This is a genomic window from Pseudomonas sp. NPDC087615, assembly GCF_044743445.1.
Lineage (GTDB): Bacteria > Pseudomonadota > Gammaproteobacteria > Pseudomonadales > Pseudomonadaceae > Aquipseudomonas > Aquipseudomonas baetica_A.
On record NZ_JBIUWM010000052.1, the window covers coordinates 1 to 41,795 of the forward strand.

The window sequence follows — 41,795 nt, forward strand, 5'->3', positions numbered from 1 at the left end:
GAGCTATATCCAAGATAGTGTCCACTAAAAAATGGTGTCCACTATCTTGTCTAATTTGGAGAACGGTCAGGAGTGGGTGCTGACCGGACGGTTACCCAACTTGCGAGTTGCGGACCGTATGTTGCGTCGCGACTTCGAGCTTTCGAGCAGGCGCTGGTGGAGCTCGGCAAGGCCAAAACCGCTCAAAAGCGTGCTGAGACGGAAGATGGCGTCCGGCGCGCCGGCAGTGATCTGGCGCATGCGGTCCAGCAGATGAAGCACCGGCTGGAAACGGAAGAGAAGGAAGGGCAGCTCTTCTACGTCGATGACCAGATCATGCAGCCCTATAGTTTCAGTGAACGACTGACTGTACGAGTGAGCTATCGCTGGCGTCGAGTTAATGAGGATGACTGGGTTGCGGGCAATATAACCTTCTTCCACGAAGTCGACTCGCGGCCCGACTACACCTTGCCAACCACCAAACGGAAACCTAGCGCCGCCAAACTAGAGCAAGATCGACAGGACAAACTGTCTCGCGCATGGACGCACCTGATGGGGCTGGCGCTCCATTCGGTCAAAGAATATTTCAGGGCAGGAGGTGACGGGAACACAATTCCGCTAACGTTCCAGGCGACAACCGATCCCTATAGTCGAGGACTCAACAACTACAGCGCTCAGTTCTGGCGTGAACAGTCTTGAGCACCTGCGCAAATACCTACTCCACGAACACCGTAAACAGTCACCGAAGACCAGTGACCACTTGATCACTTGATCACTGACAACTCTTCCTGTGGTATCCGAAATGGAGTTACGACCTCCACCTCATTGAGCTCTGATCCGAGAGCCTCTTGATCCACCGCTCGGTGAGTGCACCTTTTTGCGAGGTATGCCGCTCCTGGTGTTGCTCCGTTTACGACGCGTTGGCCGTCTTTTTCGAACAACGCGTGATAGGGATGGCATAGCTGGGGATTTGTAAGCCGTTTATCCATATGGGTGTAAGCTGCACTCAGCTCTAGATCTGGAATCTGTCGGCGCAAAGACTCATAGATACGCATACCCTCCCGATCCAGATCACCCCAAAAAAAAGCGGGCTGCTGGCTGATTACGTCATACAGATTGACGGTGTCGCCGTAGGCACAACACGCAACTATTTGACCCGCTGCAAGGCGATTACCGAAATTTTCCATCGTCAATCCATAGCCAAATGCCGCAACTCCGACGGAATGTTTAGCGTGTCGTGATCGCGCGAAAGCCGTGAAGCTCCTGATGTTCTCTATCAGGACAACAGCATTCGGTCGCGCCGGGCCAGCAGTAAGTACATATAGCTCGCCGTACGCGTCACTGGGCCATTCCAAGCCGATGTTTCGCGCAGCACCCCGCAGATTGTTTAGCGCTTTTGCAGAACCCAGGATATTGGCCGCCGAGGCGAAAATCGGATCACAGTTGATCGAGCCTTTCCTGCACTGCAGCATCCCTTGGATGACGTAGTTGATGTCGTCCGCCGAAAGTCCTGAGAAGAGCTCGGCAATTTTAAGTAGGGGCTGAAGGGTCGTTTTAGACGACTCATCACTAAAATTTTCGATCACCTCACTTAGCAACATCTCGGTTTGACTGAGCGGCAGTGCAGCGCCCGTCCAACCGACCAGCGTCAAAGGTTGACCTGACTTGGAAACTCCGCTGAGGCTACCCGCTCGTGCCAACTCCTCCAGAGCTAGTTGAACGTCCAATTGGGGAATTGCCGTAAGTTTCGAAAGCCTTCGAATGAGGCCTCGTGGACGAAGTTTCTTTCCTCCTGCTGTCAGCCGCCGAAGGACGGTTTCCACCTGCTCGGACATGTCCATCGGTTATTCTCGCAATTGATCCACATGAAGCTCGATCGACTTGATCTCACCCTCATGGAACATCTCTTCCTGGGAAGCGGAATCATCCACGAGCACAAACCCTCGCTCCCCTCCAACCCGGCGCAGGGCGCAATATGAGGGGAATAGATTCGGATCATTTTCGTATAGCTCGTTATGTATCCAACCGATCAGTTGGAACGAGCCCTTGAGTGTTCGAATGACAGACAGCGAATGCCTGATCATCTTCTTGTCGCTTAAGTTGGAAAACAGACCATCGATCATCACGACACGAGTGGCAGACGGTTTGATTCGACGACGAGTGTCTATGCTGCCGGCGTCCGCCAATGCATCCCGATGCAGGGTGAAATCGGCTAGCTTGGTTAGGATCAGCAGAGCTAAGGCATTGCCTTGGCCTGTAGAAAGTTTCGGCGTTAAGCGTACTGGCCGTCCGCTTGCGATTTCAGGATGCTGGAACGTAACTGTCGGTCCCGTAGCATCGCTGTCTTTAGGTGCGCGAAACACAGTACGGTAGAATGTCGCCCGAATATCTTGCTTCAGGGTTTCCTCAAACTCGGCGTCGCTGCCCATTGTTTTCCCGGCGGCTTTGTCCTCGTCTCGTCGGCGCTGCTGACGATCAAGCTCCCGAACAACCGCATCAATTTCCTCACTCACTGCGTTTCGATCAATCAATTCGCCGGCGATGTGCAGACCAGCGATCCCGCCGGTATCGCGCCGATCCAGAACCGTCTTCAACAGCTTGAAATTCTCGCCCAGACTATCGGTAAATCCAGAGATCGAAGCAACCAAACGCTCACGCGCTTCCTGTAGATCCACTTCGCTTTGTCCGTGCAGCCGTTCCATATTCAGCAGATAATTTTCGAAGTGGCGATAGAGTTGGTTGGCGTCCTTGAGCACAGCTTGCGGGGTACGATCAGAAGCCAACGCTTCCTGCTCAGTGACTGACAATTGGTTTTCATGGTTTTTTCTGACTCGATCAAGTTCACGCGTTAGCTCGCTGAATTGTCGGTTCAGTTGCTGGCGCAAATTAGCGAGTTTTGTGCGATGTTCGTTCAGAGGGAAGTTGGATATATCGCTGGCCAAGCTATCGAACAGCTCTGCCTGCGCATCCAGATCTCCAATGTCGACTTGCTCAACAAGATCGAGGTGTAGTGCTTTTGCGCTTTGCAAATAGATGCTTTCAACCTCTGCCCCTGATACTTGGTCAGAAGAAATGACGTCTAGAAGATCCCGTACCATCCTCCATTGCCTGAGGATGCCAATCACAGCCTGATCGATTTTTACCGCAGAATTTTGCAGCGCTTGCAGCCGCGCCATTTGGTTCTCATGGCGCTCTTGCGCATCCGAAATATCTTGCTCAAGAGATGTGAGCTCTCGTAGAAGGTAGTCGCGTCGCTCGATTAACTGAGTGCGGCCATTGGGTACGCGAGCATCATTGACCGCCTGCTGGGCATGCTTGAAGTCAAATCGGGTGCGCTGGATGGAGTTGTCTACTTCGATCTGAAGGATTTGACCTTTTTGCTTATAGGTTGCATCGAACGCAGGTCCATCCTGATTGATGTATTCCTGAGCTTTAATAAGGGGATTTTCCCACTTCACCAAATGCGACGATGCTGATGACGCGTTTTGTTGCAGCAGCGCGACACGAGTATTCAGCTCGCTGCAGATTGATTTGATTTTTTCCAGCAGTGTCTCGCATTCGTCACAAGCGTCCTTAGCATGCTCCACCTCTTTTGCTATGGAGGTCGCCCACTCCCAACCACCTAATGTTAAAAACTCCTCTGCGGCCTCGATAATTGGCAGTTGCGAAACGCGCTGGTGAAGGATCGGTAATTGTTTAGCTATATCGCTCAACTCGGTCTCGTGTTGCGCTTTACGATCGCGGATCCATGCAAGTCTTGTCGCACCGCCTTTATCCAGAAAACGACAGGTGGCATCGATCCATCTAGAGCTCTCTGCAGATGCACGCAGTTCGAGCGTCGGTAGCTGTTCCCTTAACCACTTAAGTCCCAGCGAGAGGGCGGCCAAACTCTCTTCAGTTGTAATCAGCGTTTTTTCACCACCATCACAGAGAAATTCAGTCGCGCTGCGAATTAGGAGAATGGCCTTTTCGCTACGTTGCTCCTCCAGTTCTCTGAGTCGGATTTCCACGGTTCTTAAACTTTCTCGAGCCGAGAACAGAGCAACAGGGGCTTGTCGCTCATACGCGGTACAGGCGAGCCGGATGAGATGGCTGGTTTCAGACTCTGGAGAAAGATCGGCGTATTCGCTTTCCAGCGCTTCCACCTGGGGAGCCATGACGGCAATCTGTCTGTCCAGGCTAGCTTTGACGTTTTCAATCTCGGTTGGGTTGATTAGGGCCCTGACTTGTAGGGTCGGTGCTCCAATCATAAAAGAGTAGGTCAAGCCATGTTTTTCGGTGAGATCACCCTGATGACAGAATCGAATCAATTCCGATTCGAAAAATATGGGTGCCTCCAATCCCGCAGCATCAAGCGCTTTCAAGGCCGCATGCGCAGCTTCAGTGTCGCTGACGACTGGAGCGTGCAAGACTTGAGAAAAATGTACGAGGACCTGCGCACGTCGCTTTGGAGAAATCTCCAGGTCCTCAATAATCTGATGCACGCGAGGCAGGGTCTCACCGACGCAGCTCAAGACTTCTTGGGCAATGCTGCCAGCTGCTGCCCGGGCCTTCTCAAGCTCGGCGCGTTGTCGTTGAAGATCTTCCAACTTCGCCGTCTTATGGTCACGCATGCGGCCGCACAGAGGCAGGCGCTTTGCCCGTGATGCCGCAGTAGAACTTGCATTCTCCAGTTTGCCGAAACGCGATTCAAAAGCATCTGCGGCTTGAACGAGCGGATCTAAGGCCTCAATGTCGGCAGAGAGCGCGTTCTTTTCTCCGGTTCGCTGAGCGAACTCATCAGCAAGCGTACGTTCCAGATCTGGGACTTCCGAATTGACTCCAAAGCGACGGTGTACGGTGTTAAGTGCCTGGAAACCGTCTTTCAGCTTAACCAGCTTGATCTGCGTCTCTTCCTGACGTCTAACGGCATCTTTTTCCGATGCGTAGCCCGCCTCAAGATCGCGTCCAACGTTGTTTGCAACTGTGCGTGGATCCTCATCGTTGAAGCGCGAGTGATAGTGCTCGACATCCCCAAGTAGGTCTGCAAGTGCCTGGTTTTCGAGTTCGAGCTGTTCAATCGTTGTCTTTAACGCTTCATGCCGGCGTTCGGCGGAGGAAAGCTGTTCTTGGACGAATGCCTGGAGCCCAGCAGCGGATTCGCCCGGGAAGGCAGCTTCAAAGAGCTTAACTTTTGGGAGCAGGGTGGTGACTATGGTGTGTTTCGACTTCGCAATCGAGAGCGTTAGCTGGGCGGCCTCGTTCGAGGTTTGCGCCTCCGCATACTCCCAGGTCGATGTAGCATGATCATCCGTCGCGCGCTTGAGCGCTGAAGAAGCTTGGTCATTCAGTAGAATCAGTTCGTTGCGGACATCGTCCGGCATGCGATTTGGAAATTCCTGACCGATGTCACGATGGGCATCGCGATATTCTTTCAGTTGAGCGTGGTGTAGTTTATGAGCTTCTCGCGCGTTTATTGCATCGTCTTGTTGTGCAAATACTTTCGATTGAGTCGCTAGTGGTTCCGCCAGCTCATCCGCGGAAAAAAGGCTGCTTTGACGCATCGTCGAGAGCGCAGTTTCTGCAGCTTGCATATTTTGCAGTTGGTCCTGCAGCTGTGAATGCTCTTCGGCGCAATCGAACCTCTTTTTTTTCTTTTCTTCTATGCTTGTTTTTAGCTGCAGTTGTTCCTGCGTCAGGCGATTTGAGGCGCTGCGCAACGGATTGGGTTCGCCGGTCGTTGTTTGCCAATCAAAGGCATAGTTGATGGCTCGTTTAGCCTTATCGGTGTCCCAATTCTCGGCGAAGCGTTTTCGATATTCGATCAACACTAGTACTGCTTCCCGACCATAACCACGATTAGGCGACCCTCCGTGTTGCGATCGCTCCAATGAGCCATGGTAGGTAGGTTTTTCAATGACTTGATGCGGTTTGAGCATCACTGATGGGAGTTGTTTTTCACTGGCTTCCTGATTGATCAGCTTGGCTTCGCTGGCAAAGATTTCGGAGATGACTTTGTCTGGAATTAGCCAGATGCCATCTGAACAGACCAGTCGATCTGCGATGAACGCAGTTTCTGGGCTCTGAGTGCGCATTGGCTGCGGGATACCAAGGATGGGATCTTTTTCAACGATTTTCTGAATAAAAGCCGCTTCGCTGAACGATGCTGCAACTGTCCGTGCGAGATCATTTTGCGTAGTCAGATAGGCGTCCGCTTTTTCCTTCGCAGTCTGAAGCCCTTCAAAGACGAGGCGCGCTTCTTTGACCGCTTTGGCTCGTTCTTCAGCTTTGCGCTGCGCAGCAAGAACGGGTCGTGCGCTCTCGAGAAGGGTGTCTTCAAAACGATATTCACCCTCTTCGCCAAAAACATCCATACAGTTGACCAATACTTCCGGAGCGACATGGGTATAAAAAAAGGCTGAGTCGTAGTCCTCACCGTTTCGGCGATGAACCTTGAAAAAATTTTCAGCGCCGTCTCCACCTCCTGCTTTTTGATAATTCACGAGCTGGTGAATGAGGCTGGGATCAAAATGGCGATGGATAAAGCGTTTCCAATCAGTAACAGGCAGGTTGAGCGCGACGCCATCGCACCCTTTAAGCGCTGTCAGGAATTCAGCATTGGAGATCATCCTTTTAAGATGCCCGTTGATGTCAACGACCGGGCATTGCTCAAGGTGGCCCAGGTAATGATAGAAGTGCAGCTCCTCGTCCGAAAAGCCATAGAAGCCGATCACATATGCCTCGCCGCTTACGGCATCGCCAATCAAACCTGGCTGGATGATTTCGGAGACATCCTGATATAGAACTTCAATTCGCACGTGACTCCATAAACCGCGCCTTTTGGGCGCTGCACGTTCACGACTCTCCGCAACAAAAGTTCGATCTCGTGTGAGGATGGCGTAGATGGCTTTGTTCGCTGTGGATTTACCCACACCGTTGGTTGCGACAATTGCTGTGCTCAGGCCTCGGGCGTTTATCTCTACATGGCGCCAATGAGGGGTCCATTGCTGTTCGGATGGACGCCGGTTATCCAAATTGAGGTAGTTGCTGATCTCGATGCGGTTGATGACTGACATTTTTGCCGCTCCCGCTATTGAGCTGGAGAAACTTCGGTTTCTGGAGTAACGACCGACAGCACAGCGTCTAGCCCTGCAACGCAGAGGCTTCCAGCGTGTCGTTGGAAATTAGTCGCGACGTCGACTGCGGACCAGAGGGTTTGTCGATAGCCTTCCACGCCGGGGATGGGTTCGAGTACGCCCAGTTTTAGCATGCTGTTGAAGAATACTTTCGTGCGATTTTCTAGGGCGCCGTCGCTGAGGTTGGTCAACACGTCGTGGACAAATTTTTGATGTGGTTCAGTAGCAGGCTCTGCTCTCACGCGAAACTGTTCAACGCGACGCTGTATTTCCTCTAGAAGCTGCTCAAGATCTACGGAGCTATCCTTAAAGGCACTGATGGCCTCGATAGGTCGGTTATCGATCGTGTATAGGAAGTAGAAGAGGGTGAGCAAAAAGAAGGTGGCCCAGACTGCAGCAGCGTTTGAAGTTTCCGACCTCCGCTCATCGATAAGCTCCATCAGCAAAGCGCTTGTTTCCAGATGCTCAGGCGCTCGTTGTAGCGGATCACGAACAGCTACATAGATTCGCCCGGTGTTCGCAAGGCCGAGGGCAGAGGCGTCCAATACCTGCAATCGAAGACCTTGAGTTCGCAGAAAGTCTTCGAGGTCAGGTGTGCGTCCATACTGGCTCTCCAAGATTTCTACGGCATCCTTCTCCTCTTGCAGGCGTCGACGCCCGTTGAGCGCAAAGCTGTAGAGTGCCCGACGAGAAACGAGTTGATTGAATATCAGCCCGATTTCTTCAGCAGTCATAACGCCTCCGTGGGAGCCTTACGTAACTGAATAGCCAGATCCGAGGCGAGTATTTGGTAATCGCCCAGCTGCTGCTTATGGAGGCCTGGAAAACAGATGACCTCGAGCTCAATGACCCGTTCGAGTGGTTCGCTGATGACATACAAACCCATTATGCCAACGAGATCTTCAAGGGTATCGATTGGAAGGGGGCCCAGTTGAGGGTTAGAAAGCAGCTCTCGAAGGCGAACAGGGCCTTGGCGCACTGCTTCCATAATTACAGCGTCATGCTGCTTGAGCCACGAACCCAATGCTTCGCTTTGATGGGCTTGTTTAGGGTCATCATTGAACACAACGTCTTGAGGTTCAGAAGCATCTTCTGCAGGTTCAACCGACCCAATAAATGATGTGACACTGGCTATATGGCTGCGCCGAACCCAGCCGCAGCAACCCCCGAGCAAGCTTTCCATTGCACTTATCGAAGGCGGAGCATCAAGGAATTCAGTGATGATGTCGTCGAACCGCAGCACCCCCAATCGTTGACGCCGAGTTCGTTGAAGATCTGCTAGCAGGTTTGCCCAGTTACGGTTAAGGCTTTCTGTTGCTTGGTGAATGACTTTTAATCGACGACGGAGTGTGCCCAATGAAACTGCATGATCAGGATGATCCTGTCGGAACTGTTCAAGTCGCTCCTGTATCGGTTGGCTCTGCAGGAGCTCCAATGCACCCAGCGCCGCGGTTTGTGACTGTTGGAGCATGTCTGTGAAGTGTTGGCGACGGTTTTCGTATTGCGCGGCCATTTCCTCAATAGACGGGCTTTCGCGGATCTGAGTCAGTTGCTCATTGAAAAGACGCAGGGAGGAAAGTATTTCCTGGCTGAGGCGTGGGATTTCGTCAAACAGCCCGCTCTGCAAAGCTCGGGAAAGCGTTTCAATATGCTTGTCTTCGTACAGCCAGTCACGCCGATGCTTCAATACCTTCAGGAACAATCGTCCGGCTTCAGAGAGCTTGACCCTGTCAAACCGAGCTTGATATCGAACGAGGCGAGACCAGGAACGGGTTTGGCGGCTTTCAGTATTTTCCTCAGTTCGAAAGCGGATTTCTCGATCCCTGTCGAGAAAACGAGCGCAAAAACGCACCTCTTCAGCGTTGAGGTCTCTCAGTGTTTCCCGCATGTGTTCTGATAAAACATTAACGGGAACGAATTCGTTGCTGCCATCAATCAGGCGTCGCTCCAACTGACCAAGCAACTGACCCGCCACTAGCGCGCGGCGATCAGCACCGTCTTGTGGGTGAGGTGCAGAAATATGCGTCGAGTCCGAGTCGACGCGCGCGCACTGCAGATCCGCTAATCGCGAGGTGAGGGCGGTTATCAGCACGTCCGCAGGCAGGTCTATTGCATCCATCGGTGGAATCCCCCGATTTTTTGGTCAGTCGTTTTAACCGACTGATTTTCAGTAAAGCACCGACTTGCAGGAGTTCAAGGTCAGTCGCTTAAAACGACCTATATTGTTAATGTAAGCCTTCACCAGGAGGTGATCAGTGAGCGTGGATTCTTCTCTTTTTACTATTAAGACGCCGTTGCGGCGGCGAGAGGTCGCTGTGCATATGGCGGAGCGATCTCGTGGCAATTGGTTTTCGCAGCAGCGTTTACGGTTCATCGAAGCGCGCCTTTTCTGGTCGGGGAGGATTAATCGATCCGACCTTATGGACCACTATTCAATCCATCGCTCCGTGGCTTCAGAAGACTTGGCGGAGTACCGGCGTTTAGCTCCTCGCAATGCTGTCTATGACCGTAGCAACAAGGTCTACCGTGCAGGCAAGCGCTTTCTACCGATTTTTGGGGCTCCCGCTCTCCAGGGGCTTTTTGCGCACAGCGTACTGGAGGATGGACTGCCAGGGCCGCGTCCACCGTTTGAATTAGTACCGTCCCCAAATCGGGCAGCGGATCCTGGAGTTGCACGTAATGTCATCGCTGCAGCTCAAACAGGTTTTGCCCTAAAGGTGTTCTACCGCTCGATGGAAACTCCTGCCGGACATTGGCGATGGATTGAACCGCATTGCTTGGTATCAGATGGGCACCGATGGCATGTCAGGGCTTACTGCCGAGAGAGGAGCGGATTCAGAGATTTTGTTTTAGGACGAATGGAGATAGCCGATGAGACAGCTCCGCGGACAGTCGATCCCATTACTGATGTGCAGTGGCACGAATTTGTTGAGGTTGAAATTCGTCCTCACCACAAACTGAACCGGGCTCAAGCTGAGCTGGTCGCCGCAGACTTCGGAATGTCTAACGGAAGCGTTAAATTCGATTGCCGACGCGCGCTTCTCTGGTATGTGTTAGTGAACCTAGGCCTTGATGAAGAACGTTCGCCACCGCGACAGCTAATTGAGCTAAGTGATCCAGGTCTACGCCAATACGCTGGCTTTCACTAGAAAAACCAGCGTCTTTGAAGGATCGTGAAATCTTGAATGGGATACCATTCGGAGCATTCGACCTCTTAACAGCGAACAGAATAAAGCGTTGCTTTGATGGAAGATTGCGAGCCATTCAAGGTTGGTAAAAAACCTAGATGCAGACAATGTCATCAACGGACAGTAACGCAAAATAAGGATAGGTAATGGCTAGGTTTGTGGCGATTCCGGTGGGACAAGGGGATGCGTTTTACCTGGAGCGCGGAGATTTTTCTGTTCTAGTAGATGGTGGAAAAGGGCGTACCGGTTTTCCTAATTTGTTTGCGTCCACCGTCGCTCGGCAACGTGTGGATGTGATTGTGTGCACGCACAATGATGCTGACCATATTCGAGGGCTGCTGGGATACTTATCCTCCAAGCTTCAATGCGACGAACTCTGGTTACCTGCGCAATGGCTAACGTTGATTTCAAGCGTTTTGCATCACCCACACCATAAGTTAAAGCAACTGATGGGGGACATCGAACGCTTTTGTGAGACACATCCAGTTTTCTATGAGGATGCGGAGTTCCCTCTGGATAGTATGGTCAACGGTGAGTCATTTCCAGGACGTCAAGAGGAGAGGCAACGGGATACCGAACGAATGGAGCCTTTGGAAAACGAAATCAGATGGTTCCAGGGTGAGGGGGCGAGCCTGGCGGATAAACGAACCCGATACGCTTGGCTGAGATCGTTGTTCGTAATTAGATATGTCCGTCGCAGATACCACACTTATTTCGAGGGGAGGCGTCACTTCGGCACTAATCCGAGTAGTCCCGCCTTGGCTTTGTACCTCGAAGCGTTGGAGGATCTCAGCAACGTCGCAGAGCTGGTGTTACTAGCCTTGCATAGGAACATCCCCATTCGTTGGTTCGAGTTTTCACCTAGCGCACCCGGCGGTGGGCGTAAAGAGTTGATCCCTCTTAACGCACGCGAAGTAGGGGGTGCACGTAGTAGCAACAGCACATTCACTGAGTTGTGCCTTTCCAAATCAAACCGAGAAAGTCTGGTGTTCTATTCCCCAGTTGATAGCGCAGCCCCAGGTGTACTTTTCAACGCCGATTCGAATCTGAAGGGGATTGCCGGACTCTCCGATTTCGACTTTTCCAGCGCTATCGCGACCGTTCCCCATCATGGCTCAGAAGCGAATGCCAACGTCTATACAGTCGTGAACAACTTGGCCTCCGTGGGTGTCACCTGGGTGCGCAGCGATGGAAGGTTTCGCAAGCGACCTTGCAGTGACTACATCAATATGCAGGAGAAACGATTCTGTACGTTATGTCGGCCTGGCGCAGCGCCCTATTCACAGAGTGTGGCGATGGAGTTTTATTCCGGTACGTTGGTTTGGCTGGCTGCCGCCGGGCAGGCTAGCTGCAGTTGTTCTTAGTTAAAAACACGGCGGGGGGGCATGATCAGTCAGTTGGTTGAGTGCAAAATCGCACTCCAGTTGACTGCCTGTCTGCATTCGCCCATGGCGGTCGGCTGGGCGCGTTATAGCCAGTATGCGATCGAAGACCACCGAATGTCTCACGCAATCAATTGCCACTGATTTTCCCCCTCCACACACTGCTATTTAAGGGAATGACATGTTCACCGCACCTATAGGAATCTCCACCCAGCCCGTGTGGTTCGTCGGCGCCGCTTACGGAAGGAAAGATGATCAGACTGCGCGCTTTCTTCGCGAGGGCATCTGGGAAAATGGCTACGACGACAAACACCTTGATCTCGTGCGTAGCATGAAAGTGGGCGAGCGCATTGCGATCAAGTCGGCTTACACCCAATTGCATGACCTGCCGTTCGATAATCGGGGGAATACAGTTTCGGTCATGACCATCAAGGCGACCGGTATTATCACTGAGAATTGCAATGACGGCCGACAAGTCAAGGTCGACTGGGAGCCCGTCAAAGCGGGACATAAATGGTATTTCTACACCCACCGCGGGACGATATGGCGCGTGCTGCCGGGTGATTGGAAAACTGATGGACTGATCGACTTTGCATTTGAAGGCAACGCCCAGGATATTCAGCGCTTTTGCGATGCCCCTTATTGGAGAGCACGCTTCGGTCGCCAGACTGCGGCTTCGGAACGATTTGGCTGGACGCGCTTTTACATGGCGATCGCCGACAAGCTGCTTAAGCATCGGCGTGATCGGAAAGCCTTAGTGGCAGGTCTGAAGGAGATATCCACTCGGGTACCGGCGCTGGGTTATCTGGAGGCGGACATTTTTCCAAACGGCAAGCGTGGCTTTGTACGGGACATTTGCCCGTTCACTGTCATGGGCACCTTCAACCGCCAAACCAAAGAAGTTAATCGGAAAGCAATTGCCACCGAGATCGCAATTTTTCTCGGCGTTGAAGAGCCGGTGCCAGAGTCGTTTGAAGGTGTGCCCGTGCTGCACAACTTGAAGTCTTGGTATTTTCCACGCGAAAAGAACCGTGACCGTGATCACATTGACTCGTTGTGGGAAACCTTCGCGACAGCCATCGCCTACGCCGATAGCGAAGAGGGCCAGGAAGAAGTCACCAAATCTGCATTTGCCAAGGCGTTCGATGATAGTAATGGTCGAATGGGCGTCGCATGGAACCTGACCATGGGACTATATTGGGCCCGGCCCTGGGCATTGCTCAGCCTTGACGAGCTGTCCAGAACCTTCATCAAGGACACTCTAACGATCACGATCAACCGTAACGGCCCAAACAAGCGGTGCGCCGCAGCAGACTACTTGCAAGTGGTGGATGTACTTGAGCCACGGTTTCAGGAAAGTGGCTACCCCGCGCATTCATTCCCTGAGCTGTCGCTGTTAGCTTGGGGTTTAGAGCCTGGTTCTCCGCTCGATAGCGATGAACTGTCCCCAGACGATATGGACGAGGGACTGGAGGTGACAGAAGCCGAGCCAAGCATCGCTAACCATCCTGCCTTGCCCTCCTACACGTTAGAAGACATCCTCGCAGAGGGTTGTTTTCTGGAGCGTGCCGAGTTGGACAGCGTGCTCGTTCGTTTGCGCGAGAAGAAAAATTTGATTCTTCAGGGGCCTCCGGGTACCGGTAAGACCTGGCTCGCCAAGCGCCTTGCGTTCGCATTGATCGGCACCAAAGATGTCAAAAAAGTTCGATCTGTTCAATTCCATCCCAACCTGTCTTATGAGGATTTTGTCAGAGGTTGGCGCCCAGATGGTCGAGGAGGTCTCGCCCTGGCCGAAGGTGTTTTCATGGAGGTGGTAACAGCAGCGCTCAACAATCCAGATTCAAAGTTTATCGTTGTGATCGAGGAAATCAATCGCGGCAATCCCGCACAGATCTTTGGCGAGATGCTGACCTTGCTGGAAGCAGGCAAGCGCACGCCAAGCGAAGCGCTGGAATTGAGCTATCCCGACGTAGACGGCAATCGCACGGCTGTCCATATCCCAGAGAATCTCTATGTGGTTGGGACCATGAATTTGGCCGATCGGTCGTTGGCCCTGGTTGACCTGGCGCTGCGGCGCAGATTCGCGTTTATCAGCCTGGCCCCAAGGTTTGGAGGCCGTTGGCGCGAATGGGTTATCAAGCAATGTGGTGTAGACGCAAATTTGGCGCACCACATCGAAAGGCGGATTGCAGAACTCAATACCGTGCTTGCCGACGATGAGCGACTGGGTAAGCAGTTCCAGGTTGGTCATAGCTACGTGACGCCAAGCGAGACGCTTGAAGAGGGCACTACCCGGGACTGGTTCATACGAGTGGTAGAAAGCGAGATCCTGCCTTTGCTGGACGAATATTGGGTGGACACCCCCGCCAGTGCGCGAGAGGCAGCCGCCAACCTTCTAGCAGGCTGGTGATATGCTAAACCTTGCAGAAGGGGCACTCATTCCTAGGCCTGAACGAGTGGTGGGTCGTATTCCGGTCAGAAATCTTTGGCTGCTGATGCTCTATGCTTCGGATCTCTATCGGGCCTTGGGGAATGCCAGGACCGCTAGCGAAGCCATGCCCGACGATCTGCCGCGCATGGTGGGAGAAATCCTGGCCGATGCCGTCGAAGCACGGTTGCGCCGCCATTTGGGGCTGGGCTATCAGCATCGGGAACAGATCGTCAACCGTGTGCGCGGCCGGATTGATGTCCTCACTACTGAGCGCAAACAGCTTTTAATGCGTGGGCAAATAGCTTGTCGATTCGACGAGCTGACACTGGACACGGTTCGTAATCGCTTTGTACGAATTGCTTTGGAAAGAGTGGCGGGGTTACTGCGTCGGCACCCGGTCGGCAGACGCTGCCGACAACTTGCGCAGCGCCTCACAAATCTGGGGGTCTCCAATCTGGGCGTGGTTCGTTCGCAGATCGACTTGGAACGATTCGGGCGGCACGATACGGCAGATCGTCTGATGGTTTCCGCTGCCAAACTCGCCTATGACATGGCCATCCCTAGTGAGTCTGCAGGCAGGCAATACATGCACCAGCCAGATCGCGACGAAGTTTGGGTTCGCCGGTTGTTCGAGAAGGCCGTAACTGGGTTTTACCGCGTGGCACTTAAGGACGGTTGGACTGTTCGCGGGGGAGTGAAACTGAGATGGAATAGCAGCAACCATACCCCGGGGTTGGATGCGGTTTTCCCGCAGATGACGGTTGATATCATGCTTGAGAATGCGGCGCTGGCGCAGCGGATGGTGATTGATACCAAGTTCACGGCAATCTACAAGCGCAGCGTTTATCGCTCGCAGACGTTGCATAGTGCCTACCTTTATCAAATATACGCATATCTTCGCTCTCAGGTGACTGAGGCGGACCCTCTCACACAGACCGCCCGCGGTTTGCTGTTGCATCCGGCGGTTGGCGAAAGGGTGGATGAGAGTGTGGTGATACAGGGGCACTACATTCGGTTTGCTACGGTTGATCTGGCGGCGAGCAGTGGAGAGATTCGGGAGCAGTTGATCAGCGTGATAACCCCGAATTTTCGTTGCGGGTCAGAGCATACTTCGCGCACCAGCAATCAGGCGCAATAAGGTCTCCTCGGCAGAGAGCTCCTCCCGGTTATGAAAAAGTGGGGGGCACTGGCAAAATCATCATGGCGTCTAGTTTTTGAACCGAATCGATAGCGTAACGCTAGTCCGAGTCGGCTCAAGTGAAGGGGGAGGTGTTATCGCTATCGATTGGGATGCGCGTCTATTAGGAAGAGGAACTTGTCAATGTTGAAGCTGGACTTCAGAAACTCTCGAAGCTTTTGCTTAGAGGTGGCAAGCGTGTCTGCTCCTGAAATCAGTTTGCGGGATGCCGAGCGCACCTTTCAAGAACACGCTTGCCAACGACTGGTATTGTAAGCCACAAGTCGGGGCTGGCTCCGGCAGGGAAAAGCCACGAGGATCGCCAGACGGCGGCCCCCGTGGCTTCTTTCCATGGCTTATTCGTAAACGTAAGACAATCCCGACGCTTCAGATTCCCTTGCGCGCGTCGAAGATGACTGCCGCAGTCCTAGCCGGCTATTTGAATAAGTGTCCGCCACATTGACTTCCTTGCCGCTCGCCAGGGATTCGTAAATGGCGGAAAGGATTTCAACGGTTTTGCGACCTTCTAGCCCCTCGACGGCGGCGCTGCCGCCGGTCCTCAATGCGTTCACCACATCTGCCAGGTAGGCAATGTGGCCAAACCCATAGACGGAGTCGACGATCTGCCCCGAATGCTGTAAGGCTTCAGCGTCGGAGTTGTAGGGCGTTTGAAATTTCCAGGTTTTGACTTCGTTAAGTGCCACGCCAGCGAGCTCAACGGCACCGAACTCACCGAGCACTGTCAGTGATCCTTCAAGATTTTCGGGTCTGGCTGCTGTGGTTGCCTCCAGCGTCCCGATGACTGTTCCTTTGCTGAAAATGGCGATACCCGTGTCCTCCGCCTCGATGGGAGCGCTGACGGTCAACCCCTTGGCGAAAACCTGATCGGGAACGCCCATGATCAGTTGAATCAAGTCGACATAGTGGCAGGCTTGATTGGCAAAGACACCGCCATCATATCTGTAGCTGCCTCGCCAGCTGTCCTGTTCGTAGTACTCGGCATGCCTGGCCCATCGTACCCTGGCCGTTACCATGAAAATGCGGCCGAATCGCTGTTCTTCGATAGCACTTAGTAACAACCGGACCGCGTTGTTGTAGCGATTCTGTTTGACAATGAATAATTTCACTTTTGCTTCGTCGCAGGCCCGAATCATGGCGTCGGCGTCATCAACCGTAAGTGCCATGGGTTTTTCCACAACCATGTGCTTGCGATATCTGATCAGGTCGAGGCAATGCTCGGCATGCAGTCCACTCTCCGAGAGAATACTCATGACATCGACCTCAGGATGCGCCTGCATCATTTCATGAGCGCAGCCATAGGCGGGAACACCAAGCCTTGCACCGAGCGCTTGTGCACGCTCGTACTTGACGTCACAAACGGCAACCACGCGCGACCCCGCCAGGTCTACGGAGCTTAAAGCCTGCACATGCTTGGCTGAGATCCGTCCACAACCTACCAGCGCAAAATTGAATCCACGACTTTCCACGACATTTCCCTTATTCATTGATTCAGAGGGCGCCCAGCTTTTCGAGAAGTTGCAGGCTGGTGTCCACAGACGTCGTTGAATCGCCGTGGTTGGGCACCGCATTATTCCCTACTACGTTGATGACCTGAGCCGGTGGCAGCGCCATGGCCAGTGCGAAAAGCACCGTGATGCTCTGCTCATTGGCCTCGAAGAACCGGTCCTGATGGGTGATCAGCCATTTGCCGTTCGCGCGTAGCACGAATGCCCATGGGTTCCCCGCAACGGTCGCGTCCAGCCCCGGGAACGGTAGCGTCGCTCCGCCCGGGTATACGGTGAGGAAATGCAACTGACGGAATAGCATCAGCGCATTCTCGATCCACTGCCAATGGTCCGCCAGCTCGCCGGTCGGTCCACCGACCAGGCACCTGTCAATCGCTGCCATCAGTGAGGGGGCTAGCTGCAGGCGCGTGGCTCTCTTCAGGCGCCACTTCGCTTTTGGATAAGCGTCGCCACGCAGGGCCAGCAATGCATCGACAGCCAATCCGACCAACTCCCGAACCGCGACGACTGCGCTTCGGTGGTCTTCGGTCAATCGCGCACCAAGAACGTCCTGATAGACATTCATGGACCTAGACATGTAGTAGTCGGCGATTTTCACGGAGAAGTCCTCTAACGAGAATGCCTCGGTGAGTTCGCGGAAAACGTCATTGCCGTGCAGCACGTGGCTGTTCGTGTACTTGTAGATCAGCTCCAGTGTGCGTGACGACAGTGACTGGTAGGACGGAAGCTGGGCTTTCGCGACCAGTCGGCCGAACTCTTCGCGGCTGACGTTCTCGATCTGCACCCAACTGAGTGACAGTGCGATCTGGCGCTGAAATGCCTGCAACGATTCCGTGCCGGTCATGCGCTCGTCCGAAACCAGCAGTAGATCGATGTCCGAGGTAGGCGTGCCAAGGTTCAAACTCCACGAACCTATGAGCATTAAGCAGAACCTGTTGTCGCCAGGCAGGTGGTGCAGAGCGTCATTCACGGCTGCTGTGATCGTGCCAACGTCACGTTTGCGGGTGGATGATTCAATCATCGGCAATTCCTGTTATCAGGTCGGCGAGGTATTGGCTGGTGCCACGTGCCCGGGTAACCCGTACTTCGTTGACCAGCCGTTCGACCAAGGCAAATCTTGTTCGTTGATCGTTCGCTGGATTGAGTATCGCGAGGGGAAATAGAAACCTCTCCAGGGCTTGGTCGAACCCTGTCGAGGCATTCAGATACAGATCGTTGATCGTGCGTCGACTGACCTGAGGGAGTTGCGTCTGTACGCGGTTAACACCGCGCTGATTGCTCTCGAGATAGAGGAGCGCCGTCAGTTTTTCCGGCTCGCCAACCGCCGCGGCCATTCCTGTCAGGCAGCGCTGAGTGTCATGAATGGCACTGTCATTGCCCTCGGTCCTGACCAGCACTGGGCGAGTCCCGCTGACGAAGACAGCGCCAAGGGCGTCTTGCGGCCTTCCGATTGCGGCAAAGTCACCGGCGAGCAGTTCCCCGCCCCGCTCGCAGAGGTGGGCGCCAATCGATGATTTTCCGGTGCCATAACTACCAGCGATAGCAAACACTTGCCCGCTCAGGCGGGCCACCACCGCATGCAGTCCGATATATCCGTTATGCAGCAGCAGCCGCTGGCATATCGCCCGAAGCAATCGACGCCACTCGGGCTCAGTCAGCTCAAAGTCACAGCAGACGGTGGTGAGAGACCATTCGGGGTAGTCCAGAATCTGGGGCTCGGATCGTGTGCCGCGCTCGATACGCCAAGAGCTCACCCGTTGAGGATGCGCCCCATGGCCGGGGAGGGCTCGGAGGGCGGCGAGTCGGATCGCCTTGATCTCCTCGGCGCTGCTGACCCCGACAATCTCAATCCATCCCTGCGAGAAATTCAGAATCACAGGATCCGCTCAATGGACGCTTCGACCTCCTCCAGTGACTCGAACAAGGTGGCCGTTGCTTTTCCCCGACGCAGCCAGAAGAGGTCCAGGTCTTCCTGGAGCTCATGCGGCTTGAGGTAGTGCTGCTTAACCCCGTACACGCTTTGCAGAAGCTGGACCAGCCAGGCCCGGGCGCAGAAAACCAGGTTCTGACGAGTAAGCGCTCCACGTAAGGCATAGCTTTTGATCATGCTCAAGCCGCGATCCAGCCAGTCGTCATGATCAAAGTTTTCCGGCGGGAATGCAGCGCGGCCAAGTTCATAGGCTGGAAGAAAGATGTCGGCACTTCCGAAGTCGATGACCCAGAGGCATTGGGTATCGTCGACAATCAGGTTCTTCTGGCCATAGTCGCCGTGAATGACACCCCTGGTCAGAATCCTGATGGGCTCGATGAGCCTGCTGTAGTTCGCCAACTGAACCTTGCGGTCCTGCAGAAGCCTACGGCTGACTTCATCGAATTCACTGGTTTGGTCGAGCTTGCTGATTTCACCAAGGATTTCATCGACCGTTTCAACTATTTCCGCGACATCCATATCAAGCCATTCATCTGTCTCGTCTTCGCCTGGCGCCGTGTAGCGGGAGAGGGCCCGGTGGGTGTCGGCCAGATTGACGCCTGCGGCCGCCATCATATCTATGGAGAATTTGTCGATCTGCTCGTCCGAATGCACATAGGAAAACAGGGCCAGGCCACCGTCTTCCAAGAGCGTGAGGTGTTCACCGGCGCGGTTTGCAACCGTCGAAGGTGACGCGATACCCGATGTGATGCAGTGGGTGGCGACCTCGATGGATCTTTTGCCCTTTTGCGCATCCTCGCTGGATATGAATTCTTTGACGAAATAGGTCTCCTGGGGTGTGTACACGACCCAGTTTCTCGAGCCGAGCCCGGCATAGATTCTACGGATTCGACGCGCATCGAGCGTGTAATGCTGCCGAATCAGTTGAATCACCGACTCGCTTACGGCATCAGCACCTGGGTCTTGCACGGGGACTTCACTTGTCTTGTTGTTTGTCATGAGCGTGACTCTATGGATTTGTAAACACGAGCGATCCCAATCCATTCGTCTTGAGCGGTTCGTGGGTGAAAAGTTGTCGCTGCAAAGCGCTCTTCTGCCAGGCGCAAGGTCCGTTCGATACCCGTCGGTCCGGTGCAGCCTTCCTTATAGAAGAGTGCCGGAACGCCAACGGCCAGTTCACGTGTTGAAGGCGTGTCTGCGGTGATCAGCGGAATGTTGAACCCTCTCGCTGTGGCGATTGACGATGGGTGCAACACATCGCGGAAGTAGGCATAGCGTCCCGAGGTCACGTAGCTGCAAATTGCCGCGGTGCAGCGCTTGTAAAGTCGGTGGGCGTCGGCTGGATCGACACGCCAGGGCCAGAGCATCAGGCGTCCGGCACTTGCTGCCTCGAGGCTGCGCAGTGCCTGAAGCAGCTCAGGATCGCGCGCTTCTCCTGCAATGAACAACCGGGCCTTGCTTGTGCTGTCAAGGAAAGCCCGGCCCACCCGCAGCAGGTCCTTGTAGGCGGTGATATGACCAAAGGCTAGAAATGCCTGTTCTGCCGCCTCCATCTCTTGCAGAAGCGGCGTCAGGTCCTGGTCCCCCTCGTTCTCTGGCATCCAGAGCCCCGCTGATCCACAGACGCTAAGTTCGACATTGGGCGCGAGCTGGCGAATAAATTGGGCATCGGCCTGAGAGTGGCAGACCACGACGTCGCACAATGTCAGGACTTGCTGCATGCAGTCGTGATCCAGCGCGACGGTTTCCCGCTTGTTAATGGGCAGCAGGTTATGAACGGTCCATGCAATCTTCAAGCCCTTACGCTTGGCGTCGGACAACAGGTGCAGACTGGCGTCCAATAGGTCGGCATCCGGACGGTCATTGACACAATAAAGGCGCTGAAGCCTATGCAGGTTGATGAAGCCCGTGGAATCCAATGCATTGCCAAGATCAGCGAAGAACCGACACTCGATTCCTTCGGCTGCGAACGCGCGATCGAGCGCCGAGAAGTACGGACTTGGATGGTGCGGATAATTGGTAATGATGTTCCACATATCATAATGCCTTTAAGCGGATCAGGCCTTGGTGGTCTGCTGGAAAAGATCGTCCCAGAAACGACCAAATGCAAGGTTGATGTTTGGACCATAGCGGGCATGCACGGCGGGTACGCTGTGGTCGGGCGCTTGCAGGTGCGCAAGCTTCATGCCTTTGAACAGGCCCAAAACATCGGTGACGTAGCGAATCTGTATGGAGTCGTCCTGCTTGAGGTACGAATACGCTGTATGGGGTGGCAGTTTTTTGATGTTCCAGGCTGACATCGAAGGAGTGGCCTGGGGCAGTACAACAGCGCTAAGTGGTGCGCAGCGGGCGCCTTCGAATCCGAAGACGTCGAGAAACTCCGCCGAGTCGAAGCGCATCCGGCTACGTTCAGCGACCGACCAACTATCTGTCGGTGCATCATCCTTATAGTGACGTGTGCCGGCGTCTGCCAACTGTGCCAGGCGATGTTCCACGGGAGAGCCGCGCTCGATAAGGTTGGTACCTACAGCTACCCGCTTGGGCCACCCGGAGATTATCAATTCATTCTGCGCGTTCACCCAGAGACAGACCAAATCGTCTGAGATGAATGCTCCACCCAGTTCGGCGCAGCACTTGAACATTAGGGATGATTTCCCGCTTCCAGAGTTGCCGGCGAACAGATATGCCTTGCCGTTCACGGCCACTGCCGATGCATGAAGGAACTGCACGCCGCAACGGAAGAGCATGCTTCCAAAAATGTAGCGGACGAGTCGCACCATGCCCCTCAGGTCTGCTGGCGATGCGCTCGAAATCGTCATGCGCCATTCCATCTCGTCCGTTGTGCATAACCGAATTGGCGCAGCCCCGTCGTCGGCATGTTTGACATAGATGGCGCTGCGTTGCCGGATGTCTTCCAGCGAGAAGGTGATCTTGCCTTGGTCGATGATGTAGCTAGGTGCATCGCCAGGCACCGTCCACGTCATCAGCCGGCTATCGATGGACACGCTGATGAGCAAGGCGTTGTCGGGCCGGGCATCGCTTTGGGTCACCGCAATGCCGGGGCTGAGGATCCGTTGGAGCATCGGGAGCAGGCCAGGCAGATCAGCGTCCAAATAGATTGTGCGATCACAGGACTCAAGGCGAATCATGCTGACTCCCGCCGATTCCAGCATGCAAGCAAACCGTCGGCCGCAGCATTGAGTGCGCAGAGGGGGGTGCGATAACGTTCCTTGTGCCTTACCAGTTGGGGTTCTAGTGCGACCCAACCCGCGTACCGGTCCCGCTCCAGGCGCTTAAGAAGTTCCGGTATCTGACCCGCACCTTCTCCGGAAGGGCATGGCCGTTGCTCGGCGATATTGTAATCCTTCACATGCACATGACTGATATGAGGCCTCAGGCGTTCGTAGAGATCTGATAGGGGGCGGTCATAGCCTAGCTTGACGAAATTCGCGGAATCCCAGACCAGCTTGATGTTTCGGATTCCGCTGTTTTCGAGGAGCAACAGGGCACTCAGTGGGTCAGCGATGCCTGTGCCGATTTCGGGTTCCACAACCAGTTCTACGTTCGCGTCATCGACCGTTGCATGTAGCGGTGCGAGCCAGGTCAGCGGCGTGTCGTCTGATTGGGTGTCGGCGGGCATGCGACCGAAAATCCGGATGTTTGGAACACCATGGCGCAGGGCCGCTTGGTGCAACATCAGCAAGCGTTCGACCATTATCCGGGGATCGACCTGCCGCTTGCCGAGCGCACTTGCCAGACTGGCAACGACCAGGCCTTCGCCGCGGATCCGGTTCAATGCTTCGTCCAGCGCATTTTTCGACAGTTCACTGACATTCCTGTCACCGACACTTCTGAGGTCGATGGCGCAAGCCCCGATCATTTTGGCGACCGCGATCTGGCCATCGAGCTCAGCTGAGAACTCATCCGCAATCAGCGAAAGGTTCATTGGAATCTGCTCCAAAGACATTGCTTACTCCATCTGATGCTGTGCTTGAAGTGCATCGGCGAGGTGACCGTAATGGAGGTAGCGAATCGTCACGCTATCCTCAAGGATTGTGAAAAACTGCTGAATGAACCGGATGAAAAGCAGGTCCGGTTTACCGTCCTGCTGAAAGAAGTCCCACCAGTGGAACGTGACCACGGCCAAGCCATGCTCGCTCGAGGATGCGATCACTTCTGTGCATAGGTCGCAGGCGCTGGATGTACCGGCCCTGAGTTTTTCCTTGTTGATTATCAAAGACTGGTACAGCGTGAGTGGCCACTTATCTGGCACGCGACTGAGAATGCGCTTGGCGTCGGTCCGGCTGACCGGGGACGCCTGGCTCGCAGCGAGTGAGCTGACTTCCTCATCCCGTAGAGAGCGACACACGCTGACCTGGCGCTCCAGAAAATACTGCTCCGCCTGGGCGTGGATTTCGTTATGAGGCGGGACGAACATCCTGTAACCGACAGTTGAGTCGAACCACTCGAATCCCGCGACCACACGCTCGAGCAGGTGCTCGTTCACCCCGCTGAACTCATGGGCTTCGCCTTCCAAGCGTGGGGAGTGATGGGTCCAGCCATGCATGGAAAGTCCGAGAAGATCGGCCCGCCGCAAGCTGGCCAAATGGTCGGTGAGTGCCGGGTTATTCCAGGCGAACTCGGGCTTGGCATCAGTCCAGGCCATTGGCGCCTTGAGAAACATGCCAGGTTGCGTATAGGGGATGACCGACAGGTTGACAGGGCGGTATCGCCAGATCTGATCGCGGAGTAGCTCCAGCATCCAGATGGGCGTCGCATGGCAGATGTCATCATCACGAATCAGCAGCGTCAGGCTTGGCTTGTTTTTGGCGATGCATCCTTTCATCAGGATGTGCCCCAGTCGAATCCGTGAATCAGGAAGGGGCGCGATTGTTCAAGAAGGGTCGGATAGGCGACATGGAACGCCTTCGCGGAATGAATTTCGCAGAGTGACTCCGCCAGCGCGACATGGTTAAGGGTTATCCAGTGGTGGATCTCCTCCAGCAACGACTGCCGCTGGCTGTCGCTGCTGTTGAGTTCATGAAGGCCTAGTACGTTCAGGTTTCGCCTATGAACCTGATAGAGATCGACCGGGATTGGTGCATACGGGCTTCCGAGAAGGCCAATGGTTCCATTGCGCTCGCAGTGTTTCAGGGCAAGCCGGACGCTTTGTGAATTGCACACCGCATCGATGACCATGCCGAACATCTGTTCATCCGTTAGCTCTTGGGTGATCGAAATACCCGTGTCGGTTGGCGCCGATATTGCTGCCTCATAGCTGTTGGTGCTGATGACGACGTCAGGACATCCCAGTCGCCTGAGCTCAAGTGCCGCACCCAGCGCTACCGCGCCGCTGCCCACGATCAGGGCCGGAGTATCGTGCTGCAAGTCTTTGCGCCTGGAAAGAAAAGCCGACGCCGCTATCAACTGGATGCGGGCCAATGCCACGGTGGCGAGGGAAAGGGAGCGGCAGCGCAAGGCGCCCTCATTCGGGCCTGGCACGCCATGAGGCAGCGGCCTGATCCAGAACTGTTCGGCCGATTGGGCAATATTGATATACCCAAAGCGTCCATCGGAGCCTTGTTGGCTGCATGAACGACGGCGCTCGGTTCCGCGGCTGACGATACTGTACTGGCACTTCATTTGCGTGGCCAAACTGCTGTATTCCTTGTTCATTAAGCGTGGGATGGCAGTCACCGATTGGTGGGTGATGCTCACATCTTCGAGCACCCGGCGGATAAACTGAGCCCGGCGAATGAGGCGCCCAGGCCTGGAGGGCCGGATTTCCTTCGCTTTGTTGATTGTTTTGCAGCGCTCCTTCGTAAGCGCGAACGTCAAGTCAGGCCTGGGCAAAGCATTTTCATGAGGGCGTCATGCACCAGGCTATAGTTGGATAAAACCTGGCAGTCCGGCTCGCCTAGCTGCGCCTCCTTCACGCGTGTGCAGAAGTTGACGGCAATGAACTCGACTTGCGCGTTGCGCGCGCAGAGCATGTCGTCCATTGAGTTGCCGATCATCACGATTCGTTCGGCCTGCAACTGCTGGCGAATCAGGGCAAGACCGGCGGGGTCGGGCTTGGCAGGCACCTCGCTACGGCACACCAGTACGTCAAAGGCATGCTCGAGCGAACATTTCTGCAACTGCGCTGTGAGTGAAGCCCTGTCTCGCCGAGTCAACACGGCCAGTGGTACACCAAGCGATTTCAAACGAAGAATGAGGGTTTTGGCGCCATCAAAAGCTGACGCTTGCTTTTCCAGCATGCGCAGTTCGTTGGCAATTTCCTGGATGACCGTATTGCGGCCCTGCTGAGGAAGGCGCAACAACTTCAAGGGTGAAGTCTGTCGCCTGGACGAATAGAAAAAAGGTTGAAGACGATGCAGCTCGCTCGGGGCGTGCCGTTTGAGCACGCGTTCGATGGCTTCGTCAATGAGGAAATCAGTGTCAAAGACGGTTCCGTCCCAATCAAATACAACGGCCGTCGAGCTTCCCCGCTGACTCATGCTTCACATCCTTGTGCTTTGAAGTGCTTGCCGCGTGGTGTCACCACGCAAGGCGCGGCGATGTTAACTCAAAACCATCAGGCAACTGCAACTATCTAATCGTCTTTTTTTCGGGCGGCGGGTCCGCGACACTTCTCCAGTAGAGTCATTCGTGTTCGCGGATTAGTCGATAGGAGTTACCAATCGCGACATGGAAATGCTCCGCATTTTTTTGGAAATTTCTGCAAGTTTATATTGGTGCTATTTGGGCGGGGCTTGGCGTTAGAGCGTTTTTTGTTTTTTGCGTGACACCGATTTGCGGGGTGACCAATGGAGGGTAAATATTTTTTTTACATGTTATTGCAGATTTGTAGGAAATTTCTTAGTATCCGCGCCGCGGAGAAAGACCTATTAGACATTTCGACGGCGCGGCTGAGACAAAGTAGCTATTTGTCAGGCGGTGCCAGTCGCGCTAACGAAAAGGATAGCTAGGTTTCCGTCGGGGAGATTCGCTCATGAGTCTCTTTCAAATAAAGCAAAGGAGAGCAACAAAAATGTCTGAAAACTTCCAGCTCGCCTCGAAGCTCGCCATCGAGCCGGCAGGCAATCACCTCAATCTTGAGCGTCTGAATAGCAGCCACGCTACCTATGGCGATCTGCTTGACGCTTTCGCACGTGAACTGAGTTCGGAGGAAATCCTGCTGATTTCGGGTGCCGCGAAGGCGGGTGGCTCGTACTGCGGAACTTCCTACGCATAAAAGTCTGTTGAGTGCTGGCTGCCAGTTGTCTTGGCAGTCGGCATTTAAATAAAGAAAACAATGTGGCCCGACTGTACGGTGTCCAAGCAATGGCAGTGTCCGTGACTCGGTCGCTGGCTCGTTTAGTTGCGGACATTACACTCGCAACCCTTGTTAGGCAGGGTTGATATCCTCGTCCTGGGCGGGGGGGCTGTTTCCACAATAAAAAATTATAAAAGTTAGTTATCTGAAATGGCTATCGATTTCAAGATTAGTGCTGAGAGCTTCAAAAAGGAATATCAGGAGCGTCTGCCCTTCGTGATGAAGGGGGCGGTGAGCACCACGAACTTGGCGTGGTCGGACATTAACGACGTTATTGCCAGATGCGACCCCCAATCTGAAAACTTTCGCGTGTCTTTCCCTAGTGGCAACATTGCCAAGGAAAAATACGTGCGCACCTACTTTCATGTTGGCGATATTTTAAAGCGACTTGACAAGCCTGCGCTCTATTCTTATTTGCGCGAGGGCGGTACGCTTGTTGCGAATCACATCTATGACGAGCCGATTTTCAATGACTACGCCAAGGACATCGCACAGTTCACTGGCCGCCAGACTGTAACCTCAGCTTATATTGCATTCGGCGAAACTGACTCCTATCGCGCGCACTGGGACTCGCGGGACGTATTTGCCGTGCAATTGAAAGGGCGTAAGCGCTGGGTTGTTTACCCCCCTACGTTCGAGGCTCCCCTTTACATGCATCAGAGCAAATATCTGGAGCATAAACACCCTTGCCCCGAGACGCCTTACCTGGACTTCATTCTCGAGGAGGGAGACGTTTTCTATATTCCCCGGGGATGGTGGCATAACGTGACGCCACTGGGCGAGCCGACGGTGCATCTGGCTATCGGGACGTTCCCGCCGTTTGCGGTCGATTACGTACGGTGGATTTTCCGGCAGCTGCCCGATTTTCTCCATGCCCGCAGGGCGCTGGAGAACCATGATCAAGACAAGGACTCCATCAAAGCCCTGAGTGAGCAAATTGCTCAGCTAATGAATGATCCAGTCTGCTACCAGGCATTCATGGAGGGGCATGTCGGCGATCAGGTGCTTGAGACTCGCTTGAACTTGGAAAAGCTTGGCGACGGCAGCGTTGGCGTACTGGACGCTGGAGAGAAGATCCGCTTCAACGTATTAAGAAGCGACCTCGCTGATGAATACCTCGTCACCAGCAGTGGCAAGTTTTCGTTCAAGGATGAACTGGGTGCGTTGAAGACCTACCTGATGGAGCATCCTTTGACCACAGTCGCTGAAATCGAGGCGAACTTCCCGCATGCATCACGCCCCCAACTTTCGGAGCTGCTCTATCTCCTGGCTAGTAATGGCGTGGTGGAAATCCTCTAACAGTCGCTAGCTCACCTCCTGTCTCTCCGTACGGGTAACACGTTTCTCGGGGCTGGTCTCGGCCAGCCTGTGAACATTGCCTTGCGGGATGACCAAGTCCTGCGCGGAGCCCTGATAAATGACATTTCAACTGCCATATCCTTTTGGTGTCGAGTACATGAGGCAGAACAAGATTTTCATGCTGTTCTGCCCCCCCGACCGATTGGACGCAGAGCAGCGTCCGGTTCTCGAAGGGCGGTCGATCCTCTACACGCTGGATGAATGCGCCTTGCAGCCATGCCCATATACTGATTCCCGAGGTGATAGCGGTAAACCGATCAACGTCGAGTCACTCAAGGCGCTTTCGCGTCACCAGGAGGCGACGGCACAGTTCATACAACATATCGGTAGCTACCTGGCGGAGGGGCAGGGCGGTATTGCCGGTGCGCCGGATCTTGGTCGCTTATATGCGCTCTCATACATCGGCTATCGAGCGCCCTCGCTTTATTTCTGCAAGAAGTTCCTGGACGACTCCGTCGCGATTCCTGTCGTTTGTGCGGTGGCATCGAGGTTCTTTCATGGCTTGGTGAACATGCTCGCACTGATCGCACTGGAGCATGAGGGGCGGTTGGTAGGCGTATCCATGACCGCTGAACAGCTTTATCGGTATGCCGATGATCGTGGGCATCTCATCGGTTTGAAAGAAGCATGCGCCGCCTCGAAAGCGACCATCGTCAAGTACCTGGCCCTGTGCCTGGAGGCCGGCGCCACAAAGTCACCTGCAGACCAGCCGGCATCGTTACCGATCGATGCCATCGCACGGACGGCGCGGGTGACCATGGATCTCGAGTTTGCCTCTCTGGTTTATGAAACAGTGCGTTGCTGGTTCTGGTCCAGGCTGCCTGGCAACGAGGACAAAGCTGTCAAGCAGATGTTTGCCACCACCCATTGCCTACAGGCTCGGAAGATAGCCAAGGCCGAACAACCCTTTGAACATGTGCTGTTCACCAGGGCGCGAAACCTCATGCTGACCCTGGGACGTGAGCCAGCAGCGATTGCTCGGTTGGTCGAGATAGCGCGCGATGGGATCAACGCGGTTGCTCACGATCGTCTCAGTCGCACCGTGGTGCATGAGCGATTGAAAGCGCAAATGGTAGACATCTTTGCACAACAGGCAGAGTGCCTTGAAAAGCACACAGGGTGGGAAGGTTGTCTTTCTTCTGACCTGGATGTTTTCTTCGGCGGCTGGCCAGATTGAAGATATGAAAGCCAATATGGAAAACAAAGAGTTATTCAGAAAAAAAGCCTTGGAAGCGAGAAAGGAAGCGAAGAGTCTTCATGGTGAAGTATTGCTCTATTTGCCGGAGTCCTACCGCGGCATATTGGTGATCGTATCGGTGGTGCTCGTGCTTTTGGTAGCCATGCTGGTGTTTGGTTCCTATACCAATAGAGTCACCGTAAAAGGGGAGCTGTTTTCCACGCGCGGTGCGATTCCTGTCTATCTGCCAAGGCCGGGCGTTATCAAGCACTACTATGTCGGAGAAGATGAACTGGTAAGTCAGGACGCCCCTTTGTTTGTCGTGTCGACCGAAGTCTTTGGTGCCGAAAACAGAGGGACATCGACAGAGACCATCAGCCTGTTGGTCGAACGCAAACATCTACTGCAGCGCCAGCTTGAAAGTGAAGCCAGTGCGTCCGAGGAAAAACTGCGCAGTATCGACGGCCAGATCATCTCGAAAAAGAATGAGAAACAGCTCATTGAAAGGCAGCTGGCGGAGGTCAAGAAAAAAAACAACCTGTTGGCAATTGGTCTTCGAAAATATGAAGAGGCTCGACTGCAGGAAGCCATTTCCGACGACTCCATGACGGAAAAAACCATTACCGCGTTGAACGGCCAGATCGACTATCACGAGCGGCGCCGGCAATTCGAATCAACCGTGCGCGACATTGCCAACCTGTCCTTCGAGCGCGAGCAGGCCATTTCAGAATTTGGCAGGCGGACCTTGCAGATCAAAGGTGACTTGCTGGTCCTTGAGGAGCAGATGCTGGCTGCGGAGTCGCAGAAGGGCACCATCGTCAAGGCACCGGCAGCCGGGACCGTGACGGCTGTTCAAGGGTTCAACGGATCTTATTACGACAATACCAAACCGGTTTCCTTCATCTTGCCGTCAGGAGCCGCGTTAGAGGCCCGGCTGCTGGTGCCGGCAGACGCCATTGGTTTCATCAAGAAAGGTGACACCGTGTCGCTCCGCTATTCGGCCTATCCCTATCAACAATTCGGCCAAGGGAAAGGCACCATCTATTCGATATCGGGCACTTCCTTGCGGCCTGAGGAAATCGCCTTGGGCGCAAAGCTGTCGATCACGGAGCCCATGTATCTGGTCAAGGCAAGACTGGAGATGCAAACGATCAACGGCAACGGGGCGAGCTACGCACTGAAACCCGGGATCGTGCTTGACGCGGACATCATGTTGGAAACGCACAAGATCTATCAGTGGTTAATCCGTCCGTTCCTTTCACTTTCCCAGAAATTTAGATGATCACGTCATGAAAAACCGGCCATATTTCACTCGACTATTCGAGCCTCGCTTTCCCACGGTCTTGCAGACTGAGTCGACCGAGTGTGGCCTTGCCTGCGTCGCCATGCTGGCAAATTATCACGGTCATTACGTGACCTTGCGTGACTTGCGATTGAGGTTCTCGATTTCATTGAAGGGCATTTCCCTAGGCGCCCTGCTCAGGGTCTGCAAACACAATGGACTTTCCGGTCGGCCGGTGCGGACGAATCTATCCGGGTTACGCCAAATCAAGTTGCCATGCATTTTGCACTGGAACTTCAATCATTTTGTCGTGCTCAGGAAAATGAGCGCAGATCATGCAGTTATTGTCGACCCGGCGCACGGCGAGCGTCACCTTTCGCTGGACCAGGTATCGCAGTCCTTCACGGGGGTTGCGATTGAGGTCTGGCCTGAATCCGACTTTGTGGTGGTAAAGCCGCAGAAAAATGTTCCGTTGTCGCAGTTGATGGGCAAGTTAAAGCGACGTAAGCGAGCCATCGGCGCAGTTTTGTTTCTCGCTTTGGCCATGGAGTTCCTTACAGCGTTATCGCCCTATTACATTCAGTTGGTGGTGGACAACGCGATAGGTGCGAACGATCGCAATATATTTGCGGTGCTGGCCGCGGGTTTTGCTCTGGTCTATCTGTTCAGAAACCTGATCGGCTCCGTACGCAGTTGGTTCCTGATGTACTTGGGAACCAGTCTAAATGTGCAGTGGAAAGACAATATTCTCGAACACATGCTCTCGTTGCCCCTGGAGTACTTCGAGAAGCGCCATGTGGGGGACGTCACGTCCAGATTCGGTGGCATTGACGCCATCCAGCGGATGTTGACGACTTCTTTTATCGAGTCACTGCTCGACGGAGTCTTTTCGATCGTCGTCATCGTGGTGTTGATGTGCTATCAGCCCATGCTGGGTGGCATCGTATTGGCCAGCACGCTGATGTATCTCGTGGTGCGTTGGATGATGAATGCAGCGCTATTGAATGCCTCGAAGAATGAAATCATCCACAGCGCAAAACAGAATTCCTATTTGCTGGAGACACTGCGAGGGATTCGCCAGATAAAACTGTATGGACAGCAACGTGATCGTCGACTCGCCTGGATGGCACTGTTTGTCAAACAAACGAATGCGAAGATTTCGGCGCAGAAAATTGATATTGGCTTCAAGTTCGCGAAGTCTCTCATATTTGATATTCAGAATATCATCGTGATCTGGTGCGGGGCGCTTCTGGTCATAAATAAGGAATATTCGGTCGGTGCGTTGATCGCTTTCCTGGGATACAAGCTTTTGTTCGAGGCCCGCGTGTCGGCGCTGATCGACAACCTGTTCATCATCCAGAACATCCAGTTGCAGGCGGACCGCTTGAGCGACATCGTGCTCTCTGCGTCAGAGCAGGTGGGTGAAGCGGCAGTCATCGAACCCAACGGACTCCCCGCCAGCCTGGAGTGCCGGGACATTTTCTTTCAATACTCATTGTTCGAGAAAAATGTCATTGATGGCATGAGCCTGAAAGTGGAAGAGGGGGAATCGGTCGCGATAATTGGTCCTTCAGGCTGCGGAAAGTCGACGATATTCAATGTGATTTTAGGGATCTACCAAGGTGCCAAGGGACGCATCCTGATCGGTGGAGAAGATGTCAGGACGCTGGGTATTGAAAATGTCAGGTCGATACTGGGGACCGTGCTGCAGGACGATATTCTCTTCGGTGGTTCCGTTTTTGAAAATATTGCCGGGTTCGATAGCGAAGCCGATCAGGACTGGGTCATGACATGCGCCCGCATGGCTAACATCGCCGATGAAATCGATGCAATGCCCATGAAGTACTACACCTTGGTCGGTGATATGGGGACGGTACTTTCTGGCGGTCAAAAGCAGCGCATTCTACTGGCCCGTGCGCTCTACAAACGACCGCGAATACTACTGCTCGATGAAGCGACAAGTCACTTGGATGTTTCAAATGAACGAGCCGTCAGCCGCGCTATTCAGTCATTGAAAATCACACGCATCATTATCGCCCATCGACCTGAAACCGTGCTGTCAGCGGACAGGATCCTGCTGATGAGCGAAGGAAAGATTAGCGCGACACTTTCACCGGCGGAAGCTGGCGAGTATCTGCGCGCGATGAATAACAATTAAGCCATTCTGGATAAGGGATTATGGTCAGTATCATTGAAACTATTAAGTTGCCTGCCTTGGACAATTGCAAAGGGGGCTTTGAAATTTTCAGGTGCCAGGGTGAACCGGACCGCCTGATGGATGCGATCATGCAAAGTCTCCGGGTTTTCTTCGTCTTGCCAGGCTGGAGGGTGGATCGTGCGCCGCAACATATTGTCTTTGCACGCCATGGCGCCGAGATCACGGTAGCGGTCAAGTCGGCCGGAGCGACCGCCGGGGCAGTCTCGTCACCCTTTGCGGCTCGCCATCCGACGACGGATATTGTAATCGTAGGGCGCGATCTGGATGCTGACGCCGATCAGTCCTATCAGTTGGCCGTGGACTTCCTGCGGGTGTTCAGCTCTTCGTATTCAAGCGATGAAGTCAAGTTGATTTGCGGTGGCTTTCCCTTGCTTACGCAGGTGGCGGCAAAACTGGACTTTGCCGATGAAAATGTTGCACTGATCTTTCGCGATCACTTTCTGGAGGACAACCTTGCGTTCCTGCTGTCCTGTCGGGATTCCGGAATCAACCCGCGCTGGATTTTTGCACTTTCCAAGGGTGACCGCACGTTGAAGCGGGACAGGATTGCAAGCTATCTGAAGAGCTTGCATTTCAATGTTGGTGTTTTCGATAACGCCGTTTTCGACGCCAAGGTGTTCGATGAAAACACTTCTTCGGTCTACGGTCTGCTCGAGCAGTTTGTCATGCAGGCCAAGGCCGCCGGCAAGCGCGTCATATTAATCGACGATGGCGCGTTGATGCCGACCATGTTCGGTCAGCGCCAGCATTTGATCGATTTTGTCATCGAGTTGACCATTATCGGGATCAAGCGCCTGAACGGACTCGGTGCGCTAAGCATGCCGGTGCTGGATCTGGCGCGCTCCAGGTTGAAGACTGCACTGGTCTATCCGGAAATCGCCGATGCATGTTTCCGCAGGGTCAGGCACATGCTGTGCGATGAAAAGTTTTCTGGGCGGACAGTAATCATCGCCGGTTATGGGAATGCCGGGCGTCCGCTAGCCGAGAAGTTTCGCTCCATCGGGTGCCAAGTTGTCGTGGTCGATGTCAACAAAATCCCCCTGATCTGTGCGGCTGAGGAAGGCTTCCGGACGTTCTCTTCCTTGAGGAAGGCACTTGAGCGACACAAGCCAATGTTGGTGGTCGGCTGTTCTGGCGAGGTATCCATCGGTGCCGAAGATCTCGAGTTAATTCCAGACGGCTGCTACCTAACCGGTATAGCGACCCGGGATCTTTCGGCCATCCGTAAGAATCTCGGTGAGCAGCAGATCACAGAGATTCCGCGATTCGGTACGGAGTATCGGTTGTCAGCGGATCGAGTGTTTTATCAACTCGGCGATGGACGTTCGGTGAACCTCTTTGAGTCCGATTCGATTCCAAACAAGGCTGGTGACATCTTCCGAGCGGCGGTGCTGATCATGCTGGCGTCGGGCATTGAGAAGCCTCGTTCATTCGAGGCTGGTATCAACTTGAAAGTTGTCGATGACCTTCTGCAAGACTCGGGAATTTTTGACTTGTACTACGAAACCTATCTTGACCAGGCCGGGGATGCATGATGAGCAGCGGTGAACAATGGATTGTCTTTGACTACGGCGGAACGCTTGCTTCGTCCAGCCCTCGGATTACCTGCGACAACCTGGGAGATTATTTTTCGCGTTTGTTGCCTGCATCGCTTGAGGAAGCGTTCCGCGCCGCGCTGGAACGCACTTGGCATGAGGCTGCCGAGCGTGGAAGATCACTTGCCCTTGATGTGAGCCTCTGTTCGATACTGCACGACGTCTTGCGCGAGCTCAATGTTCCATTCATAGGGACACAGAACATTGTCGACTCGTTCCTGCGCCAGCTGGGGGATGGGATTGTCACGCCCTCGGCTGCGGCAGCCGTGCACGAACTCAAGCGCATGGGATACAAGATCGGGTTGGCATCCAACACGCTGCGATCGTCTAAGGTCCGTAGGGAGTCTTTACGACAGGCCGCGATCGATGATGCGTTCTCCGCAATCATCATCTCTAGTGAAATCGGTTTTAGAAAGCCGCACCCGGTCTTCTTCGAGATTTTGCTAAGGCGGATTGGTGCTTCTCCCGAGCAGGTGATATTCGTTGGCGACACCTGGCACAAGGATGTCTTGGCACCGGTAGAGTCAGGCATGCGCGCCATCTGGATGGCCGGCTCGAATCAGGCCGATCCGGCAAGTGTCCTGCATTCGACTCCTTTCGTGACCGATCTCTCACAGTTGCCCTCGGTATTGCCCTTGGTGCTGGCCGAAATGCGTCTGCCATGTTGATGCACTTCAGACCTACAGCGCTGAAGCTCCGTGGTTCCTGTGCCATCGCCGTGTGCCAACAACATGCGGCGTCTGGTGGATTAGCTCTGTTGGCAACGACCGGAATGCTTTTGGCAGCTTGCACAGGAACCGCGGAGCAGGCGTCATCGATTGTGACGCCCAGTGCGTGGACCTACAGTCAGCACGGTAGCACGGGGCTTCCCGATGAGGGAGGCCAAGCCTGGTGGCGACGTTTTGATGATCCAAAATTGAACAGGCTCATCGACTCGGCGCTTGCGCGGAACACCGATCTGGCCAAGGCCGCGCTAAACGTAAAGGAAGCGCAGCTTATCTCGGAACTTGAAGGCGATCCTCTTCGATTCGGTCCTCAAGCTTCTCTGAGTGCTGTAACAGGGCGACGCCTTGACAACGGCTCCGGCATACGCGAACGGTCCAGTTCATTGCAGGCCCGCGCAAGCTACACGCTTGACCTGTGGGGTCGCCTGGACCAACAGAGAGACATTGCCCGCTGGGCATTGGAGGCTTCGGAGTTTGATCGACAGACAGTGCGTCTGAACACCATTGCCACGACGGCGGACCTGTATTGGAAACTGGCCTATTTCAATCAGCGTGTCGATTCAGCGGAAAAGTCTTTGGCGACGGCCATGCGTACGCAGCTTCTGGTTCAGGCACAGTCAATCGCTGGCGCTGTCTCGGCGTTGGAAAGGCGTGAAGCGGAGCAGACGGTACTGACTCAGCGCAGCAGTCTTTCACAACTGCGCCAAGCGCAGGTCGAGACACGCAATGCACTGGCTGTGCTATTTGACTCGGCTCCCGGCAACGACGTGCTTTTGCAGATCTTGGGTGACGAGCCGCAGAAGTTGCCTGACGGGGAGTTACCTAGTGTGCAGGAAGGCTTGCCCGCGGCATTGCTCGGACGTCGTCCCGACCTGCGTTCAGCCGAGTTAGCGCTGCACCAGAGTCTGGCCAATGTCGATGTCGTTCGTACCAGCTACTACCCTAACCTATCGCTGACAGGAGCCTTGGGCAGCACCAGCAATTCACTGGCGGATCTGCTCGCCAATCCAACGGCAACATTGGGTACAGGGGTCTCTCTGGCATTCCTTGATCTAAAAGCGATGCGGCGCGATACGCAAGTTGCGCAGGTTCAATACGAGGCGTCAATCATCCAGTTCCGCCAGACGCTGTACCAGGCGTTCGCCGACGTAGAGAACGCGCTTTCGTCCCGCGCCCACCTGACAGAGCAGGCCGAACTTCAGGCGCAGAACCTGGTGGCTGCCAGAGAGGCAGAACGCTTGTATGCAATACGTTACCGGGCTGGTGCGGTCGCATTGCGCATGTGGCTCGACGCGCAAGAGTCGTTGCGCAATGCCGAGCTACTCTTGGCTCAGGCACGGCTGAGCCAGCTTCAGAATCTCAATACGTTGTACCTGTCCCTCGGCGGAGACATGACAGCGCCATCTAAGACCACGGCCGAATAAATGACAGATAGGCGCAGCATGAAGATCACCGTTTTTGGCACAGGCTATGTTGGACTCACCCAGGCTGTTTGCCTGGCGGACGTCGGGCACAATGTATGCTGCGTTGATGTGGACGAACACCGTATTGCTCAGCTCAACCAAGGCGCTTCACCTCTGCATGAGCCCGGCATGGTGGTCCTGCTACAGCGAAATCTTTCGGCAGGGCGTCTGCATTTCACCACCGAACCCGCGAAAGGTGTGGCCTTTGCCGAGATACTCCTTATCGCTGTGGGCACTCCTTCCGATGAAGACGGTAGCGCCGACATGCAGTATGTGTTCGACGTCGTCGACACCATCGCCCGATTTGCGACCGGCGCCAAGCTGATCATTAACAAGTCCACCTCTCCTGTAGGGAGTGTCCAGAGCATCAGGGCCCGCTTGCAGGAGATCATGGCGAAGGCGCCCCGACGCCCGCAAATGCAAGTGGTCGCGAACCCTGAGTTTCTCAGGGAGGGTTCGGCGATCGAGGACTGCATGCATCCTGAGCGCATCATCGTCGGCATCGATGGCGAGTGTGGCACTGAGCTACTTGCAACGCTGCACGGACTTTACGGCTCCTTCTACCGTGGCCAAGAAACACTGATGGTCATGGATAGTCGCAGTGCAGAACTGACCAAGTATGCCGCGAACGGCATGCTCGCCACTAAGATTTCCTTCATTAACGAGATGGCCAACCTGGCCGAGCGTCTAGGCGCCGACATCGAGATGGTACGCAGGGGCATAGGTTCTGACTCACGTATTGGCCATGATTTCATCCATGCCGGCTGCGGCTATGGAGGCTCCTGTTTTCCGAAGGACATCCGCGCATTGCAGCACATGGCCGCCAGCGCGGAGTACCAGCCTCGGTTACTGGAAGCAGTGGAGGCGGTCAATCGCCGACAGAAGCGTAGAGTCTTCCAGAACATTCTCCATCACTATCACAGTGACCTCAGTGGCAAGGTATTTGCTCTCTGGGGATTGGCCTTCAAGCCCAACACCGACGACATGCGCGAGGCCCCCAGTCGGGTGTTGCTGGAGGATCTCTGGGCAAGAGGAGCCCGTGTACAAGCCTTCGACCCGGAGGCCATGCAGGAAGCGCGACATCTGTACGGAGAACGCAACGATCTGTATTTGGCGAACACCAAGGAAGAAGCTCTGGAGGGGGCCCATGCCTTGGTGATTCTCACCGAGTGGTCGGCGTTTCGCATGACCGATTTCGGCCTTGTTCGCCGAAGCCTGCGGGACAGTGTGGTGTTCGACGGCCGCAACATGTTCCATCCGGCGAAACTGGAACGTGAAGGCCTGGCCTACTATTCAATAGGTCGAGCCAGTGTCGGACTGGACGCGCCATCTGCGTCAGGCAGTAGTCTGCCTGGAGCCGACGCTGACGTTCAGCGGCTGGCATTTCCGCGAGGTGAAGGGTGAAGCGTTGACCGGGGAAACCGATGGGCCAGCCATTGAGCCGCGTAATCAAGAATCCGGGATGCCGATGCAGTTAAGCGAAGCAGAAGGCAATACGGAGCATGGTGTTATACGCCAGTCATGCTGTGATCCCGCGCGGTCGGAGACCCTGTGCACGTCGGGAAGTCACCGGCCCAGCCAGGGCGACGGCTTTCCGGCTTGTGCGGAAAAAGTATTGTCCATCGCAGAATTTCAAATTTTGTCCGCCAACAACCCGGGCAACGCCAGTCTTCCGAAAGCCGTTTTTAGATACGGTGACAGAGTGCGCCATCAAACGACAAATACTCTTCAAAACTGGGACGCTTAACATTGAGGTTATTCTTGAGAACGCCGACTCGGTATGTGTCTTGTACCCCAGTTCCTTTGCAGGTAATGCATTGGCCGTTTGCGTAAAACTGTAGGTCTCCTTTAACGCAAACGCAGGGGCGGATTCTGAGAGTCATGGTCGAAGCCGGATTCTATTGAGTGGTCTCGGTTCTGAGCGCTCATCTTGTATGGTATGTAGGTTTGGCGCAATACCTGTAGACGCTAGCTGCGCTCTCCTTGCGCAGTCGCCGACGGTCATCACAATGGGGGTCGATTCTGTGCCATACCTGATGCGAAATTGCACCCTACTTGACCACCCGTTTGCGTTGCATATGACCACCTATTTGCATTGGACTTGATCAGATTTTTGAAAGGACTCCTCAGAGCAGAAGGACTTTGCCGGGGGGGGGGGCGCAATACTTCTATGCGTTTATCATCACACAGCCTGACATTGATAAGCCTAAACCTGCTATTCCTCCCAAGGTTTGAAGGCACAACCTCCGTGGCCGCGGTTGTTTAGTGGCCACCTTACGAACGCTTTCCTCTGTCACCAGGCTGGTAGCGTTGGATGGTTCATGGCTGCCTCGATAGGCATAAGAATTCATTGGCACCACTTCACAATTCACATGAATGCTGACATCGACTGGAGAGGCTGATGGATTCTGCTGGAACTCGCACCAAGAACACGGTGGAGAACACACTCACGATAGGGCAAATCATGCGGGGTCGATTAAGCGATTTTGATGTGCAAGGCACTTCGATTGAAGCTGATGGTGACCGACTGCTTGTTACCCACAATTTTGAAGGGGCATTAGAGGTCTACCGAAGCATCGAATCGCCCGGGCGGCCATTACGAGAGAAAATGGCTTACTCACTTTGGGCGCTTGGGAACGAGGGTGCCTGGACGATCCTTGGCGATGGTTTGGATTCGACCACAGAAGACGGCATTGCCATGGAGCTTCGCGCATTTGCCATGACCATGTTCAAGTCCGGGGCCAGTGACACACCTGTCGGTGTGCTCGTGGATTATGTACTGGCGCGCAAGGACCAGCTCCCATCAGTCATTCAATTGTTGTCATCGGCGATTTACGTGGCCGTATCGATGCGTTTGAATCGCGCTGAAGGACTACCTCTCTACCCCGCAAGTTGTGCCAAGGCCGTCACCGCCCTAAGGGAAATTTCCAAGCCGTACGCTGATTGCATGGAAGCGTTCGCATTGGCACGTCAGGTATACCTGAGTGGGGCCGACTCTCGGCCACTACATGATCTGATTGAGCAGATCGATCTAAAGCAGTGCCCGGTGCTCGGCTTTGTGTTCACTGCAGCATTGCTGGCCGAGAATAAGGGGGTGGCTCGGGAGGTCATTTCTGAGCTGTGCTCTCGGTACAATGGGCATGCAGAGCTGACCGCCACGGTCGCCATGGCTGCGATTCAAGCGTGTGATCTGGAGTTTCTTGACGAATTACCGGCCGAACTTCGGGAAATTGCCATGTTGTTGCCTGGGCTTCAAGTGTTACAGGCGATGACTAATGGAGACACCAATGGGTTGGTGTCCGCGATCGAGAAGCTGAAAAATGATGATGGCCCATTCATAAGCCAGGAAATGGCCATACATGAGCGTCTATTAAAAATCACATGGCGGGCATGGGATACAGGAACTTGGACAACACCCCATTCACTTGTGGCTGAATGGGCGCCCCAACTCGTCCCGTTACTGGCAGAGGGGGAACTCCGTGACTGGATTCTGGTGGAAGCCGCAGGTATGGGTGGCTACGATCTGAAATCCCTGACCAAATACTATTGTGAGCTCTTTAACCGTGAGCCGACATCGGCCAACCTCACGCTTATGTACGATGACCTTCCTCTTGATCAGCTTGATGATCAGGCACTTATTAAATACATCTTTGATGAAGCCACAGACGAAGACCCGTACTGTTCTCTCCTCGATCCTGAGTTTGCGCCGGATCTGGAACCGTTCTTCAAACGAGGTATTGCTGACGCACTGATTGCCAAAGCCGCCACCCTCACCGGAAACGCCAAGGATGATTATCATCGGGTGCTAACCCAGTGGGGGCTAGTCCGACGACCAGAGAGTATCGTCGTATTCGATTTTGAGCGGCGCCTTCTGGGAACCGAACTGCCTGAAGGAGTGCTCGAACACCTTGAATCAGTCAGGGCATCTATGGGCGGTGCCAGCGGCTCTCAGTTGGTGTATTTGCAATCACAGCTCGACAGGTTGTCCGCAGAGATCGCCCGGGCGACCCCAGTTTCAGCCGCAGAGGAGGCAGTTGCCGTCGCAATTAATGAAATTTTGAACCTGCAGGCGCACCACCTCAGTGAGGCGGGGCTAAAGCGAGTCAGTGCGCTGACCAAACGTTATGGGGCACCCAGCCTGCTTGCGGAGTTGCGCGCACTGGCCAAGGTTTCAAACACGACTCTAGGAACCGATGTCGTCGACGCTTTGGCAAATCACATGGTTCGCCAGCAGGGAACACTGACCACACGCCGCAGCTACCTCGCCGGCATTCTTCGCAAGCGATTGGTTAATCTGAAAAGCGACTGGCTCGACCAGCAGGTGTCCAGGTGCTTGAACCGTGGGGTCGACATTGAGCAGATGATCGAGCTGGCCAAAGGGGTAGACACGTGGGACGACTGGCTGGCAGGTCTTGAAAGACTGCGCCCTTACTGAGTTGGACAAGCGGTTGCGCTAGCCGACACAGCCCATCATCGGCACCGAATGATTCGACGACTGAGAAGGTTCATGCCGCAGGAGAGTGCAGGCCTTCATCCGGATCTACTCTTCCACATGTGGCACTATCCATTCAGCCGCCAGGGGATGCTTAGTGAAAGGAGTCATCGATCTCATCCGGGCGGTTATAATCTACCCGACCGCGTGCTCTTCGGTACGGGTCGAAACGCAGTCTATGCGCGCTGAGCCAGGCCTGCCATTCATCACTTCCCAGTCGCCACTCCCCAATCACATCGGCATCCGATTTAGCTTTGAATGAAACGGATAAGGTGCCTTCCTGAATTGCTTTGAAAAGGTGAGCTACCCCTTCCCCTGACATGAAGGGATGACGAAGTGCATCACTCAAGGAGAGGGTGCTCGAGCTTGATCGTCGATGTTTAATGCATGCGTTGGAGATGTCGAACGAGTTTGTATCGATCCACCACGATTGTCCCGCTGAGGGCCGACCGCCTCGGCAAGTAAAACAGCCGTTTTTGCATAGCACTTTGACGGTATTAACTGGCAGCTTTAGTTGATTGGCTGCTTGCGCAATATTCAACAAGGGAGGCAGGGTAGCGGCGAGGCGCCTAGCTTCTATCAGATCGACGGCAATGGTCTTGTTGCCGCATGCAGAGATGCCTTTGTATCCGTCAAGCTCGCCTTCGGCGATCAACCTTTTTAGCAATGGAACGTTAAGGTTGAGTGCCTTTGATGCGACCTCCAAGGAAGCCAGCTGCCTTGGCTCACTGGGTAAATGGAAGCCGAGATGCGAATTGCCACGAGTGCAATCTGAGTACAACGAATGCGTTTCAAGCTCAGAACGAACAAAATCAAAGACGGGGCTCGTAAGTCCCTCATAAATGTTCATTCTCAAACGATCTGCATGTCTCGCCGCTGAATTCCTCTTGGAGGTTGCAATACTGGCATCCAGTTTTTGAAGTGAGCAATGAAAGGAAGCTGGCCAGTCCGATAAGAGCTGGCCGGCAATCGATGTCATTTGATAAACGTTCTCTACCCGATGCAGATTGTTGCTTCTCTTCACTAACGTATTTCCAGCGCTGTATCCAAGGTCTGCTAACCACATTGCAATGCAGTGAAGGTCTAGAGGACCTAATTGGTCGACGGGGGAGAGGCCGTCGGAGTAGGTACCCCTCAGTCGCTTTTCAAATTCACAACACAACCACGCCGCCTCTGGAGAGGCGATGTGGTGCGCTGTTGTACAGTTGAAGATTGAGGCACCACAACGCAGGCATTTTTGGCATTCGATGGTTTGAAGGTTGAAAGGACTTGCGCAGTGGTGGCATCGATCCCTAAGCAAAATGTTATGTGAGGCGCATACAGTGTTCAGTGTCAGATCCCAGGTGGACTTGCCCCTACCAAACCGGACACCAACTCCCCGTTAAATTGATGCTGCCGCTAAGCGCCTGAACTCCCTCGGAGAGCGATAGTTCAAGGC

General features: G+C 54.3%; 30 protein-coding genes. 15 read left to right on the top strand and 15 right to left on the bottom strand.

The features are described from left to right. Positions 1 to 156: 156 nt before the first annotated feature. Entirely contained in the window at positions 157 to 678 is a 522-nt protein-coding gene (locus ACIOU6_RS21945) for a hypothetical protein (RefSeq protein WP_401138872.1), read from the top strand. Positions 679 to 743: 65 nt separating this feature from the next. On the opposite strand, the gene ACIOU6_RS21950 is transcribed toward ACIOU6_RS21945, so the two are convergent. From ACIOU6_RS21950 to ACIOU6_RS21965, 4 genes are read right to left on the bottom strand one after another with little or no spacing between them, the layout of a single operon-like run. Then, positions 744 to 1,820, bottom strand: a complete 1,077-nt coding sequence (locus tag ACIOU6_RS21950; protein WP_401138873.1) for a Wadjet anti-phage system protein JetD domain-containing protein — start codon at positions 1,818 to 1,820, stop codon at positions 744 to 746. A gap of 3 nt (positions 1,821 to 1,823) precedes the next feature. Next, on the bottom strand, positions 1,824 to 7,034 hold the full coding sequence (locus ACIOU6_RS21955; RefSeq protein ID WP_401138874.1) for a hypothetical protein: 5,211 nt from the start codon (positions 7,032 to 7,034) through the stop codon (positions 1,824 to 1,826). A gap of 14 nt (positions 7,035 to 7,048) precedes the next feature. Continuing rightward, positions 7,049 to 7,828, bottom strand: a complete 780-nt coding sequence (locus ACIOU6_RS21960) for a hypothetical protein (RefSeq protein WP_401138875.1) — start codon at positions 7,826 to 7,828, stop codon at positions 7,049 to 7,051. Further along, entirely contained in the window at positions 7,825 to 9,213 is a 1,389-nt protein-coding gene (locus tag ACIOU6_RS21965) for a hypothetical protein (protein WP_401138876.1), read from the bottom strand. Before ACIOU6_RS21965 ends, ACIOU6_RS21960 begins: the two co-directional genes overlap by 4 nt. Positions 9,214 to 9,349: 136 nt before the next feature. Between ACIOU6_RS21965 and ACIOU6_RS21970 the strand changes: the two genes are divergently transcribed. From ACIOU6_RS21970 to mcrC, 4 genes are all read left to right on the top strand, one after another. Beyond that, the gene (locus tag ACIOU6_RS21970; protein WP_401138877.1) at positions 9,350 to 10,243 is read left to right on the top strand and encodes a WYL domain-containing protein; all 894 of its coding nucleotides are present in this window, start codon (positions 9,350 to 9,352) and stop codon (positions 10,241 to 10,243) included. A 185-nt stretch (positions 10,244 to 10,428) separates the two neighbouring features. After that, a complete protein-coding gene (locus ACIOU6_RS21975) occupies positions 10,429 to 11,646 on the top strand; it encodes an MBL fold metallo-hydrolase (protein ID WP_401138878.1) in 1,218 nt (405 codons plus the stop codon). Positions 11,647 to 11,845: 199 nt separating this feature from the next. Then, a complete protein-coding gene (locus ACIOU6_RS21980) occupies positions 11,846 to 14,074 on the top strand; it encodes an McrB family protein (protein ID WP_401138879.1) in 2,229 nt (742 codons plus the stop codon). Between the two features lie 49 nt (positions 14,075 to 14,123). Further along, the gene (gene mcrC, locus ACIOU6_RS21985; protein ID WP_401138880.1) at positions 14,124 to 15,233 is read left to right on the top strand and encodes a 5-methylcytosine-specific restriction endonuclease system specificity protein McrC; all 1,110 of its coding nucleotides are present in this window, start codon (positions 14,124 to 14,126) and stop codon (positions 15,231 to 15,233) included. Positions 15,234 to 15,628: 395 nt separating this feature from the next. Here mcrC and ACIOU6_RS21990 read toward each other — a convergent pair whose 3' ends face one another. From ACIOU6_RS21990 to ACIOU6_RS22035, 10 genes are read right to left on the bottom strand one after another with little or no spacing between them, the layout of a single operon-like run. Further along, on the bottom strand, positions 15,629 to 16,759 hold the full coding sequence (locus ACIOU6_RS21990) for a Gfo/Idh/MocA family protein (RefSeq protein ID WP_401138881.1): 1,131 nt from the start codon (positions 16,757 to 16,759) through the stop codon (positions 15,629 to 15,631). Between the two features lie 22 nt (positions 16,760 to 16,781). Continuing rightward, on the bottom strand, positions 16,782 to 17,819 hold the full coding sequence (locus tag ACIOU6_RS21995; protein ID WP_401138882.1) for a hypothetical protein: 1,038 nt from the start codon (positions 17,817 to 17,819) through the stop codon (positions 16,782 to 16,784). Next, the gene (locus ACIOU6_RS22000; RefSeq protein ID WP_401138883.1) at positions 17,812 to 18,675 is read right to left on the bottom strand and encodes a hypothetical protein; all 864 of its coding nucleotides are present in this window, start codon (positions 18,673 to 18,675) and stop codon (positions 17,812 to 17,814) included. The genes ACIOU6_RS21995 and ACIOU6_RS22000 overlap by 8 nt, the downstream gene beginning before the upstream one ends. Next, on the bottom strand, positions 18,672 to 19,727 hold the full coding sequence (locus ACIOU6_RS22005; protein WP_401138884.1) for a phosphotransferase: 1,056 nt from the start codon (positions 19,725 to 19,727) through the stop codon (positions 18,672 to 18,674). The genes ACIOU6_RS22000 and ACIOU6_RS22005 overlap by 4 nt, the downstream gene beginning before the upstream one ends. Then, the gene (locus ACIOU6_RS22010) at positions 19,724 to 20,764 is read right to left on the bottom strand and encodes a hypothetical protein (RefSeq protein WP_401138885.1); all 1,041 of its coding nucleotides are present in this window, start codon (positions 20,762 to 20,764) and stop codon (positions 19,724 to 19,726) included. The genes ACIOU6_RS22005 and ACIOU6_RS22010 overlap by 4 nt, the downstream gene beginning before the upstream one ends. 21 nt (positions 20,765 to 20,785) lie before the next feature. Further along, entirely contained in the window at positions 20,786 to 21,877 is a 1,092-nt protein-coding gene (locus tag ACIOU6_RS22015) for a hypothetical protein (RefSeq protein WP_401138886.1), read from the bottom strand. Next, complete coding sequence (locus tag ACIOU6_RS22020) at positions 21,874 to 22,695, bottom strand: sugar phosphate isomerase/epimerase family protein (RefSeq protein WP_401138887.1); 822 nt, start codon at positions 22,693 to 22,695, stop codon at positions 21,874 to 21,876. Before ACIOU6_RS22020 ends, ACIOU6_RS22015 begins: the two co-directional genes overlap by 4 nt. A gap of 3 nt (positions 22,696 to 22,698) precedes the next feature. Further along, positions 22,699 to 23,574 carry a hypothetical protein gene (locus ACIOU6_RS22025; protein ID WP_401138888.1) on the bottom strand — a complete coding sequence of 292 codons (876 nt, stop codon included), beginning with the start codon at positions 23,572 to 23,574 and terminating at the stop codon, positions 22,699 to 22,701. Next, positions 23,574 to 24,566 carry a zinc-binding dehydrogenase gene (locus ACIOU6_RS22030; protein WP_401138889.1) on the bottom strand — a complete coding sequence of 331 codons (993 nt, stop codon included), beginning with the start codon at positions 24,564 to 24,566 and terminating at the stop codon, positions 23,574 to 23,576. Before ACIOU6_RS22030 ends, ACIOU6_RS22025 begins: the two co-directional genes overlap by 1 nt. Next, a complete protein-coding gene (locus ACIOU6_RS22035) occupies positions 24,563 to 25,228 on the bottom strand; it encodes an HAD family hydrolase (RefSeq protein ID WP_401138890.1) in 666 nt (221 codons plus the stop codon). Before ACIOU6_RS22035 ends, ACIOU6_RS22030 begins: the two co-directional genes overlap by 4 nt. Positions 25,229 to 25,761: 533 nt before the next feature. Here ACIOU6_RS22035 and ACIOU6_RS22040 point away from each other — a divergent pair. The 10 genes from ACIOU6_RS22040 to ACIOU6_RS22085 all read left to right on the top strand — a co-directional run bounded on the left by ACIOU6_RS22040 (position 25,762) and on the right by ACIOU6_RS22085 (position 40,300). After that, positions 25,762 to 25,965, top strand: a complete 204-nt coding sequence (locus ACIOU6_RS22040; RefSeq protein WP_401138891.1) for a hypothetical protein — start codon at positions 25,762 to 25,764, stop codon at positions 25,963 to 25,965. 231 nt (positions 25,966 to 26,196) lie between these two features. Next, the gene (locus ACIOU6_RS22045; RefSeq protein WP_401138892.1) at positions 26,197 to 27,345 is read left to right on the top strand and encodes a JmjC domain-containing protein; all 1,149 of its coding nucleotides are present in this window, start codon (positions 26,197 to 26,199) and stop codon (positions 27,343 to 27,345) included. A 118-nt stretch (positions 27,346 to 27,463) separates the two neighbouring features. Further along, positions 27,464 to 28,582 (top strand): hypothetical protein, encoded by a 1,119-nt coding sequence (locus tag ACIOU6_RS22050; RefSeq protein WP_401138893.1) that lies wholly within the window; start codon positions 27,464 to 27,466, stop codon positions 28,580 to 28,582. Next, entirely contained in the window at positions 28,509 to 29,864 is a 1,356-nt protein-coding gene (locus ACIOU6_RS22055; RefSeq protein WP_401138894.1) for an HlyD family secretion protein, read from the top strand. The genes ACIOU6_RS22050 and ACIOU6_RS22055 overlap by 74 nt, the downstream gene beginning before the upstream one ends. A 7-nt stretch (positions 29,865 to 29,871) precedes the next feature. Further along, positions 29,872 to 32,022 carry a peptidase domain-containing ABC transporter gene (locus ACIOU6_RS22060; protein ID WP_401138895.1) on the top strand — a complete coding sequence of 717 codons (2,151 nt, stop codon included), beginning with the start codon at positions 29,872 to 29,874 and terminating at the stop codon, positions 32,020 to 32,022. Between the two features lie 20 nt (positions 32,023 to 32,042). Then, complete coding sequence (locus ACIOU6_RS22065; protein WP_401138896.1) at positions 32,043 to 33,617, top strand: hypothetical protein; 1,575 nt, start codon at positions 32,043 to 32,045, stop codon at positions 33,615 to 33,617. Further along, the gene (locus ACIOU6_RS22070; protein WP_401138897.1) at positions 33,617 to 34,345 is read left to right on the top strand and encodes an HAD family hydrolase; all 729 of its coding nucleotides are present in this window, start codon (positions 33,617 to 33,619) and stop codon (positions 34,343 to 34,345) included. The genes ACIOU6_RS22065 and ACIOU6_RS22070 overlap by 1 nt, the downstream gene beginning before the upstream one ends. Beyond that, a complete protein-coding gene (locus tag ACIOU6_RS22075) occupies positions 34,339 to 35,826 on the top strand; it encodes an efflux transporter outer membrane subunit (protein WP_401138898.1) in 1,488 nt (495 codons plus the stop codon). The genes ACIOU6_RS22070 and ACIOU6_RS22075 overlap by 7 nt, the downstream gene beginning before the upstream one ends. 18 nt (positions 35,827 to 35,844) lie before the next feature. Further along, positions 35,845 to 37,269 (top strand): UDP-glucose dehydrogenase family protein, encoded by a 1,425-nt coding sequence (locus ACIOU6_RS22080; protein ID WP_401138899.1) that lies wholly within the window; start codon positions 35,845 to 35,847, stop codon positions 37,267 to 37,269. A gap of 997 nt (positions 37,270 to 38,266) precedes the next feature. Beyond that, on the top strand, positions 38,267 to 40,300 hold the full coding sequence (locus ACIOU6_RS22085) for a hypothetical protein (protein ID WP_401138900.1): 2,034 nt from the start codon (positions 38,267 to 38,269) through the stop codon (positions 40,298 to 40,300). Positions 40,301 to 40,451: 151 nt separating this feature from the next. Here ACIOU6_RS22085 and ACIOU6_RS22090 read toward each other — a convergent pair whose 3' ends face one another. Continuing rightward, a complete protein-coding gene (locus tag ACIOU6_RS22090) occupies positions 40,452 to 41,381 on the bottom strand; it encodes a hypothetical protein (protein WP_401138901.1) in 930 nt (309 codons plus the stop codon). Between the last annotated feature and the right edge of the window lie 414 nt (positions 41,382 to 41,795).

Coding starts and splice junctions, on each gene's coding strand:
- ACIOU6_RS22075 (WP_401138898.1), top strand. CDS start 34,339: ATGTTGATGCACTTCAGACCTACAGCGCTGAAGCTCCGTGGTTCCTGT.
- ACIOU6_RS21980 (WP_401138879.1), top strand. CDS start 11,846: ATGTTCACCGCACCTATAGGAATCTCCACCCAGCCCGTGTGGTTCGTC.
- ACIOU6_RS21965 (WP_401138876.1), bottom strand. CDS start 9,213: ATGGATGCAATAGACCTGCCTGCGGACGTGCTGATAACCGCCCTCACC.
- ACIOU6_RS22040 (WP_401138891.1), top strand. CDS start 25,762: ATGTCTGAAAACTTCCAGCTCGCCTCGAAGCTCGCCATCGAGCCGGCA.
- ACIOU6_RS21955 (WP_401138874.1), bottom strand. CDS start 7,034: ATGTCAGTCATCAACCGCATCGAGATCAGCAACTACCTCAATTTGGAT.
- ACIOU6_RS22010 (WP_401138885.1), bottom strand. CDS start 20,764: ATGTGGAACATCATTACCAATTATCCGCACCATCCAAGTCCGTACTTC.
- ACIOU6_RS22020 (WP_401138887.1), bottom strand. CDS start 22,695: ATGTCTTTGGAGCAGATTCCAATGAACCTTTCGCTGATTGCGGATGAG.
- ACIOU6_RS22085 (WP_401138900.1), top strand. CDS start 38,267: ATGGATTCTGCTGGAACTCGCACCAAGAACACGGTGGAGAACACACTC.
- ACIOU6_RS21975 (WP_401138878.1), top strand. CDS start 10,429: ATGGCTAGGTTTGTGGCGATTCCGGTGGGACAAGGGGATGCGTTTTAC.
- ACIOU6_RS22025 (WP_401138888.1), bottom strand. CDS start 23,574: ATGAAAGGATGCATCGCCAAAAACAAGCCAAGCCTGACGCTGCTGATT.
- ACIOU6_RS22065 (WP_401138896.1), top strand. CDS start 32,043: ATGGTCAGTATCATTGAAACTATTAAGTTGCCTGCCTTGGACAATTGC.
- ACIOU6_RS22070 (WP_401138897.1), top strand. CDS start 33,617: ATGAGCAGCGGTGAACAATGGATTGTCTTTGACTACGGCGGAACGCTT.
- ACIOU6_RS22015 (WP_401138886.1), bottom strand. CDS start 21,877: ATGATTCGCCTTGAGTCCTGTGATCGCACAATCTATTTGGACGCTGAT.
- ACIOU6_RS22045 (WP_401138892.1), top strand. CDS start 26,197: ATGGCTATCGATTTCAAGATTAGTGCTGAGAGCTTCAAAAAGGAATAT.
- ACIOU6_RS22005 (WP_401138884.1), bottom strand. CDS start 19,727: ATGACAAACAACAAGACAAGTGAAGTCCCCGTGCAAGACCCAGGTGCT.
- ACIOU6_RS22060 (WP_401138895.1), top strand. CDS start 29,872: ATGAAAAACCGGCCATATTTCACTCGACTATTCGAGCCTCGCTTTCCC.
- ACIOU6_RS21960 (WP_401138875.1), bottom strand. CDS start 7,828: ATGACTGCTGAAGAAATCGGGCTGATATTCAATCAACTCGTTTCTCGT.
- ACIOU6_RS21995 (WP_401138882.1), bottom strand. CDS start 17,819: ATGATTGAATCATCCACCCGCAAACGTGACGTTGGCACGATCACAGCA.
- ACIOU6_RS22035 (WP_401138890.1), bottom strand. CDS start 25,228: ATGAGTCAGCGGGGAAGCTCGACGGCCGTTGTATTTGATTGGGACGGA.
- ACIOU6_RS22050 (WP_401138893.1), top strand. CDS start 27,464: ATGACATTTCAACTGCCATATCCTTTTGGTGTCGAGTACATGAGGCAG.
- ACIOU6_RS21950 (WP_401138873.1), bottom strand. CDS start 1,820: ATGGACATGTCCGAGCAGGTGGAAACCGTCCTTCGGCGGCTGACAGCA.
- ACIOU6_RS22080 (WP_401138899.1), top strand. CDS start 35,845: ATGAAGATCACCGTTTTTGGCACAGGCTATGTTGGACTCACCCAGGCT.